Raw genomic sequence first — 56,290 nt, 5'->3', positions numbered from 1 at the left:
CCTCGATCTGGGCGGGCGGCGCGAAGAGCACGTTGGGGTCGATGTTGCCCTGCAGGGCCTTGGCCTTGCCGTCGTTGCCCTCGCCGACCTGCCGGCGCGCGGCCGAGAGGTTGACGGTCCAGTCGACGCCGAGCACTTCGCAGTCGAGCGCGCGCATGGCGTCGAGCCAGAGCCCGCCGCCCTTGGTGAAGACGATGCGCGGGACGGGCTGGCCGTCGGCGCCGTTGCGCTTCAGCCCGGCGAGCACGCGCGCGGTGTAGGCCAGGCTGAACTCCTGGAACGCGCCGTCGGCGAGCACGCCGCCCCAGCTGTCGAAGACCATCACGGCCTGGGCGCCGGCGTCGATCTGGGCATTGAGGTAGGCGGCCACGGCGTCGGCGTTGACCGCGAGCACGCGGTGCATCAGGTCGGGCCGCCCGTAGAGCATGCTCTTCACGAGCCGGTAGTCGCTCGAGCCCGCGCCCTCGACCATGTAGCAGGCGAGCGTCCAGGGGCTGCCCGAGAAGCCGATCAGCGGCACGCGGCCGTCGAGCGCCTTGCGGATCGAGGCCACGGCATCGAACACGTAGCGCAGCTTCTGCAGGTCGGGCACCTCGAGCGCCGCCACGGCGGCTTCGTCGCGCACGGGGCGCGCGAAGCGCGGGCCTTCGCCCGCCTCGAACGACAGGCCGAGGCCCATCGCGTCGGGCACGGTGAGGATGTCCGAAAAAAGGATGGCGGCGTCGAGCGGATAGCGCGCGAGCGGCTGCAGCGTGACCTCGGTGGCGTAGTCGACGTTGGTCGCCAGCCCCATGAAGCTGCCGGCCTTCGCGCGGGTGGCGACGTATTCGGGCAGATAGCGCCCGGCCTGGCGCATGAGCCAGATGGGCGTGTGGTCGGTGGCCTGGCGCCAGCAGGCTCGCAGGAAAGTATCGTTTTGCAATGGGGCGAAAGGCATGCCCCGATTGTCGCAGGGGCGGCAGGCCCGGCCCGCCCGGGGCGGATCAGGTCTTGTACTTCACGGAGCAGCCGTAGGGCCGCGTCGAGGCGGTCGAGATCGGCTTGCCGCCGAAGACCTCGCCGAGCGCCTGGTTCACATAGTTCGTGGCGGTCTTGATGTCGTCGGGCCGTGCCGACGCGATGCTGTCGATGCCGCCCGCATACACCAGCATGCCCTTGGGATCGATGATGAAGATGTGCGGCGTGGTGCGCGCACCGTAGGCCTGGCCGATCACGCCGTCCTCGTCCATCAGCACCGCGGTCGGCGCGGCCTTCTGCGACTTCATCCAGGCGTCGAGCGCCGCGGGCTGCAGGTAGTCGCTGGCGGCGCGCTCGGTGGAATTCACGGCCAGCCAGACCACGCCCTGGTCGGTGGCGGACTTCTGGGTGGCGGGCATGTTGCCGCTGCCGTAGTGCTTGCGCACGAAGGGGCAGCCCGGGTTGGTCCATTCGAGCACGACGAACTTGCCCGCGAAGTCCGACAGCTTGTGTTTGTTGCCGGTGGTGTCGACGGCCACGAAGTCGGGCGCCTGCTGGCCCACGGCGGGCGCGGCGAAGGCGTGGTTGCCCATCAGGAAGGTGGCGCCCAGCGCAACCGCGGCGGCCACGACGGCGCGCCGCGAAGCGCGGCTCAATGCGGCACGGGCCTGGCGCGCGGCGCGCAGGGAGCGAGAGTCGGACGATGGCGAAGGGGACATGGCCAGCTTGAACTCCATTTGAAAAAACGAAACGACGGCGACAGCTTAGAGCGCTTTGCTCATGTGCATGTGACAACCCATGTCAGTGGCGCCCGGCCGCCCGAAGGCACTGACGCGCCCCCTCGGGGGGCAGCGGACCGCGCGAAGCGGGGGAGCGTGGGGGCGTTTCATCATGCATCGGGTCATCAAAGTGCGGCCAGTGCGGCGCGCACTTCGTCCTTGCCGAGGATCTCGGTCAGGATGACCGGCGGCCTGCCCGGCGCCTGCAACACGTAGAGCGGCACGCCGCTGCGCCCGAGCGCGGTCAGCGCGGCCGTGATGGCGGGGTCGCGGCGCGTCCAGTCGGCGCGCAGCATCGCCACGTTGCGGCGGTCGAAGTCGGCCAGCACCTCGGTATCTGCGAGCGTGGTCTTCTTGTTGTACTGGCAGGTCACGCACCATGCGGCAGTGAAGTCGATGAACACCGGCTGGCCCGCCCCGTTGAGCGCCGCCACGCGATCGGCCGACCACGGCTGCCAGCGCTGGCCCTCGCCGGCCGACGCCAACTGCTTCGCGGGCTCCACCGTCTGCAGCACGTTGGGTCCGATCGCCGCGGCGAGTGCGGCCGTCAGGGCGACGAGCACCGTGGCGATCACCATCCGAGTGCGGCCGCGCAGCGTGAGCGCCCAGACGACCGCTGCCAGGCACACCAGCAGCGCGAGCAGCGTGCCGGCGCCGTCGATGCCGCTTTGCTGCCCCAGCACCCAGACCAGCCAGGCCACGGTGGCGAACATCGGAAACGCGAGCAGCCGGCGCAGCGTGTCCATCCAGGGGCCGGGCGCCGGCAGCAGCCGCGCCACGGCCGGCACGAAACCCGCCACCAGGTACGGCAGCGCCAGGCCCAGGCCCAGCACCGCGAACAGCAGCAGCGCCTGCGCCGCCGGCAGGCCGATCGCAAAGCCGAGCGAGGCCCCCATGAAGGGCGCGGTGCACGGCGAAGCGACCACCACGGCCAGCACGCCCGAGAGAAAGTCGTTCATGACCGGGTGCCTGGCCTGGGCCGTGCACAGCGACGACGGCGCGACATGGCCGAACTCGAACACGCCCGCGAGGTTGAGCCCGAGCAGCGTGAACAGCGCGGCCAGCGCCGCCACCACGGCCGGCGACTGCAGCTGGAAGCCCCAGCCGAGCTGGGCGCCCGCGGCGCGCAGCGCCAGCATCGCGCCGCCGAGCGCCAGGAACGAGAGCATCACGCCCGCGGTGTAGGCCAGGCCCGCGGTGCGGTGCGCGCTGCGGTTGCCGGCCTGCCGCGTGAAGCCCAGCACCTTGATGGCCAGGATCGGGAACACGCAGGGCATGAGGTTCAGCAGCAGGCCGCCGAGCAGCGCGCCGAGCAGCGCGACCGCGAACGTGGCGGCGGGCTGCGGCGCCGGGCCGGTCGGTGCCGCGACCGTACTGCTGCGGGATGCCGCGTCGGCCGCGTTGGCGGCGAGCGCGGCCTGAAGCGCCGGCGAAACCTCGGCGCGCGGCGCGACCGCCGCAGGCCAACTGCCGCTGACGGGGGCCTCGGTGCGCCAGGCGACGGGCTGGCCCGCCGTGCGGTCGGACTCGGCGAGCGCCACCACCAGCGGCAGCGTCGAGGGGCTTGCGCTGCGCTGCTCGGCGAGCGGCACGGTCGCGGTCCAGCTGCCATCGTCCTGCCAGCGCTGGGTCCAGTCCTTGCCCTCGACCGCGGCGGTGTGGATCAGCTCGGGCGTCTCGGGAAAGAACGCCAGCGTCTTGCCCCGCACCGCGGCGGGCAGGCCTTCGAGGCGCACTTGCAGGCTGTTGCCGCGGACCTCGACGGCACCCTGTTGGGCCAGAGGCCGCGGCTCGGCGGCGCGGGCGGCATCGAACGCGGGCTTGTTCAGCGCGGTCGAGCCGCGCAGCGGCAGCGCCACGCTGAACTCGCCTTCCTCGGGAATGCACTCCTTGCGGCAGACCAGCCAGCTGGCCTTGAGCCGGATGTCCATGGCCTGCGCCTGGCTGCCGAAGGCCAGCGGCGGCTGGAAGGTGCTGGCCACCTCGAGCGGCACCGGCAGCAACACCGTGCCTTCGTAGCCGTAGTTGGCCAGCGTGCCGATCGGGATCTTGCGCGGCACCGGCCAGGCGATGTCACCGGCCGAGACGCCGGCCGGCAAGGTCCAGTTCAGTTCGGTGGGCAGGCCCGAATCGCCGGCGTTCTTCCAGTAGGTGTGCCACTCGGGCTGGTGCGTGATCTGCAGCCCGACCCAGACCGGCGCGCCGGGCGACACGCCGTCGGGCGCATGCGCGACCAGTTCGGCACGCACGTGCGGGGTGGTGACGACGGGGCCGGGGTTGGATGCCAGCTGCGCCGCGGCCGGCAGCCAGGCTGCGGCTGCCGCGATCAGGAATGCAGCGGAACGGAAGAAACGGGGAAGGATCATGCCGTCAGTCGGAGCGGGCCGGGGGTGCGAAGTTCCGGAGACCGGCGCCGGGTGGCGGTTTCAGCGTCATGCGGCCCAGCCCAGCACCACGCGGCGGCTGTTGGCGCTCTTCTTCTCGATCTTGGTCACCACCACCGCGCCGATCTCGGCGGTGTTTGCCACGTGCGTGCCGCCGCAGGGCTGGAAATCGATCTGCGCCTCGGCCTCTCCGCCGATGCGGATGGTGCGCACCGTGCCGGTGCCGCGCGGCGGCTGCACGCTCATGCTCTTGACCAGCGCCGGGTTGGCGTCGAGTTCGGCGTCGGTGATGGCCCCCACGGCGAGCGGATGCGCCGCGGCCACGAGCCGTGCGAGGCCGGCGGTCAGCGCTTCCTTGTCGAGCGGGTCGGTCATGTGGAAGTCGATGCGCGCGTAGTCGGGCGTGATCGAGCAGCCGTTCACCGGCACCGGCACGAGGTGGCAGAGCAGGTGGCTCGCTGTGTGGAAGCGCATCAGCCGGTGGCGGCGCGCCCAGTCGAGGCGGGCGGTCACCGTGTCGCCGGGCTTCAGCGCGGCCAGCAGGCCGGCCTGTTCCGGCGCGGGCACGTGGACGATCTCGCGCGTGGGCTGGCCCTCCGCGTCCTTGCCCTTGCGGGTGTCGGCGATCGCGAGTTCGCGGCCGTCGGCCAGCACCAGCACGCCGGCGTCGCCAGCCTGCCCGCCGCCCAGGGGGTAGAACACGGTGCGGTCGAGCACGATGCCGGCCTCGTCGATGCGCAGGATGCGGGCGTCGCAGGCGCGCAGGTAGGCGTCGGCGCGGAACAGGTCGTCGGTCATGCGGCCGATGGTAGCGGCGATGCGCGCATGGGGTGCGCCCACGCCAGAAAGCGCCCACGGCCGACAGCCGGCGGCGAAGTCGTCCGCATGATCGGGCGGCATGCGGCCATGGTGCCGAGACAACCGAGGATCGCGTATGCGCATGACGAAAAAGCTACCGAAGAACATCGCCCTCGCCCCCGCCTGCGTGGCTTCGCTGGCCGCGGTGCTGGCACTGGCCGGCTGCGGCGAGGCCGCCAAGCTGCCGCCCGAAGCCACCGTCGGCGCGCAGCCGAAGCTGGCGGAGCCCAACAAGACGCTGATTCCCACCGTCAACGTGGCCGAGGCGATCGGCTGGACCGACACCGCCGCCCCCAAGCCCGCCGCCGGCCTGCGTGTCGCCGCGTTCGCGCGCGGGCTCGAGCATCCGCGCTGGGTCTACACGCTGCCCAACGGCGACGTACTGGTGGCCGAAAGCAACAAGCCGCCCAAGCCCGAAGGCAGCGATGCCGGGGGCCCGATGGACAAAATCCGCAAGTGGGTGATGGGAAAGGTCATGGGCCGCGCGGGCGCCAACGTGCCGAGCCCGAACCGCATCACGCTGCTGCGCGATGCCGACGGCGACGGCGCGGCCGAGGTGCGGCAGGTGTTCTTGTCGAACCTCAAGTCGCCCTTCGGCATGGCGCTGGTGGGCAGTGAACTCTTCATCGCCAATGCCGACGCGCTCGTGAAGGTGCCCTACACCGAGGGCCAGACCGCCGCCGGCGGCACGCCCACCGAGGTGACGCCGCTGCCCGCGGGCATCAACCACCACTGGACCAAGAACGTGATCGCCAACGGCGAGGGCACCAAGCTCTACGTCACGGTCGGCTCGAACAGCAACATCGGCGAGAACGGGCTGGACGCCGAAGAGGGCCGCGCGGCGATCTGGGAGGTCGATGCGAAGACGGGCGAGAAGCGGCTCTTCGCGACCGGCCTGCGCAACCCCAACGGGCTGGCGTGGGAGCCTTCGACGAAGGCGCTTTGGACCGTGGTCAACGAGCGCGACGAGATCGGCAGCGACCTCGTGCCCGACTACCTGACCTCGGTGAAGGACGGCGCCTTCTACGGCTGGCCGTGGAGCTACTTCGGCGCCAACGTCGACGTGCGCGTCGAGCCGCCGAACCCCGAGATGGTCGCCAAGGCCATCGTGCCCGACTATGCGCTCGGCTCGCACGTGGCCCCGCTCGGGTTGGTGTTCTCCGACGCGCGCGGCATGCCGCCTGCGTTCGCGAGCGGCGCCTTCATCGGCGAGCACGGCTCCTGGAACCGCCAGCCGAAGTCGGGCTACAAGGTGGTGTTCGTGCCCTTCGCCGACGGCAAGCCGAGCGGGCCGCCGGTCGACGTGCTCACGGGCTTTCTGTCGGCCGACGAGAAGGCGCAGGGCCGGCCCGTGGGCGTGGCGCTCGACAAGGGCGGCGCGCTGCTGGTGGCCGACGACGTGGGCAACACGGTGTGGCGCGTGTCGCGCGGCAACTAGCGCTGGCGGCGTGCCGATGACAGGCGCGGCACCAGCTGCGCCTCGGGCCCCTCGACCCGGCGCCGGCCGGTGTCGCCGCGCAGGTGGTCGAACAGCAGCGCGATGGCCTGCTGCGCCACCTGGTCCAGGTGCAGGTCCACGGCCGTGAGCGGCGGCACGCAGGTGCGCGCGCGCAGGCCGTCGTAGCGCGTGACGACCATCACGTCGTCGGGAATGCGCCGGCCGGACGCCAGCACCGCCTCGACCGTGCCCGTGGCGAAGGCGTCCACCGGCACGCAGAAGGCATCGATGTCGGGATCGGCCGCGAGCAGCGCCAGCGCGGCCTCGCGGCCGCCGTTCTCGCCTTCGGCCTCGTCGACCAGCGACAGCAGCGGCACCTGCCCCTGCGCGGCGGCGAACGCCAGGTACGCCGCGCGGCCCTCGAGGTACGAGTTGCGCTGCGCCGAACCCAGGATCATCGCGACCTTGCGTGCGCCCTGCGCGTGCAGGTGGTCGAGCAGCAGCGCCGTGGTGCGGCCCGAATGGATGTCGACGTAGGGCGGCAATGCCGGCGCGCTGTCGTCCTCGGCATCGCCGGCGGCCGGCTTGCCGATGGCCACCACCGGCAGGCCACGCCGCTGCAGGTAAGCCAGGTTCGGGTCGCCCGCCGAGGGCTCGATGACCAGTGCGCCGTCCACATCGAGCAGCTCCATCGGCACGCGCCCGTTCTCCATCGGCGGCGCCAGCACCAGCGCCAGCCGGCGGTCGAGTGCCTCGGCCGCCGCGACGGCCGCCACCTCCATCAAAAAGCCGAGCCGCGACGGCCCGCCCGCCACCGCGAACGGCATCGACGACAGCAGCACGATCATGTGCGCCTCGCCGGTGCGCAGCCGCTGCGCATTGCGGTTGGGCCGGTAGCCGAGCTTCAGCGCCGCCTGCTCGACGCGCGCCCGCGTTTCCGCGTCGACCTGGCCGCGCGCATTGAGCGCGTGCGAAACGGTCGTCGGCGACACGCCCGCTTCGCGCGCCACGTCCTTGATGTTGGCGCGCGGCGATGGATGGGTATTCATCCCGTTGACCTTTTCAAAAAGCGGTGATTCAATTCCCAAATCGTTTTGGGGCGCGTTGCCACCGGAATGTACTTCACCCGCTTCGGCGGCTTTTTTTGCCAGTGTGCCCAAATCGATTTGGGCGCGGTCCAGGTTCAAGGATTCCGTCATGTCCCGTGTTCCCGATGCCTCTGCTGTGCTTTCCGCCGCGCCCGCGCCCGCGGCCGCTCCGGCCGCCATGGTCCCTGCCACCCCAGCCCCTGTGGATGCGATGCTGCCGTTGTCCCAATTGCTGCTGTTCGGCCTGCAGCACGTGCTGGTGATGGCGGCCGTGCCGATCACCTCGGTGTTCCTGGTGGCCAAGGCGCTCGGCCTCGACGCGGCGCTGACGGTGAACCTGATCAGCGCCACCTTCCTGCTGTGCGGCATCGGCACGCTGCTGCAGTCGTTCGGGCCGTGGAAGTTCGGCGCCCGGCTGCCCTTCGTGATGGTGCCCGGCGGTGCACCGATCGTGATGTTCGTGACTATCGCCCAGCAGCGCGACCTGCAGACCGCCTCGGGCGCGGTGATCCTCACGGCGCTGTTCTACTTTCTGGTGCTGCCGGTGTTCGCGCGCTGCCTGCGCTACTTTCCGAAGATCGTGATCGGCACCTTGCTGCTGCTGGTGTCGGTCAACCTCGTGAAGGTCTACGGCGGCATCATCGCGGGCAAGGCGGGCACGGCCACCTTCGCCGACCCGGTGAACATCGGCCTGGCGCTCGCGACCATCGGCTTCACCGTGCTGTTCGCACGGGTGTTCAAGGGCACGCTCGGCCAGCTCGCGGTGCTGCTCGGGCTCTTGGCAGGCACGCTGCTGGCGGCCGCCTTCGGGCTGATGGATGCCAGCGCCGTGGCGACGGGGCCCATCTGGAGCGCGCCGACATTGCTGCCGTTCGGCATGCCGCGCTTCGACATCGTGGCGGCCGTGCCGCTCCTGATCTTCAGCATCATCTCGATGGTCGAGGCCACCGGGCAGACGGTGGCGGTGGCCGACGTGGTGGGCCGCAAGATCGATGCGCGCGACGTGGTGCCGCGCACCATCCGCGGCGACGCCGTGGTGTCGCTCGCGGGCGGGTTCTTCGGCACCTCGATGATCATCACCAGCGGCGAGAACATCGGCATCGTGCGTGCCACCAACGTGCGTTCGCGCTACGTGACGGCGGCTGCGGGCGTGATCCTGATCCTCATCGCGCTGTCGGCGCCGCTCGGCCGGCTGGCCGCCGCCATTCCCTCGGCCGTGGTCGGCGGCACCGCGATGGTGGTGTTCGCGATCATCGGCACCATGGGCATCGACATGCTGCGCAAGGTCGACCTGCACGAGCGCGGCAACATGTTCGTGCTGGCCGGCGCGCTGACCATGGGGCTGCTGCCGATCCTGGTGCCGGGCCTGTACAGCCGCTTTCCCGACACGCTGCAGCTGGTGCTCGGCAATGGCCTGGCGATGGGCTCGCTGACGGCAGTGGTGCTCAACATGGTGTTCAACCGCGTGCATGCCGACGGCGTCGAAAGCCCCGCGGAAGCGCCCGCGCCGCGCTGAGATGAACCCACCCCGTCCCTCGCGCACTTCGTGTCGCTCGACTCCCCCTCAAGGGGCGCACCCGGCGGCCCGGCAGAGCCGGTTCCACGGGTGCCCTGGCATCGGGCCTTTTAATTTTTCCGTTACTGCCTCTTCCCCACCATGTCTCCTGAACTCGACGCCGCGCTCTTCGCGGCCGACGAGCTGTTGCTCGTTCCCGACCACCTGATGCTGCGCGAGGGCCCGACGACCGGCCATGCCGTGCGCATCGAAGGCGGCCGCTTCCGCGACGTCGGCCCCGCCGACGCGCTCATCGCGCGCCACCCGCAGCTCACGCCGCTGCGCCTGCCCGGCAAGCTGCTGATGCCCGGCATGATCGACGCACACCACCATCTCACGCAGTCCTTCGGCAAGTCACTGGCCTATGGCGAGCCGTCCGAGATCTTCCGGCGCGTGTGGGTGCCGCTCGAGGCCAGCCTGGACGACGAGTTCGTCTACATGGCGTCCAAGCTCGCGGCGCTCGAGTCGCTGCGCGGCGGCTTCACCACCGTGTGCGATGCGGGCACGCGCGCGCCGGGCGATATCGGCGCCGTGGCCACTGCCGTGCAGGAGGCCGGGCTGCGCTGCGTGCTGGGCCTGATCTGCAACGACGGCGGCAACGACAGCAGCGCGGCCGACCGGCAGGCGATCCGCGCGCAGGCCGCGCAGTTCCTGCAGCGCTGGTCCGATGCGCCGCTGGTGCATCCCTCGCTCGCGATCTCGGTGCCCGAGGCCGCCTCCGACGAGATGCTGGTGGCGGTGTCGGCCCTGTGCGCCGAAGCCAGCACCGTGTTCCAGACCCACGTGAACGAACACCTCGCCTCGGTCGAGCGCTCGGTGGTGCAGCGCGGCCGGCGCCCGCTCGAACTGCTGGCGCAGCTGGGCGCGCTCGGGCCGCAGGTGCTCATCGCGCACGGCACGCTGGTCACGCCCGCCGAGCTCATGCTGCTGCGCGACACCGACACCGCCGTGAGCTACAACCCGGTCGCGAGCCAGTGGAAGGGCAACGCCGTGGCACCGGCCAACCTGATGGCCGCCCTGGGCATCCGCTTCGGGCTGGGCACCGATGCCACGCGCAGCGACGCCTTCCGGCTGATGGACGCGGCCGAGGCGGCGCAGAAGCTGGCGTTCGGCATGGCGATCGGCGATGCGTCGAGCGGCGGCGGCTGGACCTGGTTCGACCATGCGACGCACGAAGGCGCGCGCGCAGTCGGCCTGGGCCACCTGACCGGCGAGATCGCCGTCGGCAAGGCGGCCGATTTCCTGGTCGTCGATGTCGACACGCCCGAGATGTGCACCTCCGTCGACCTGACCTGGGACCTCGTGCGCCTGGGCAACCGCGACCAGATCACGGCCGTGTTCGTCGACGGGCGCCTGCGCCTGTGGGAAGGCTGGCCGCCCGACTGGGACGCGCGCGCGCTGCAGCGGGAGCTGGCGCGCGTGGCCCATGCGGCCATGGACCGCGCGCCCATCGTGCGCCTGCATCCGCCGGCGGCCGAGCACCGGCGCCTGGCGGCGGCTGCCGGCATGGGACGGAATCCACAGTGAGCACGCAGCATCTCGTCCTCGTTTCGCTTGCCGTGCTGTTCGCCGCCTTCGTGCAGGGCGCGACCGGCGTGGGCTTTGCGTTGATCGCCGCGCCGGTGATCGGCATCGTGCGGCCCGACCTGCTGCCCGTGTGCGTGCTGGTGCTGATGCTGCCGCTCAACCTCTACGTGCTGTGGCGCGAGCGCGGCGCCGTCGACCGCATCGGCGCGGGCTGGATCAGCGGCGGGCGCGTGGTCGGCACGGCCGGCGGGCTCTGGGTGCTGGCGGCGCTGAGCGCGACGCACCTGTCGCTCTTCGTCGGCATCTCGACCATCGCGGCGGCACTGGTCACCTTGATGATGCCGGCCTTCTCGCCGGGCCGCACCGCTTTCGTGTCAGCGGGCCTCATCACCGGCGTGACCGAGACCGCGACCGGCATCGGCGGCCCGCCACTGGCGCTGGTCTACCAGCACCAGCCGCCGCCCACGATGCGGTCGACCATCGCGCTGTGCTTCCTGGTCGGCGAACTGGTGTCGCTGGCCACGCTGATGGCGATGGACCGCATCGACGGTGCGCAGCTCGAGGCGGCGGCGCTGCTGTTGCCCGCACTCGTCGTCGGCGCGGTGCTCAGCCGCATGGTGCACCGGCGGATCAATGGCCGCTTGCTGCGGATCTTCGTGCAGGTGTTCGCGATCGTCTCGGGCGCCGCGTTGCTGCTGCACTCAGTCTGAGGCGATGCGCCCCGCGCGCGCGATGCGGTAGAGCCGGTGGCGGCGCAGCGCATGGCCTTCGGGCACGCCGGGGTGGTCGAAGGCGCCGGCCCGGTCTTCGTGCATGCCGATGCGTTCCATCACCGCGGCCGAGCGGACATTGCCGGCGGCCGTGAAGGCGACGATCTCTTCGAAGCCCAGGCGATCGAAGCCCACCTGCAGTGCGCCGCGCGCGGCTTCGCTTGCGAAGCCCTGGCCCCAGGCATGGCGCGCCAGCCGCCAGCCGATCTCGACGCAGGGTGAGAATGGCAGCGTCGCCAGCGGCCGGTTGAGGCCGGTGAAGCCGATGAATTCGCCCGTGGCTTTTTGTTCGAGGGCCCAGAAACCCCAGCCCTGCTCGGCGATGCGCGCCGCGACGCGCGCGGCCATCGCATCGCTGTCGGCGCGCGTGGGCAGCGGCAACAGGAAGGCCATTACCTGCGGATCGGCCGCCATGGCAGCGAACGGCGCGAGGTCGCTCTCCCGCCATTGGCGCAGCCGCAGCCGCTCGGTGTCGAATTCGATGATGGGGGGTCGGGTGAGCTCGGCCATGCGGCCGATTGTGCGCAGCTCAGAACCCGGCCAGCACCACCTTGCCCTGCGCCTTGCCGCTTTCGATCAGCGCATGCGCCTTCTTCAGGTTGGCCGCGTTGATGGTGCCGAAGCTCGCATTCGCCGTGGTGCGGATGCGGCCCGCGTCGACCAGCGCGGCCACCTCGGCCAGCAGCGCACCCTGCGCGGCCATGTCGGGGGTCTCGAAGCGCGAGCGCGCGAACATCATTTCCCAGTGCAACGAGATCGACTTGGTCTTGAGCGGCATCGCGTCGAGCAGCTTCATGTCGTCGATCACCGCGAGCTGGCCCTGGGGCTTGAGGCTTTCGATGAGCTGCGCGTAGTGCTGCTCGGTCTGGGTCAGGCTCGCGACCATGTCGACCTGGCCGATGCCCGCGGCCTGCAGCTCCGCGGCGAGCGGCTTCGAATGGTCGATGACGGCATGGGCGCCGAGCGCCAGGCACCAGGCGCGGGTCTCGGTGCGCGAGGCGGTGGCGACCACGCGCAGCTGCGTCAGCTGGCGCGCCAGCTGGATCAGGATCGACCCCACGCCGCCGGCGCCGCCCGTGACCAGCAGCGTCTGGCCGGCACCGCCGCCCTTTGGCACGCGCAGGCGGTCGAACAGCAGTTCGTAGGCGGTGATCGTGGTCAGCGGCAACGCGGCGGCCTGGGCGTCGTCGAGGCTCTTCGGCGCGAGGGCGACGATGCGTTCGTCCACCGTGTGCAGCTCCGAATTGGCGCCGGGCCGCACGATCGAGCCCGCGTAATACACGCGGTCGCCGGGCTGGAAGTTCTTCACCTGCGCGCCGACGGCCTCGACGGTGCCGGCGGCGTCCCAGCCGAGCACTTTGGCCCGGCCTGCCTCGGGCGCGCTGTTCTTGCGGACCTTGGTGTCAACGGGGTTGACCGACACGGCCGCCACGCGCACCAGCAGGTCGCGCGGGCCCGGCACGGGTGCGGGCAGTTCGATGTCCTGCAGGGCGTCGGGATGATCGATGGGAAGGGGTTGGTGGTAGCCGATGGCTTTCATGGGAGGACCTTTTTTGTGCGTGAACAAACGATGCCTCGACTGTAGGATCGCAATCCTGCTTTGATAAGCAGTGTCGAACCACCAACACTTTCAAATGAAGATTGAAAATCTGTCGGACTTGCAGGTGCTCGTGCAGACCGCGCGCGGCGGCACGCTCACCGCCGCCGCCCATGCGCTCGGCATGACGCCCGCGGCGGCCAGCGCCACGCTCAAGCGGCTCGAGACGCAGCTCGGCGCGCGCCTGTTCGAGCGCTCGACGCGCGCCATGCGGCTCACGCCGCAGGGCCAGACGCTGCTCGACTATGCGGTGCGCGCCTTCGAGCTGCTCGACGAGGGCGAGTCGCTGGTCACGGCCGACCGCGGCGAGCTGGTCGGCACTTTGCGCGTGGCCGCGCCGTCCGACCTCACGCGCAGCACGCTGCTGGCCTGGTTCGACGAATTCCTTGCGCTGCACCCGGGGCTGCAGCTCTCGCTGTCGGTCGGCGACCGGCTGCTCGACGTGATGCGCGACGAGGTCGACGTGGCGCTGCGTTACGGCACGCTGGCCGATTCGCGGCTGGTGGCGCGGCCCTTTGCCCAGACCAGCCCGCTGCTGACCGCTTCGCCCGACTACCTTCGGCGCCATGGCGCGCCGGCGACGCCGCACGACCTGGTGCACCACAACTGCCTGACCTTCGACCGCGGCGGGCGCCGCCATCGGATCTGGCGCTTCGTGCAGAACGGGCAGTGGGCCGAGGTGCGCGTGAAGGGCGACCGCAGCGCCGACGATGCCTCGCTCGCGCGCGAATGGGCCGTGGCGGGGCGCGGCATCACGCTGAAGTCGGCGCTCGACGTGCGTGACGACATCGCAAGCGGCCGGCTGGTGCACCTGCTGCCCGACTGGGGCACCGAGCCCTATCCGCTGCATGCGCTGCTGCCGAGCGGGCGCTTCGTGCCGGCGCGCGTGCGGGCGCTGGTCGACTTTCTCGCGCTGAAGTTCGAGGCGCTGCCGCCCGTCAGATCATCGGCGTGACGGCCCCGTCCATCGCGAGGATCGCGCCCGTGATGTAGCTCGCCTTCGGCGAAGCGAGAAAGACCACCGCATTGGCGATCTCCTCGGGCGTCGCGATGCGGCCGAGCGGCAGCCGGCCCGTGGCGCGCTGCAGCGCTTCGTCGCTGTCGATGCCCTGCAGCCTGGCGTCGGCCTTCATGCCCTCCTGCAGGCGCTCGGTCAGCGTCAGGCCGGGGTTCACCGCATTCACGCGCACGCCCTTGGCCGCGTAGGCCGCGGCCATGCCGGCGCTCACGAGCATCAGCGCCGCATTGGCCGCGCCGCCGGCCATGTGCACGGGGCTGGCGACCTTGCCGCCCTGGCCGATCACGTTGACGATCGCGCCGCGGCCACGCCGGCCCATGCGCTTCACGACCGGGTCGATCATGTGGATGTAAGTGAAGTACTTGGCGTCCATCGCGGCATGCCACGCGTCGGCGTCGAGCTCGTCGGGTGGCGTGCGGCGCGCGGCGCCGGCCGAGTTGACGAGCACGTCGACCGGACCGAAGGCCTGCTCGGCGGCGTCGAGCGCGGCCATGGCGCCTTGCGGGTCCTTGAGGTCGGCCGCATGCACCGAGATGCGGCCCTCGGCCTGCGCGAAGCCGTCGCCCAGCGTCCTGCGGCCCTTTTCGAGATTCTGCGGGTCGCGCGACACCAGGCTCACGCGCGCCCCCTCGCGCAGGAAGCCCAGTGCGCAGGCCAGGCCGATGCCCTTGCTGCCGCCGGTGATGAGAACGTGCTGGTCCTGTAGCTGGAGATCCATGGCGTCGGTCCTTGAGAAATTGCGAGGAATGCCGGGCGATTGAATCACCACCGCGAGATTCCTGCAGGCCTGCAGCTCGGCACCGGCCCGGCCTAAGATCGCGGCATGAACGCTCCCCCCGTTTCCCTGCCCCGCTTCTGGGCCCAGCTCACCACGCGCGACTTCGCGGCGCTCGATGCGGCGTCCACCGTCGCCGTGCTGCCGCTCGGCGCGACCGAGCAGCACGGGCCCCACCTGCCGCTGGGCGTGGACACCGTGCTGGCCGACGGCATCGTGGCCGCCGCGCTGCCGCTGCTGGCGCCCGCGCTGCCGGTGCTGTTCCTGCCGACGCAGCAGGTCGGCCTGAGCCCCGAGCACGCCCGCTTCGCGGGCACGCTCACGCTGTCGGCCGAAACGCTGATCCGGGTGTGGAACGAAATCGGCGCCGGCGTGGCGCGCGCCGGCGTGAAGAAGCTGGTGCTGTTCAACGCGCACGGCGGCCACGTCGGCGCGATGGACATCGTGGCACGAGAGCTGCGCGCCGCGCACGGCCTCATCGTCTACAGCGTGAGCTGGTTCAACCTGCCGCTCGGCGATGCGGGCGCGCAGTTCAGTGCCGCGGAGCATCGCTTCGGCGTGCATGCCGGCGAGATCGAAACCTCGATGATGCTGGCGCTCGCGCCGCAGTCGGTGCGCATGGACGAGGCGAAGGACTTCGGCTCCACATCGGTCGAGCGCGCCGCGGGCTACGCGATCCTGGGCAACGGCAAGAGCGCCAAGCTCGGTTGGGCGATGGAAGACTACAACGCCGAGGGCGCGGCGGGCAATGCCGCCGCGGCCACGGCGGCCAAGGGGCAGCAGGTGGTCGAAGCGGCCGCGCAGCAGTTGGCCTTGCTGCTCGCGGAGGTGTCGCGGCTGCCGCTGGACACCGCGAACACGGGGCCGCTGCCTTAGCGCGCCTGCAGCACCTCGGCGAACATGTCCGAATCGACATTGCCGCCGGTCAGGCAGATCCCCACCCTTTTGCCGCGCCAGCGTTCCCGCTGCTGAATCGCTCCCGCGAGCGCCGCGGCGCCCGCGCCCTCGGCCACGTTGTGCGTATCGCTGAAGAGGATGCGCATCGCCGCGGCGACTTCGTCGTCGGTCACGGTGATCACGTCGTCGGCTTCGCGCAGGATCACGTCGACGGACTCGGGCACGGGCGTGCGGCAGGCCATGCCGTCGGCCAGCCGCGTCGTCACCGGCGACTCGAGCGGCCGGCCCGCGCGGAACGAGTCGCGGTAGGCCGAGGCATGCGCGGACACCACGCCGATGAGCTTGGTCGGCACGCCGCAGTGGGCGCGCGCCGCAGCCGCCCCCGCAAAGCCCGAGCCGAGGCCGATGGGCACGAACAGCACGTCGGGCGGCGCATCGGCCAGCGCGCTGAAGAATTCGACGTACGCGGTCGCGACGCCGCGCACCAGCTCGCGGTGGAACGAGGGCACGCGGTGCAGGCGGTCGCGCTCGGCGAGCAGGGCCGCGTGTTCGGCCGCGGCCTGGAAGTCGTCGCCGTGCTCGACCAGCTGCACGCCGAGCGCGCGCATGGCGGCGTTCTTCTCGCGCGAGTTGCCGTGCGGCACCACGATGGTGGCGGCGATGCCATGGCGCCGCGCGGCGAAGCCGACCGACTGGCCGTGGTTGCCGCGCGTGGCGCTGATCGCATGGCGCACGTCGGGCTGCTCGCGCGCGAGGGTCTCGAAGTAGGTGAGGCCGCCGCGGATCTTGAAGGCGCCGGCCGGCGTGTGGTTCTCGTGCTTGGCCCAGACGGTGCAGCCGAGGCGCTCGGCGAGCAGCGGCCAGGCGTACTGCGGCGTGGGTGGCATGGCGGTGCGCACGGTGCCGAGCGCGGCCTCGATCTCTTCGCGGGTGAACCTCATCGTGCGGACCGTCTTTCTTTCTTTTCGGCTACTTGCGTTCGGTCAGCGCCACGCGCACGGCCATGGCCGCCAGCACGCTGCCCATGATGTAGCGCTGCGCTCGCAGCCAGCCCGCGCTTTGCGACAGCACGGCCGTGATGCCCGCGGCGCCGAGGATCATGAGCGTGTTGACCGCCGCGCTGCTCGCGATCTGCGCCGCGCCGAGCTGCAGGCTCTGCAGCAGCACCGAGCCGCGCTCGGGATGGAGGAACTGCGGAAAGAACGAGAGGTAGAACATCGCCACCTTCGGGTTCAGCAGGTTGGTGAGAAAGCCCATGCGGAACAGCTTGCCCGGCGGATCGGCCGGCAGCGCGCGCGCCGCGAAGGGCGCATGGCCGCCGGGCCTGACGGCTTGCCATGCGAGCCACAGCAGGTAGGCCGCGCCCGCGAGGCGGATCGCGTCGAACGCGAGCGGCACCGCGAGCAGCAGCGCGGTGAGGCCGAGCGCGGCGGCGAACAGGTGCACGAGGAACGCCATCAGCACGCCGCCGAGCGAGACCAACCCGGCGCGGCGGCCCTGCACGAGCGTGCGCGACACGCAATAGATCATGTTCGGCCCGGGCGTGAGCGCCAGCACCATCGAGGCCAGCGCGAACCAGGCGACTTCGGTCAGGGTCAGCATCTCAGGTTCCTTCCGATCGAAGCGTGACCGGGCCACGCGGTGTGTCGAGCACGGCCACCAGGTCGGGCGCGCCGGGCTGCACGGCGAACCCTTGCATGCCGATGGCCGCGAGCGCCGCGGCAAGATCGGCCGCGCGCGGATGCGTGGCCGCGAGCGAGCGCATCGCCAGGCCTGAGGCGGGCATCGCGTCGGTGGGGTGAACCGGCCCCCACTCGATCAGCGTGGGCAGCGCGCCGTAGAAGAGCCGCTGGCCGTCGTCGCGCACGGTGATCTGCCATTCGAGCCGCCCGGCGGGCGTGTCGCGCGAGGCCGCGAGCAGCGGGCCGCGATCGATCGGCAGGCGCTCGTCGTGGGCGAGCGCCTGCATGGCGAGGCGCGCATCGGGCACGCTCGCGACGAAGTGCACGAGCCGCGGCCCGTGCTGCACCAGCGCGGCCTGCAGCACCGGATCGTCGAGGTCGAACCAGCGCCGCGTGCCGCGCCGCGAGGGCTTCTTGCCGGGCTCGATGGCGATGATCTCGAGGTAGGCCCGCGGGAAAGCGTCGCTCGCGATGTTCAGCAGCCGGTTGTGCGTGCCCATGAGCGGGTGCGAACCGCCCGGCCCGGGCGTGACGCCGAGCGTCGCTTCGCACCAGGCCACGCCCTCGGCCAGCGAGGCGGCGGCGATCACGAGATGGTCGAGGCGGGCTTGCATGATGGAGATAGCGCCTAGAGCGTGACCTGCCCGTCGATGCAGGTCACGGCGTCGCCGCCGACCCACACCGTGCCGTCGGCGTCGCGCTCGATGTGCACCCGGCCCGCACGGCCCAGGCACTGCCCCTGCGCGGCGAGGTAGCGCGCGGGCATGAGGCCGTCGGCGATCAGCCATTCGGCCAGGCCCGCGTTGAGGCTGCCGGTCACCGGGTCTTCTTCCACGCCGAGGGGCGCGGCGAAGGCGCGCACCTCGAGATCGATCTTCGCGCCGTCGTCCGCATCGGCCCGCGCCGGTTGCCCCGCATCGCGCCGGCCGCCGAAGGCACGTGCCTCGCGGTTGGAGCGGCCGATCAGCATGGCCTCCTCTTGCCCGGCAGGCACGCCCGCCACGCCGACCTTCACGCCCAGCTCCTTGAGCAGGCGGTGGTCGGGCGCGAGGCCGAGCACGGTGTCGGCGTCGTTGAGCAGCAGGCCGAACCAGACCGGCCCGTTGTCGAGCACCTGGGCCGCCACGATCTGCTGTGCCTTCAGGCCGAGCGCCCCCGCCACCTTGGCCAGAAGGCTCGGGCTCGGCGCGCTGCGCGCCAGCGGCGGCGCCGCGAAGGCCAGGCGCTCGCCCTCGTGGCGCAGCGGCACCAGGCCCACCGCGCATTGCTGCACGATGCGCCCCGCCGCGCGCGGCTTGCCACCGGCCTGCAGCCAGGCGTGGCAACTGCCGATGGTGGGATGGCCCGCGAACGGCAGCTCGCCGCCGGGCGTGAAGATGCGCACGCGGTAGTCGGCCGTGGGCTCGGTGGGCGGCAGCAGGAAGGTGGTTTCGGACAGGTTCGTCCACTGCGCGAAGCGCTGCATCGCGGCGTCGTCCAGGCCGCTGCCGTCGAGCACCACCGCAAGGGGGTTGCCGCGCAAGGGCTTTGCCGTGAAGACGTCGACTTGCTTGAAGGGGCGGGATTTCATCGTCGGATCCGAAGGGGGCATGTCATTCGAGGCCCAGGTCGAGCACGCCGCGCGCGCCTGGCCGGGAGAGCAATTCGCCGTACCAGCGTTCGAGGTTCGGCCAGGCCGGCCGCTGGTAGTCGAGCGGCGGCAGGCCGAACCAGCGGTGGGCCTCGCAGCCGATCGGGATGTCGGCCATGGTGAAGCGCTCGCCCGTCATGTAGGGCTGGCGCGCCAGGTGCGCGTCGAGCCGCGCGAACAGCGCCTCGCTCGCGTACACCGAGGCCGCGATCAGCGCCGGGTCGCGCTCTGCCGGCGGCGTACGCACCCATTGCACGAAGGCATCGCGGCTCGCGCGGTTGAGCATGGTCTGCTGCCAGTCCATCCAGCGTTCGGCGTCGAAGCGCGCCGGCAGTTCGCTGGGGTAGAGCGTGCCGTGCGAGTGCTTGGCGCAGAGATAGCGCACGATGACGTTCGATTCCCAGAGCGTCACGCGCTCGGCACCCTCGCCGTCGTCGATGGTGGGCACCGTGGCATTGGGATTGAGTGCGAGGTATTCGGGCGTCTGCACCACGCCGGACAGGCCACCGGCCTCGGTGCGCTGGAAGTCGAGCCCGAGCTCCTGTGCGCACCAGACGACTTTGCGCACGTTGATCGAACTGATGCGGCCCCAGATATTGAGCATGGTGTTCAGCTTCCTTGGACAGGTGTGGCGGACAGGGCGGAGGGCATGGAAGGACGGTCGAGCAGCAGCAGGCGAATTGCGAGTCCGACCATCACGAGCGCGAGCAGGATGCGCTGGAATCTTTCAGCCCCCGGACGGCGCTGCAGCCATCGGCCAATCTGCCCGCTGCAGGCGCCGAGCAGCGTGTTGAATGCGAGCGCGGCAGCCGAGAGCATGACGCCGAGCTGCACCAGTTGCAAGGACACGCTGCCGCGCGCCGGGTCGACGAACTGCGGCAGGAACACCATGAAGAACAGCAGCGCCTTCGGATTGACCAGGTTGTTGAAAAAGGCCATGCGCACGATGCGTGCGAAGGCGGAGGTCCGCACACGCGTGCCGGCGGGCAATCCGCGGTCGTTGTTGCTGCTGCTGCGCAGCGACTGCAGCGCCAGCCACAACAGGTACAGCACACCCGCATAGCGCAGCAGGTCGAACGAAGGCGGCCATGCCGCCACCAACGCGGTGACGCCGGTGGCGGCAAAGAGCGTGTGCAGCAGATCGGCCGACGAAATGCCGAGCGCCGCCGCAAATCCGCCGCGCGGCCCGTGCGCCACGCCGTGCGAGAGCACGAAGGCCATGTTCGGCCCGGGCGACAGGAACAGCGCGAGCACGGCCAGGAGGAAGAGCGCGAGCGTGGCGAGGCTGATCATGGCGTGACCTGCAGCAATGCGTCTCTCAGGCCGCTGCGGCTGCGGTTGTCGCAGCCTGCGGCAGGTACGGCTCGATGTTGCGCATGGCCTGCGCCACGTAGTCGTCCTTCTCGCCCACCGGGGCGACATAGTGCAACGCGCTTCTTGCCGCCTCGACGCCTTCGCTGCGCGCGATGAGCCAGGCCGCGAGGTAGGGCGCCGACAGGCATCCGCCCGCGGTTGCCACGTTGCCGCTCGCAAAGAAAGGCTGGTTGAGCACCTCGACGCCAGCTTCCTGCACCCATGGCTTGGTCGTGAGGTCGGTGCAGGCAGGCACCGTGCCCAGCAGCCCCAGCTTGGCGAGCAGCAACGTGCCCGAGCACTGCGCGCCGATCAGCTGCCGCGTGGTGTCGAGCCGGCGCAGCACGCCCATGATGGCGGGATCGGCGGCGATTTCGCGCGTGCGGATGCCGCTGCCGACGAGCACCGCCTCGGCCTCGCAGGCGGCCTCGAGTGTCGAGGTCGCGTGCAGCGTCACGCCGTTCATCGAGGTGACCGTGGCCGAGGGGGAGGCCAGCGTCACACGCCAGCCCGGGCGCTTCACGCGGTTGAGCACGCCAAGCGCGATCAGCGAGTCGAGTTCGTTGAAGCCGTCGAAGGTCAGGATGGCGATGTGCATGGCTCTCAGACCGGTTCGGGCGCCAGCGTGCGTTGGGTGCCGAGCGCGGCGATTTCTTCGCGCAGCACGGCAGCGAGCGCGGCGATTTCTTCGCGCAGCACGGCAGCGAGCGCGGCGATCGCGGTGTCGATCTCCTCGACGCTCGCGGTCACGAACGACAGCCGCAGCGTGCGCGGATCGCCCTGGCCCGCATAGAACGGCGCGCCCGGCACGAAGGCCACGTTGCGCTCCACCGCCTTGGGCAGCAGCGCCACGGTGTCGATGCCCTCGGGCATGCGGGCCCAGAGGAACATGCCGCCGAGCGGGGCGTTGAACTTCACATCCAACCCCGCCATCTCGCGCGTGAGCGCGCCCAGCATCGCATCGCGCTGGCGCTTGTAGAGTGCGCGGATGGTCGGCACGTGGCGATCGAGAAAACCATCCTTCATCACTTCGCAGACCATGCGCTGCGTGAAGATCGGCGTGTGCAGGTCGACCGCCTGCTTGGCCTGCAGCAGCTTCGGGTAGATGGCCTTCGGTGCCACCAAAAAGCCGAGCCGCAGCCCGGGCGCGAGCACCTTCGAGAACGAGCCGAGGTAGATGCAGCCTTCGGGATTGCGCGCGGTCAGCGGCAGCGGCGGCGCCTCGTCGAACCAGAGTTCGCCATAAGGGTTGTCTTCGACGATCGGCAAGCCCGCCGCGGCAGCCGCGGCCGACACGGCCGCACGCCGCGCCTCGGTCATGGTGCGACCCGTCGGGTTCTGGAAGTTGGGCAGCAGGTAGACGAAGCGCGCCGCATCGTCGGCACCCGGGCGCGCTTTGGCGATCAGGTCGTCGACCACTACGCCGTCGTCGTCGCTCGCCACGCTCACCGGCATCGGCTCCATCGGGCCGAAGGCCTGCAGCGCACCGAGGTAGGTGGGCGTTTCCACCAGCACGCGGCTGCCCGGGTCGATGAGCGCCTTGGCCACCAGGTCGAGGCCCTGCTGCGAACCGGTGGTGATGAGCACCTGCGCGGGATCGACGTTCCACGGCAGCATGTCGGCCACCGCCTGGCGCAGCGGCGCATAGCCTTCGCTCGCGGCATATTGCAGCGCCGCCTGGCCGTCGTTGTGCAGCACCTCGGCGCAGGCATCGGCAAAGGCCTGGATCGGGAAGGTCTTGGGCGAAGGCAGGCCGCCGGCCAGGCTGATGATGCCGGGGCGCTCGGTGACCTTGAGGATTTCACGCAGCACCGAGGGGTTCATCTTGGCGGCGCGGGCGGCGAGTTTCCAGTCCATGGGGTTCTTCTTTCAGGCAGAGGGTATGCGGTGCGGATTCAGGGTGTGGCGGTGCGCGCCGGGCTGGCGATGGCGGGCTGCGGCTGCGACAGCCGCTTGCCGAGCACGACGGTGCAGACCACGGCGGCGGCGAAGCCGAGGGTGACCACGTCGAGCGGTTCGCCCAAGAGCGGGATGGCCGCGAGGATCGAGAGGAAGGGCTGCAGCAGCTGGGTCTGGCTCACGCGCAGCGCGCCGCCGAGCGCGAGCCCGCGGTACCACGCGAAGAAGCCGATCCACATCGAGAACACGCCGACGTAGACGAAGCCGGCCCAGGACGACGCGGCGATCGGGGTCTGCGGCCACAGCACCAGCGTGGCCGGCAGCGTGACCGGCAGCGCCATCACGCAGACCCAGCAGATCACGCGCTCGGCGCCGAGCGAGGGCGTCACCTGGGCGCCGTAGATGTAGCCGACCGATGCCGCGATGACGGCGCCCACCAGCAGCAGGTCGGCCCATTCGAAGCCGAAGCCGTGGCCCTGCTGGGCGGCGCGCAGCAGCGAGAACAGCACCACCAGGACGCTGCCAGCGATGGCGCAGAGCCAGAAGCCCAGCCGTGCGCGCTGGTGCAGCACCCAGGCCGCGACGGCCGCGGTCACGAGCGGCAGCAGCGCCGTGACCACCGCCGCGTGGCTGGCCGTGACCACGCGCAGCGCATAGCCCAGCAGCAGCGGATAGCCGATCACGTTGCCGAGCACGGCCATGCCGAGCGGCTTCCACTGGTGCGGCGCCGGCCGCGGCGAGCGCGTGGCAAGCAGGAACACCGTCGAGAGCAGGCCCGCGAGCGCGGCCCGCCCGAGCGTGACGAACCAGGGCGACAGCTGCGGCGCCTCCTGCGTGCCGGTGGCGAGCCGCGTCATCGGCAGCGTGACCGCGAACAGCGCCACGCCGATCACGCCGAGCCACATGCCGAGCGTCTCGTCCTTGATGGCGAGCCGCTTCATACGCCGAGCATCCACCCGGCGGTGAGCACCAGCACCAGCGCCATCGCTCGGTTGAACCACAGCAGGCGCCGGCCTTTGGCCAGCCAGCTGCGCAGCAGCGCACCGGCGAGCGCATAGACGAAGTTGCTGGCGAAGGCGTAGACCACCATCACCGGCGCCACGATCGCGAAGCGGCCGAGCGGATCGGGCTGGCCCGCGATCCAGCCGGCCACGAGCGTGAGCGCGAGCAGCCAGGCCTTGATGTTGACGAACTGCAGCATCACGCCCTGGCCGAAGCCGATCGACAGGCTCTGGCCGTCGGCCTTGCCGAGGGTGGCGCTGCCGCTGAGCTTGTAGGCGAGCCACAGCAGGTAGCCGATGCCGAGCGCCTTGATGGCGAGCCGCAGTGACGGCACCGCGACCACCAGCGCGCCGATGCCGGCTGCCGACAGCACCAGCAGCAGCGTCCAGCCGACCGGCACCGCGATCACGAAGCGCATGGCGCGCGGCAGGCCGCCGTTGGCTGCGAGCGCGGTGGAGAGCGTGGTGTTGGGCCCCGGCGAAAAACTCATCGCGGTGGCCAGCACCAGCAATGCGGTGAATTCTTGCCAGTTCATTTCTTACACTCTAAACTTTGGGACCATTACAGTTCCAATACAGTTGTGCACACATGCGCTGACACTGTATTGGTCTTCCCATCGACACAGGCGCCGCGCAGATGTTGACACGAACCCCCACCCAGTCGCTGACAGGGCAATTGGCCGACCGGCTGGCGGAGCGCATCCGCACGCGGCTGCTGCCGCCCGGTGCGCGCCTGCCTTCGGTGCGCGAATGCGCGCGCCAGCAGGGCGTGAGCCCCTACACCGTGGTCGCCGCCTACGACCAGCTGCTGGCGCAGGGCCTGATCGAGGCGCGCCGCCAGCGCGGCTTCTATGTGCGCGATGCGGCGCCCGCCCAGGACGCCCGCTCGGCCAGCGTGGCGCCGAGGGTCATGCAGATGATGGGATCGCGCGTGCCGGCCGACGCGAGTTCGCTGATCCGCAGCATGTTCCACCGGCCGAGCGACAAGCCGCAGCCCGGCATGGGCGTGTTTCCGCCCGACTGGATGGCCTCGACCTTCATGCCGACGGCAGTGCGCCGCATGACCAACACCGCGGCGCTGCAGGAACTCTCGCTGCAATACGGCGAACCGTCGGGCGATGCCGCGCTGCGACGCAGCCTGTCGAACCGGCTCGTCGGCATCAACGTGCCCGCGGCGCCCGACCAGATCGTGACGACGGTGGGCGCCACGCATGCGCTCGACATCGTGAGCCGCACTCTGCTGCGCGCGGGCGATCCGGTGATGGTCGAGGAGCCCGGATGGGCGCTCGAGTTTGCGCGGCTCGAGGCGATGGGCATGCGCATTCTTCCGGTGCCGCGCCGCGCCGACGGGCCCGACCTCGAGGTGATGGCCCAGTACTGCGCGCTGCACAGCCCCAAGCTCTTCGTGAGCGTGAGCGTGCTGCACAACCCGACCGGCTACAGCCTCACGCCGGGCAGCGCGCACCGGATTCTGAAGCTCGCCAACGAGCACGACTTCCACATCGTCGAGGACGACACCTACAGCCACCTCGCGCCCGAGCATGCGACGCGGCTCTGCGCGCTAGACGGGTTGCAGCGCACCATCTACGTCAGCGGCTTCGCGAAGATCCTCGCGCCCAACTGGCGCATCGGCTATCTCGCGGCCTCGGCCGAGCTGAAGGATCGGCTGCTCGAGACCAAGCTGCTGGCCACGCTGACCACGCCCACGCTGTTCGAGCGGGCTTTGTCGTGGTGCATCGACCAGGGCCAGCTGCGTCGGCATTCGGAGCGCGTGCGCATCCGTCTCGACGGCGCGCGGGGGCGCGCGGTGAAGCTCGCAATGGCGCACGGCTGCCGCTTCGCGTCGGAGCCCGCGGGGCTGTTCGGCTGGGTCGACACGGGCGTCGACACCGACGCGCTCACGCAGCGCATGCTCGACCAGGGCTACCTGCTGGCGCCGGGTTCGCTGTTCCATGCGCGGCGTCCCCCGAGCACGCTGATGCGCATCAATTTCGCGACCTCGCAGGATGCGGCCTTCTGGAAGGTGTTCAGCAAGGTGCGCGCGGAGCTTTGACCCGTGCGCAACGCTTGTCCGCGCGGGCGAAAAGGCCGTGCGTTGGAGTAAGCTGGCACCACAGGACAACCCCTTCGGAGACCGCCTCATGAGCAACGCCAGCCAGCCCTTCGATTTCAGCCAGTTCGTCCCCGGGTTCGACTTTCTGAAGAACCTCGCCGGCGGCGGCGCAAACCCGGCGGCCGCCCCCGGGCTGCCGAGCCTGGCGAGCTGGGTGGCGCCCACGCTGAGCGTGGAAGAGCTCGACAAGCGCATCCAGGAACTCAAGACGGTGCAGTACTGGCTCGAGCAGAACGGCCATGCGCTGAAGGCCACGGTCCAGGCGCTGGAGGTGCAGAAGATGACGCTCTCGACTCTGCGCGGCATGAACGTGCGCATGGAGGACATCGCGAGCGCCTTCTCGAAACAGGCGGCCGCGGAACCCGCTGCCGCCGTGCCCCGGTCGGCAGCGGCCGAGCCTGCGGCGGGGGCCGATGAAGCGCCGGCGCCCGGCGTGGTCGATCCGATGCAGTGGTGGGGCTCGCTGACCGAGCAGTTCCAGCAGATCGCGAACTCGGCGCTGCAGGACGCGGCCGAGCTCAAGGTGCCCGCCATGGCGCAACCGATGGCCGACGCGGTCGGCAAGGCCATGCGCGGCAGCCCGTCCGCAACAACGCAGAAGCCCGCCGCCAGGACGGCCGCTGCGAAGAAAAACACGCCCAAAAAGACACCCACCGCCACGCGCAAGCGAACCACCGGCGGGCGTTGATCTCTTACATGCTCTCCTTCGACAAGAACGGACGGCACGCACCATGAAACTGTTTCCTTCCGGCCACGCCACCCATCCGCAATGGCGCATGGCCGCCGGCCTCGTGCTGGCGCAGCTGCGCGCGCAGATGGCGCTGCCCGAATACGCCTCGTCGCCGACGCTCGGCCTGCTCTACATCACCGATCACTACGCCTCGGACGCGCAGGAGATCCTCGATCATCTGAGCGCCGAGCTGCCCGAAGTGACCGACTGGTCGGGCACGGTCGGCGTCGGCGTGGCGGCCAACAACGCCGAGTACTTCGACGAGCCCGGCCTGAGCCTCATGCTGTGCGCGCTGCCGAGCGACCAGTACCGCGTGTTCTCGGGCGTCGCGCCGCTCGGCAGCTCGGAAATGAGCGGTTTCGAGGCCCATACCGCGCTCGTGCATGCAGACCCCGCGACACCCGACCTGCCCGAACTGATCGGTGAAATGGCGGGCCGCACCGACACCGGCTACTTGTTCGGCGGGCTGTCGTCGGGCCGGGCCGGCGCGCTGCAGTTCGCGGTCGGCGGCAACGGCAACATCCGCGGCCATGGCGCGGCGGGCGGCGTGTTCTCGGGCGGGATGTCGGGCGTGGTGTTCGGCGAGGGCGTGCGGCTGGTGTCGCGCGTCACGCAGGGCTGCCAGCCGCTGCGCGCGGGGGCCGGGCGCGAGCGCGTGATCACCGAGGCCGACGGCAACCTGCTGCTCAAGCTCGATGGCGAGCCTGCGCTCGACGTGCTGCTGGCGGAGCTGCAGGTGTCGCTCGAACGGCCGCAGGAGGCCATCGACGCGGTGCGCAACACGCTGGTGGGCCTGGCCGATGCGGGCAGTGACGGCATCCGCCGTACCGGCGACCTGGGCGCCGACGTGCTGGTACGTCACATCATCGGGCTCGATCCGACGCGCCGCGGCGTGGCGATCGCCGACGTGGCCGAAGCCGGCATGCGGCTGAGCTTCTGCCGCCGCAATGCGCAGGCCGCGCGCGCGGACCTGATGCGCATCTGCGCCGAGATCCGCGAAGAACTCGAGCCCGAGGAGCAGACGCTGGCCACCGCGCGCGCCGTGGCGGCCGGGGAGGCCGAGGCCGCACCGCATCCGGCGCGCCGCATCGCGGGTGCTGTGTACGTGAGCTGCTCGGGGCGCGGCGGCCCGCATTTCGGCGCACCCGGCGCCGAACTGCAGATCGTGCGGCATGCGCTCGGCGACGTGCCGCTGGTCGGCTTCTTCGCGGCCGGCGAGATCGCGCGGCACCGGCTGTATGGGTATACCGGCGTGCTGACGGTGTTTGCGGCTGCCGACTGACCGCGGACGTCCGCGGTCAGTCGGCCCTGGCTCAGCCCACGGCCGCTGCCATGACCCCGCGCGCCGGCCGCGGCATCCCCGTGAACGCAAAGTCCACTTCGGGCGCGAGCCCGGTCACGATGCGCGCGATCGATTTGCCCGATCCGCAGGCATGCGTCCAGCCCAGCGTGCCGTGGCCGGTGTTGAGGTACAGGTTCGGCAGCTTCGTCTTGCCGATCATCGGTACGTTGCTCGGCGTCGCGGGGCGCAGGCCGGTCCAGAACTGCGCCTGTGTGGTGTCGCCCGCGCCGGGGAACAGTTCTTCGACGCGCCGCACGATGGCCTCGCAGCGCACGCGGTTCAGGTCGCGGTCGTAGCCGTTGAGTTCGGCCGTGCCCGCAATGCGCAGGCGGTCGCCCCCCTCGGCGCCCGGCGAGGTGTAGCGCGAGAACACGAGCTTGAATTCGTCGTCCGTGAGCGAGACCTGGTGCGCCTTCGAGGCGTCCTTGACCGGCAGCGTCACCGAGTAGCCCTTGGCCGGATAGATCGGCAGGCGAATGCCGAGCGGTGCCGCGACGACCGGGCTCAGCGAACCCATCGCGAGCACGAACGCATCGCCGCCGATGCGCTGGAAGCGGCCTTCGGAGTCGGTCGCCTCGACATGGTCGAGCCGGCCGCCGGCCTCGCGCAGCGCGGTCACCGTGTGGCTCATGAGGAACTTCACCCCGGCCGCTGCGGCGAGCCTGGCGAGTTCGCGCGCAAAGAGGTTCGCATCGCCCGACTCGTCTTCTGCGGTGTAGGTGGCGCCGGCCAGCTTCGGCCGGATGTGCGCGAGCGCGGGCTCGATGGCCACGGCCTCGTCGGCCGAGATCACCTGCCGCTCGCAGCCCAGCGCGCGCATCTGCTCGGCCGGCGCGAGGGCGGCATCGAACTCCTTCTGGGTCGTGTAGAAGTGCAGGATGCCTTGCGTGCGCTGGTCGTACGCCAGACTGGTGTCGCGGCGCAGCTGCTGCAGCACCTCGCGGCTGTAGGTGCCCAGCCGCACGATCTGCTCGATGTTGTGCCGGGTGCGCGCGGGTGTGCATTCGCGCAGGAACTGCAGGCCCCAGAGCCACTGGCGCATGTCGGCGCGCACGCGGAACAGCAGCGGTGCGTCTTCCTTGCCGAGCCACTGCAGCACCTTGAGCGGGGCGCCCGGATTGGCCCAGGGTTCGGCATGGCTGACCGAGATCTGCCCGCCGTTGGCAAAGCTGGTTTCTGCCGCCGGCGTGGCCTGCCGGTCGATCACGGTCACATCGTGGCCGAGCTGTTGAAGGTAATAGGCCGAGGTCACGCCGAGCAGGCCGGCGCCAAGAACGTTCACGCGCATTTCAGGTACTTCTTTCGAGGTGCGCTTGGATGGCGGCGGGGTCGCTGTGCTTTGCATAGCGAGCAACCGGACGATCGCCGTCCAAGTTGCCGCTCCCCCTGTCCTCGGTACCTGAGAGATTCACCCGCTGCGCCCGCAGCGGGTTTGCTCCTTCGGCGCGTCACGCGGGGTGACGTCTCTCCAGACGGCGTGTCAGTTGGTGCAGTACAGGCCTCTTCGGCCGACCTGAGCGTTTATGGGAGTTTGCGCCTTCGGTGGGACAACGCATGTTGTCCGCTCTCCTGCAGTGGCGCGATTGTATGCCCGGCGGCTTGATCGCTCTGGCCCGATGGGATAATCGCCTGTTCAATCGCCGGGTGGCGATCGTTCCATTTCAGCAGGGGACTCCATGATCCTGGTAACCGGCGGCGCGGGCTTCATCGGCGCCAATTTCGTACTCGACTGGCTCGCGCAGAGCGATGAACCGGTCGTGAACCTCGACAAGCTGACCTACGCGGGCAACCTCGAGACGCTCGCTTCGCGCAAGGGCGATGCCCGGCACATCTTCGTGCAGGGCGACATCGGCGACAGCGCGCTCGTCGATCGCCTGCTGGCCGAACACAAGGTCCGGGCGGTCGTCAATTTCGCCGCCGAATCGCATGTGGACCGCTCGATCCACGGCCCCGAAGACTTCGTGCAGACCAACGTGCTCGGCACCTTCCGCCTGCTCGAATCGGTGCGCGGCCACTGGAATGCGCTGCCCGCCGACCAGAAGGCCGCTTTCCGCTTCTTGCACGTGTCGACCGACGAGGTCTACGGCTCGCTCTCGAAGACCGATCCTGCCTTCACCGAAGACAACAAGTACGAGCCCAACAGCCCTTACTCGGCCAGCAAGGCCGCCAGCGACCACCTCGTGCGCGCCTGGCACCACACCTACGGCCTGCCGGTGCTCACCACCAACTGCTCGAACAACTACGGGCCGTTCCACTTCCCGGAAAAGCTGATCCCGCTGATGATCGTCAATGCGCTGGCCGGCAAGCCGCTGCCGGTGTATGGCGACGGCATGCAGGTGCGCGACTGGCTCTACGTGAAGGACCATTGCAGCGCCATTCGCCGCGTGCTCGAGGCCGGCCGGCTCGGCGAGACCTACAACGTGGGCGGCTGGAACGAGAAGCCCAACATCGAGATCGTCAACACGGTGTGTGCGCTGCTCGACGAACTGCGCCCGCGCGCGGACGGCAAGCCCTACAAGGAACAGATCAGCTACGTCACCGACCGCCCCGGCCATGACCGGCGCTATGCGATCGATGCGCGCAAGCTCGAGCGCGAACTCGGCTGGAAGCCGGCCGAGACCTTCGACACCGGCATCCGCAAGACGGTCGAGTGGTACCTGGCCAACGGCGAATGGGTGCGCAACGTGCAGAGCGGCGCCTACCGCGAATGGGTCGAGAAGCAGTACGACACGAAGGACGCCGCATGAAGCTGCTGTTGCTGGGCAAGGGCGGACAGGTCGGCTGGGAGCTGCAGCGCAGCCTGGCGCCGCTGGGCGAACTCGTCGCGCTCGACTTCGACAGCACCGAGCTTCACGCCGACTTCAGCCGGCCCGAGCAACTCGCCGAGACGGTGCGCAAGGTGCGTCCCGATGTCATCGTGAATGCGGCGGCGCACACGGCCGTCGACAAGGCCGAGAGCGAGCCCGAGTTCGCGCGCAAGCTCAACGCCACCTCGCCGGGCGTCGTGGCCGAGGCCGCGCAGCAGATCGGGGCTTTGATGGTGCATTACTCGACCGACTACGTCTTCGACGGCAGCGGCAGCACGCCCTGGAAGGAAGACGATGCGACCGGCCCCTTGAGCGTGTATGGCCGCACCAAGCTCGAAGGCGAGCAGCTGGTGGCCGCGCACTGCGCGAGGCACCTGATCTTCCGCACCAGCTGGGTGTATGCGGCGCGCGGCGGCAACTTTGCCAAGACCATGCTGCGCCTGGCCAAGGAGCGCGACAAGCTGACCGTCATCGACGACCAGTTCGGCGCGCCGACCGGCGCCGAGCTGCTGGCCGACCTGACCGCGCATGCGATCCGCGCGACCCTGCAGGACCCCGCCAAGGCGGGCCTCTATCACGCGGTGGCTGGTGGCGTCACCACCTGGCATGGCTATGCGCGTTTCGTCATCGAGCAAGCGAAGGCGGCCGGCGTCGAGCTGAAGGCGGGGCCCGATGCGGTCGACCCCGTGCCCACGAGCGCCTTCCCCACGCCCGCCAGGCGTCCGCACAACTCGCGCCTCGACACCACGAAGCTGCAATCGACCTTCGGCCTGCGGCTGCCGCCATGGCAGGACGGCGTGGCACGCATGCTGCGCGAGACGCTCTGAAGACAACAAAAGGGAAAGAAGACCCAACAATGACCACGACGACAAAACGCAAGGGCATCATCCTGGCCGGCGGCTCCGGCACCCGCCTGCATCCCGCCACGCTCGCGATGAGCAAGCAGCTGCTGCCGGTGTACGACAAGCCGATGATCTACTACCCGCTGAGCACGCTGATGCTCGGCGGCATGCGTGACATCCTGATCATCAGCACGCCGCAGGACACGCCGCGCTTCCAGCAGTTGCTGGGCGACGGCAGCCAATGGGGCCTGAACCTGCAGTACGCGGTGCAGCCCAGCCCCGATGGTCTGGCGCAGGCGTTCATCATCGGCGAGAAGTTCGTGGCCAACGAGGCGAGCGCGCTGGTGCTGGGCGACAACATCTTCTACGGGCATGACCTCGCGCATCTGCTCTCCGGTGCCGATGCCAAGGACAAGGGCGCGACCGTCTTCGCCTACCACGTGCAGGATCCTGAGCGGTACGGCGTGGTGGCCTTCGACGCCGAGGGCAAGGCCAGCAGCATCGAAGAGAAGCCGGCCAAGCCCAAGAGCAGCTACGCCGTGACGGGCCTGTACTTCTACGACAACCAGGTGGTCGACATCGCCAAGGCCGTGAAGCCGAGCGCGCGCGGCGAGCTGGAGATCACGGCGGTCAACCAGGCCTACCTCGACATTGGCCAGCTCAACGTGCAGATCATGCAGCGCGGCTATGCCTGGCTCGATACCGGCACGCACGAGAGCCTGCTGGAGGCGGGGCAGTTCATCGCGACGCTCGAGCATCGGCAGGGGTTGAAGATCGCGTGCCCCGAAGAGATCGCCTGGCGCAACGGGTTCATCGACCGCGAGCAGCTCGCGCGGCTTGCGGCGCCGCTGCAGAAGAATGGCTACGGCAAGTACCTCAACCACCTGCTGGCCGAGGAGGTGCGCTCGTGAAGGCAACGCCCACCGCGATTCCGGAGGTGCTGGTCATCGAGCCGAAGGTGTTCGGCGATGCGCGCGGCTTCTTCTACGAGAGCTTCAACGGCAAGGCGTTCGACGAGGCCGTCGGGCGGCACGTCGAGTTCGTCCAGGACAACCATTCGCGCTCGGCCAAGGGGGTGCTGCGCGGGTTGCACTACCAGATCCAGCAGCCGCAGGGAAAGCTGGTGCGTGTGGTTCGGGGCGCGGTGTTCGACGTGGCGGTGGACATCCGCAAGTCGTCGCCGACCTTCGGCAAGTGGGTGGGCGTGGAGCTCAGTGAGGACAACCACAGGCAGTTGTGGGTGCCTGAGGGGTTTGCGCACGGGTTCCTGGTGCTGAGCGAGACGGCGGAGTTTTTGTACAAGACCACGGATTACTACGCGCCGGCGCATGAGCGCGCGATCGTCTGGAACGATCCCGACCTGGCAATCGAGTGGCCCGACGTCGGCCTCGCCCCGCAACTCTCGGCCAAGGATCAGGCCGCATCGAGGTTCGAACGGGCCGAAGTCTTCAGCTGACGACAGCGTTTGCCGCGCTGGCCTTTGCCGCCAGGAGCATTCGCGCGAGCGTTTCTTCGAGTTCCGGCTCTTCCAGAGAAACCCCGTGTCGGGCCAGCAAAGCTTGCAATTTGGAAGGGTCGCCGCAAAGGCGGTGGACTTCGTTGGCTCTGACGAACGCTGGATTGACCTCGAGACGGGGATTGTGCGAAGTCATCCGGGCAAAGGTCTCGACCACCTGCCGCAGAGAATGTGGGCGACCGGAGCAGATGTTGTAGGCCTCCCCCGGCTCACCGTAAGCGATCAGCAGCAAGTAGGCGTCGCAGACCATCTGTACGTCGTTGAACTCGCGCTCCACATCGAGATTGCCCAGTGCGATCGACGGCGAGCGTGCGGCAAAGTGCAGTGCCAGCTTCGGGATCAGGAAGTGGTCGTCTTGTCCGGGGCCGGTGTAGTTGAAGGGGCGCGTGATCACCAGATTCAGGCGATCGCGATACGTCCTCGCCATGCACTCCATGGCCAGCTTGCTCGTGCCATAGTGGTTCACCGGTGCCGGCAATTGCTCTTCGCGAATGGGCGACTGCGCCGTGTTGCCGTAGATGTTGGCACTGCTGGCCAGAAGAACCCGGGTCGGAGGTACCGGCAACTGCACCAGCGCATTCAACAAGTTGGTGGTGCCGACGACATTGACCGCGTAGAAGGCGGCATCGTTGGCGTGCCCGACGAAGCTGATGGCGGCCATGTGCACGACGGCTTCGGGCGCAATCTGCAGCACTTCCTCAAGCACGGAGTCACTCTGCGTCAGGTCGGATTCCAGAGGGCAGATCGTGTGGCCCGCTGCAACGGCCCGTTCGGCAAAAAGGCGGCCGGTGAATCCGTGGGCGCCGGTCAGCAGGATTCTCAAAACGAGAAGCCCTGGGTGTTGCGGCGGATGTCGGCCTCGACCATCATCTGGCAGAGTTGCTCGAGCGTGGTGGCCGGCTCCCATCCGAGTTTGGCCTTCGCCTTGGCGGGGTTGCCGATCAGCAGTTCCACTTCGGCCGGGCGATAGAACTTGGGATTGATGCGCATCACGGTCTTGCCCGTGGAGAGATCAACGGCCGTCTCGGCTTCCCCGCTACCCTTGAATTCCACCGTGATACCTGCGCCCTTGAAGGCCATCTGCACGAAGTCCCGAACCGTCTCGGTGCGATTGGTGGCGAGCACGTAGGTGTCGGGTTCGTCGATCTGCAGCATGCGCCACATGCCTTCGACGTATTCCTTGGCAAAACCCCAATCGCGCTTGGCGTCGAGGTTGCCCAGTTCGAGCACGTCGAGTTTGCCGAGCTTGATCTTCGCTACGCTGTCGGTGATCTTGCGCGTCACGAACTCTCGTCCGCGCAGCGGGCTTTCGTGGTTGAACAGAATGCCGCTGCAGCCGAAGATGTCGTAGCTCTCGCGGTAGTTGATCGTCATCCAGTGTGCGTACAGCTTGGCAACGCCGTAGGGGCTGCGTGGATAGAAAGGCGTTTCTTCCACCTGGGGGATAGCTTGAACTTTCCCGAACATTTCGGAAGTCGATGCCTGGTAGAAGCGTATCTTGGGGTTGACCAAGCGAATGGCTTCCAGCAGATGCAGTGCGCCGATACCCGTGATATGCGCGGTTGCGGCTGGTTGGTTAAAGCTCACCCCCACAAAGCTCTGCGCTGCGAGGTTGTAGACCTCATCCGGGTTGGCATCTTTTAGCAGCGTGATCGAGCTGCCCAGGTCCGTGAGATCGTATTCAACGAGATGCAGATCCGGATTGTCCTGAACTCCAAGCTCTTCGAGCCGCCAGAAGTTGACGGAACTCGTGCGACGGTAGGTGCCGTAGACCACATAGCCCTTGGACAACAATAGTTCTACCAAATAGGCTCCGTCCTGGCCGGTTACGCCCGTGACAACTGCGCGTTTTTTCATCGGGATTCTCTTTCTACTGAATGACTGGACGGCGCAGATCGCTCTTGCGGTGCGCATATAAGGTTGGTTTCATTAGCTGCCCAAGAGCGCAGACTTGAATTCTTCGGCACTCTGTTGCCACGTCAAATACGGCATTGTCTCCGAGCGCGGGTGCCGATCCTGCCTGAAGAGCGCGAGCCATTGGATCAGGGCATCAGCAAGATCCTCACTCGTCATGCCATCAAAGTAGAACGCATGATCCGCCGCGACCTCCCTGAAGACTTGCAAGTCTCGCACCACGATGGGAAGTTTGTGCATCGCTGCTTCGATCAAAGGCAAGCCGAATCCTTCACCCTCGGATGCAAGAAGCAGGCAGTCGCAAGTGTTGTAAAGCTGCTCCAAGTGAGCGTCACTGAGGCTCTCGAGCCAAAACAACTGCTTATCGCGCTGGGGGTGCTCTCTCAGGCGTGTGACGAGCGCGTCGACCATCCACCCTTTCTTGCCGACGATGACGAGGTTGGCTTGATGTCCCTCACGCCAAAGCTGCTCGAAGGCGCCAAGGGCTTGTTCGTGGCCCTTGCGAGGCTCGATCGTGCCCACCATTAGAAAGCTCGGAGACGATGTTGTAATCGAGGCGAGTGGCGGGGATTGCTCGATCACAGGCATGTCCGTAGGGAGCGATGAAGAAGAAATGTCTGCACCAAGGCGGAACGTGCGCACCTTGAGCCCTGCGGCGAGTCGTTCGGGCGAATGCGCCGACAGCCATGCAGTGAACTCAGCAGCCACAGCCTTCGAGATGGCAAGCACCCCATCGCTCTGCGCGACGGCGGTCAACCAGCGTTCGTGCACCTCCTTGGCGCCTTGGAGGAACCGGTGCTCCAGCAACATCGGCAAGAGGTCGTAGATCACAAATTTCACTTGGACGCCGATTTGCCGCAGTTCCTGGAAAAAACTGGTCTGCTCCGGGACGATGTGCGGCTGCAGGTCGAGGCCGACGAAGACATCACATTCTCTGGCGTCGATGGGCGCATCTTGCAGGGGCTCGTGCGAACAGCCCAGGAGCCGCAGCGAGAAATTGCGAGCGTAGCTGTAGCCGCGCTGGCCTCTCAAGGCGTAAACCGGCTCGATGCGGTATCCCTCTGGCGGACTCTCGAACAGTGCTCGCAATAAAGACTTCACCAAACGCTGAATGCCGCTTTGCCGGTCCTTTTGCGCCAGCTCCGACACATCGATGAAGAGTTGGCGTTTGGGCGCGGGAAGTGGCAAAGCGCGCGCGATGCTGCGAGCTGATTCAATCAGGCTACTTTCGGAAAGAGCGGGATCAGCGGCAATGGACCTGATCAAGCCCGCGCGCCCATTTGCGGCTTCGACAGCGAATACTTCAATGGCTTCGCAATAGGCGCGCGCGCAAGAAGCCGGCGCATGGGCCGTTTCGATCTGGCGCCGAGCGTTCGTGCCGAGCGTTCTCGCAAGGCCGGGTGAATGGCGTAGCTTTTCCAGCGCCTCAACAAGCGCTGCGTCGGAAAACTCGTCATTCAACATCATGACTGCGTCATTTGGTAGAAATGCCATTGACCCGTTGGCATTCACCACAGTCGGAACTCCCCGGCTCATCGCATCTAGCACGGTGCCCGAGGTTTCGCCGCGCGACAAGGTGCGCAGTTGCACCGCAGCATCGGCCGCGCTCAGATAGCGCTGAAAAGTTTCAGAGTCGGCCCATCCGGTAATGCTGATCTTGGCCCCTGCGGCGCTGGCGATCGCCTGTGCCAGCCTTTGGCCATATGGCTCCTTGTTGTTTTCTCCCACAAATACAAGCCTGCAGTTGGGATCTGCCGCCAACGAAGACATCTTCCATGCGTCGAGCAAGCGGTCGTTCATTTTCGTTGGTCCGAGGAGGCCAAACGCGCAGACCAGGAACTCTTCGGGCGCCAAGCTCAGTTCCGCACGGGATCGAGCTCTTGCAATTTCAATCGAGCCAGGTGCTACCCGCAGATGCGGGATAAGCGCCCACTTGCTGGCGAGCTGACTTCCGAACCATTCATTCGCCAACTGGATCGAGTACGGGGAGTGAACAATCACGCCGTTCGCATGACGAAGGACATCGAAATTGCATGGGTATTTGAAGACGACATCTCCAGGGTCGCGCGCGTTCTGCCGGTCGGCCACTGCGCCGTAGCCGTGCGATTCGTACAGCGCGCGCGTCCAAGCGAAGGCCTCACCGCCTGCAATTTCGCGGTGCGCTTGAACGCCGCTCAGGTAAAAATCGTGCAGCACGACCACGCCCGGGATATCTTGAAGCAGCCCGAACATGTGTTGGTGAAACTCCGAGTTTCCGAAGTGATAAAGAACGCGATCAAAATTCGGCGCATGGTCGCGAAACGACGCGACGCTACGAACTGGAAATGCAGTAGGCATCTCGCGCCTGTCCACAGCAGGGAGGTCTGTGATGAGCTCGATGTCGTAAAACTCCGCGAGCGCAGGCAGCAGCTCGGCGCTGTAGGCCGCGATGCCGCTGCGTTCCGGCGGTAGTGGCGATACATAAGCCAGGCGCGGACGAGACTTGCCGGTCGAGCGGTGCGCGTTCCTCGCGATATCTGCCTTGGACTCGTGCAATTCTTCGAGAGCTGCGATTGCACGCCTTGCGGACTCGTCCCACGAGAATTTCTTGGCTTGCTGCTTCCCATGCTCGATGAGCGCATTTCGAAAACTTGCGTCGCTGAGCGCCTGTGCCATCTTTGCGGCGATGGCTGCGTCGTCGCGTGGATCAAACAACGCGTCGCTCCACCCGATGACTTCCGGCAAGCTCGACGTATTGGCCCCGATCACGGGGGCGCCACAGAGCATCGCCTCCAGCGCGGGCAGGCCGAACCCTTCGTGCCATGACGGAAAAACGAAGAGCGCGCAAAGGTTGTAAAGATCGACCAGGTCCCTCTCAGACACGAACCCCGTGACTGCAACGTCATCGTCGGTCAGGCCTTGTCGTCTAGCAAGATCAAGGAGTGCTGCGCGATCCTCTTGGCGGGCGGAGCACACGATGGCGAGTTGATGGGTCGAACGCACTGCCGGGGGTAGCATGCCGAATGCGCGGATCAGACCTTCGATGTTCTTCCGATGGTCAATCCCACCGGTGTACATCACAAAGGGCTTGTAGAGGCGGTACTGCGAGCGCAGTTGCTCGTTGCGTTCCGGCGGGACAGCGATCTTCGTGAAATGGTCGCTTGCTGCTGTCGACACATTGACGCATGCATCGGGATCCAAGCCCAAGTGCGCGATGCCTTCCTGCCTTGAAGACTCTGAGATGGCGAGCCAAAGGCTCGCTCTCTTCATTGCCTCCACTTTTCGCATGTACCACTCGCGTACCGATGGGTTGTCGAGGTACGGGTGTGGGTTGATCAGCGGAATGAGGTCATAGAGGGTGACACTTGCCGGGGTCTTCGCGAATCGGCCAATACTGGTAACTGATGCATCGCCCAGCCCCTCGAAGAGGCTCGAGACGTGCACCGTGTCCGGCCTCAGGCTGGCAATAAAAGCTTCATAGAGCTTCTCGTTGGCGATGACGTCACCCGAGGTCTTGGCAACTGGTGCTGGTTGTGCAGCCGGGAACCATGTTTTGATGCGTGCAGGCTCCATCAGCCCTGCGAAGGCTGCCTTGATGTCCTCTGCAGCCTCTGGAAAGCCGCCATTCAGTGCAATCAGGAGCTCATGGGTACCTGCTTGGCGTGCCATTGCCTGAGCCAGCGACAGAGAATACCGTCCGATACCGCGATGGCGACTGCCGGTCGATTGAGCCCCTTGAAGGTCTATGACGATACGCATCAGATGGACTCCGATCGTTGTGTTCGCTGCTGGATTCGAAGTTGCCGAAAAATCAGCGCCGTGTCTGGAGACATTGAAAGGGGGGGGGCCATGGACGTCGGCTGCGCAGAATTTGGCGGGGCCAGCATCGCTCGCAGGCGGTTCCGCAGCGAAGGAGTCCAACGTAAGACGAACATGGCGCATCGCTTCAGTGACGGATGCCGTCTGGCAGCAATTGCCGCAATACGCACCGCGGTCTTGATGCGACGCTTGATTCCGCTGCGTAGCCGGCCTTCGGCAATGGCTGTCGCGAGTCGGCGAAGCGAGGTGTTCGCAGCGGCAAGAGCCCTCGCTTCCGCCTGGGTCGCGCGGTCGCTTGCATGATTCGCCATGGTTTCCGCGAAGCTGGCGCGCTCTTCTGCACGAATGGCGCGGGCCTCATTCCGGGCGGCCTCGGCATGAGCTTCGGAGGCACGCGCTGCCGATCGGAGGGAATTTGCTTCGGCCTCTGAGGCGCGCGCCTGCACTCGAGCAAGCTCGGCCCGGGCCGCGTCGAGTTGTGCTGCGTGGGCTTCCTGCTCAACCCGGTATTCAGCGACCAATGCGGCACACCAGACACTCGAGCGACTGAGTTGCACGTTGTCGAAGACGTTTGGAGGTGTTTGCAGCACAGGAACCAGCTCAGCATGTTCCCTGGCGACATAAAAACGATTGAGCCCGTCGAAATAGGCAAACTGATAGCCTGCGTCCGTCAGTATCCGGTCCGAGGCTTCGTACCGGAGTTCTGTCGATAGGGGGACCGTCGCTTCGATGAGGATGATCCAAGGTCTGAACGCAGCATGATCCCAGCCCCGGAGCACGTTCTCCTCGAACCCTTCCACATCAATCTTGAGCCAATGCACTTGCTTCCCAGTGAGAGAGGCCAATGCCGTGCGCATGGGCAGCATGGGAGTCTGGATGGTCTGGCTGGTGAACCCGTGCTGCACTTGGAGCTTCTTCGCGTGGGCTTCCACGCCGGTGCTGAGGCCCGTACCCGGAACCACGTAGAGATCGAGAATCCCTGCTTCGTCCCCGAGTGCGACCTGCAGCACGACTTCGTCAGGCCGGTCCTGCCTGAGCAATTCCGCATAGTGCGGAACCGGCTCCACATGTACACCCCGCCAGCCTTGCTCATAGAAGGCCTTGCTGACCGAGTCCACCACGGGATGCTGGGCCCCGACGTCGACGTAGACGCCGGATTGAATATGCTTCAACGCCCGCCAGAGCATGACGTCTTCGAAATTCTGCGCGTATGAGGTGAAGGACTGGGGGCTGTTTTTTTGATTCATGTACTACTTGCGACTCCATCGCTCTCCGCTAGCGAGAAGACTCGCGCGCCGCGCTTACCTTCATATTTTATGTGGTGGGAAGACTGATTTTTGGCATGATTGCGCGCCCACCAACAAAGCGCCCCACGATGAGTTACGTTTTCATGAATGCCTTCCGTGATGCAAGGCCTTGATTCGCTGCGTGGTCTCGCGCGCCGGGGGCTCAAAGCCGTTTTTTGGCTAGTGACCCCGTGGCGCCTGCGCCAGAGGCTGCAGTTCTTGCGCGGAAGGAGGGCCGGTGAAAAGAGAGTTCAGGCACTGGCGAACCTAATCAACCAAGAGCGACAGCGATTGGAAGCGCTGCAGCAAGGCGGCGCGACGAGCTGTCGTTCTGCACTGAATGTCTACGACATCCAGGATGTATTCGACGCCTCGGGATTGCCGCGCGAGCAGGTGTTGTGGCCTCCGGTTGACGCGACATCCATACGGGACCGGTACGTTGCGGCACGTTTTCTCATTGATGCTTTCCGTCGCCGCAAAGATCTGCGGGAGCGGTTCCCCTACGCATTTTCCGACGCGACCAGCGGAGGCTTCGCGGCATGGCTGGCTGGTGCTGAAGCACGCCGGGACCTGGGACTTGTGCCTGAAAGCGCCGAGCACTTTGTTGCACTTTTTTCCGATGACTTCGCCGCGAGGGCGAGACAGATTTTTCTGGCAAGCGGTGAAGTTCGTGCGGCGTTGCCGCATGGACTGCTCCCGTCGGGCAGTCGCACGCTCTTTCGATGGTTCATGCAGCACGGGTTGCCTGCCAGTGCACTGGAGCCCGAGGAAGTCTGGTGGCTGTTCCTGCAGGCACAAGAAAATCCGCTGGCAGAGGTGCTGCGCGCCTTCTTGTTTACACCAGACTGGCAACGACGCTTTCCCGATGCGTTGACCGTTTTCGGGTGGCCTCGCTTCGCGGAGTGGCTCAACAGAACCTATGGCGACGGCAGTGTCTCACTGCCTCTGTCCGCCATATCCAGTCTTCCCGAGCCGGCCGCGCAGATTCTGGTTGCATACCAGGCGCGCGCCGAATGGCAGAGCGCTCACCCTGAGGCGATGTCCAACAAAGCATCTGCAATGGCGCTGCTGGAGTGGCTCGCTTCCAGTGACGGTGCGCGCGTGGAGCCTCCGGCGCGCGAGTGGTGCGCTGGTTTGGACAAGGAGGCGCTGGCCTCTCGTTTGCTGGAAAGCCGTGTCACGGTGATCGGGCACTTCTGCTACCCCTCGGGACTGCGCGTGTCGGTGGAGGCCATGGTCGGGGCCATGGCGTCGGCCGGCGTTCGAACATCTCTTCGGGATATTAGGACCGACGCCCGGGATGACCCTCATCACGTTCAGTTCGATGGGCTTGAGTCGGGCGATATCACGATCATCCACGCGCAGCCCGAGCCCTTTTTTGCTGAAGCCTATGTGAGAGCGGATCTTGCAGAGCGCACGCCTCGAACGTATCGCATCGCCTACTGGTATTGGGAGTTCGACTCGATCCCCGAAGCCTGGTGTGACCAGGCCAGGAATGTCGACGAGGTTTGGACCGCGACCGAGTTCATCGCGCGGGGATTGCGCCAACGCTTGTCGGTCCCGGTGCGAACGCTTTTTCCAGGCGTCGCACTCGCTCCGTTTCAGGTTCGTGATCGGTCGCATTTCAATCTGGAGGCAAATCGCTTCACGTTCCTGTTCACCTTTCATATGGTGAGCGTGATGGAACGCAAGAATCCGTTGGGGCTCATTCAGGCATTCAAGATGGCTTTTCGCGCCCATGAGCCTGTCGCCCTGATGCTCAAGACCTCTTTCGGAGATCGACACCCTGAACAGTTCAATGAACTGTGCAAAGCGGCGGCCGACATGCCATCCATCACCATCATCGATCAAGTTCTCAGTTCCGACGAGGTCCTATCGCTCATGCATGTGTGCGACGCCTACGTCTCGCTACATCGCAGTGAGGGTCTCGGGTTGACGATGGCAGAGGCGATGCTGATGGGAAAACCGGTGGTCGCGACAGGCTTTTCCGGCAACATGGATTTCATGACAAACGACAACAGCCTCCTCGTGCCCTATGAGCGAGTGAAGCTCGGCCGACCCATTCCTCCCTACAGCGCGGATCTGGAATGGGCTGAGCCGTCCGTGGAGGAAGCGGCCCGCTTGATGCGACGCTTGTATGAGGATCAGGAGTGGGCGCGTGAGCTTGGCGCGCGCGGCAGATCGTCGGCGGAAACCAATCTGTCTCTCCGGGCCGCGGGCGAGCGTTTTGCCGCCCGTGTGGAGGAAATCAGGACGCTACGGCGTTTTCGGAACTGAAGCTCGCCATATCGTCCGTGGCTCGGACGATCCTTCCGTGCTCCATGTAGATCACACGATTGCATTCCTTGGCGATCAACGCGGGCGAATGGGAAGCAAGGACCAGGATGCCCGATTTGGCCACCACGTCCTTCATGCGTTTTTCCGCCTTCTCCGTAAACTCCGCATCGCCTACCGACAGCCACTCGTCCATCAGCAGGATATCGGCCTCGACACTGGTCGAGATCGAGAACGCGAGGCGCATCAGCATGCCGGTGGAGTATGTGCGCACGGGCATGTTGACGTATTGGCCAAGTCCGCTGAACTCGCAGATCTCGGGGATGAGCCGGTCGATCTGTGCCTTGCTCATGCCCATCACAAGTCCGCGCAACATGATGTTCTCGACGCCCGTGGCGTCTACCTCAATGCCAAGTGCAGGATCAATAAGGCTTGCAACCGTGCCCTGGCGCGTGAGTTCGCCCGCGGATGGCTCATAGACGCCCGCAAGCGTGCGCAGCAGGGTCGACTTGCCAGCGCCGTTGTGGCCCACCAGGCCCAGTCGGTCACCGCTCTTGAGTTCAAGTGTGATCCCGCTGAGTGCTTGCACCACGGTAACGCCCGTCTCCTTGCCGAAGCGTCCACCAGTGACCGAAGCTGCAAGGGTCTTCTTGAGCGATGCAGCACCTGCGCCGTAGATGGGGAAATTGACGGCGACGTTTTTGAGAGAGATAGATGCCATGGATCAGAGCCAGTAGACAACCCGGCGACGGTATTTGGAGAACAGCGTCATGGAGCCCACGAGGCACACGGCCGTCCATACAAAGATTCCCAACCAGCTGTGAAGTTCAGCCATGCCGCCCATCAGCGGGGTCCGCAGGAGGTCCAGCATCTGCGCGAAAGGATTCCAGAGGATGTACTGAGCACGATCCGGCAGACTTTCCGGCAACCAGAAAACCGGCGTGAGAAACATCAGCATCTGCATCACGCTGGTCACGATCTGAGTGACGTCCCGATAACGCGTGCAAATGAGGCCGAGCAGCAATCCCAGCGCGTGCGCATTGATGATCATGATCACGAAGGCGGGCAGCACGAGCAACGCAGACCAAGACAGCGAAATACCGGCCCAGAGAGCGACCGGAATGTAGAGCACGATGTGGTGAGCGAACTGGATGAGGTTGCGCGCGATGCTGCGCCAGACGAAAAGGCTGACCGGAAAGTAACCTTGCTTGAGATAGTTCGCGGAGCCCACGAAGGCATTGCACGCATCCGTCACCATGCTCGAGAAAAAGCCCCAGAAGATGATACCGAGCGCAAGGTGGGGGAAAAACTTGGACAGTTCCGTGCCGAAGAGTGAGCTGTACAGCGGCCCCATGCCGCCGATCATGGCGCCCATGCTCAGCGTCAGCCAGAGCGGCCCCAGCATCGAGCGGCGGTAGCGCAGCACGATGTCGAACCAGGCCAGGGTCCACCAGATATCGGTTCGGCGGGTACCTTCCCACCAGTCGGAGAGAGCGCTGCGATGAAGATTGGATTGAACTTGACTCATGCGCGTCCGTAAGTGTCCGCGAGGCGCACGATGTCGTCCTCGCCAAGATAGGCGCCGCACTGGACTTCGATGAGCACAAGCTCTTCGTCGCCGTTGTTGATGAGGCGGTGCTTCTCTTTCAATGGGATGTAGCGGTACTGGCCGGGAAGCGTCACATGTTCGGTGTCGCCGATCTGCACGATGCCGCGCCCTTGCACGACAACCCAGTGCTCCGCACGGTGATGATGGTACTGCAAGGACAGCGACTCTCCCGGCTTGACGGTGATCCGCTTAACCTTGTAACCCTCTTCTTCCTTCAGCGACGCATACGTGCCCCACGGCCGATGAACCACCGCCGGCAGCTGCACGGACTCGTGGCCACGCGACTTGAGGATGTCGACGGCTCGCTTGACTTCCTGCGCGCTGTTCTTGTGCGCGACCAGCAACGCGTCGGGGGTGTCGACGATCACGAGATCGCGCACGCCCAGCGTGGCGACCAGCTTGGGAATGTGGCTGTCGACCTGCACGTGGGTACCGGTGGTGTCGATGGCCACCACATCGTCCGGCAGGAACGTGTTGCCGTTCGCGTCCGGCGTGTGGGCCAGGGCCACTGCCGGCCAAGAGCCGACATCGCTCCAGCCGAACTTGGCCGGCACCACGTGGACATTGTCCGCGGGTTCCATGACGGCGTAGTCGATGCTGATGTCCGGCTGCAGGCCGAAGGCGTGCAGATCGAAGTCGATCGTGCGCTCGGCGCTGGAGGTTGAGGATTTCAACGCGTTCCGGGCCGCTGCAAGCAATTCGGGGGCATGTCGCTCGAAAGCCGAGACGATCGCGTCCGCGGTGAAGCAGAACATTCCACTATTCCAGTAGTACCGGCCCGTGGCGAGGTACTCCTGCGCCGTGGCGAGGTCCGGCTTCTCTACAAAGCGTTTGGCTGGCTGGCTCTCTCGGGAAACCTTCGCCACCTCGACGTAGCCGAAGCCGGTTTCCGGTGCGGTCGGGCTGATGCCGAAAACCACCAGCGCGCCCTGGGTGGCCAGGCGGAATGCCTGGCGGGCGCTGGCGACGAAGGCCTCGACGTCGGGGACGAGGTGATCGGCCGAGAGCACCAGCATCACGGTATCGCCACCGAATTGCTCGATGCATCGCAGTGCTGCCAGCGCGATCGCCGGGCCTGTGTTGCGCCCCTTCGGCTCGAGCAGCAGGGTGGCCTCGGGTGGGTCCGGCATCTGCCGCAGAACGTCCTTCGTGAGAAAGAGATGATCCTTGTTGGTGACGATCATCAAGTCACCGGTGCCGCAGGCCTGCCCTCGCTCGATCGCTTGCTGCAGCAGCGTCGATCCGCCCAACTGCATGAAGGGCTTCGGGAACGTCTGTCGCGACGCCGGCCAGAGCCGGGAGCCCGCTCCCCCTGAGAGCACAACGGAAAGGACGCGCATTTGTTCTTGGTGGGGTGTGAAGAAGCGATAATTTTACCGGCCCCGTCCTGGAGCCCTCGTAACCTTTGGAAGCCGTTGATCGCCCGTCATGCCCAGTAAGCCCGTGCTGCCTTCGGCGCCGTCCCGTCAACGGCGAGGTGAGGCTGCCGCGGCGTCGAGCAATGCCCAGCTGCAACGGCAGATCGGCATGCTGGAGGTGAAGGCCACGGCCCTCGAGGACGAGTTGCAGGCCATGCGGCGGTCGACGAGTTGGCGCCTCACCGCTCCGTTGCGGTGGCTCGGCGGCCTTCGTCGGCGCATGCGGGGGCAGGCGGATGCGCCGCCCGTGCAGCGTGGCACCTACGCCGACTGGATCGCCCGCTACGACACCCCCAACACAGTGCGGATGTCCGCGCAGGTGGCATCGTTGTCGATGCAGCCACGCCTGGCAGTGCTGGTCGGCCACAGCCCGGGCGACACGGCCATGCTGCGCGCCACCTTGGGCTCCCTGGACGCGCAGGTGTATCCCGCGTGGGATTGGCACCTGGTTTCGCCTGCCCCCGTCGGCGAAGAAGCGCAGATGCTTGCCATCTCCTCCTCTCGCTTCAAGCCGGGCGCGCCCGCCGGCAGCGACTGGATCGTCTGGCTCGAGCCCGGTTGTGTGTTGCCGCCGCATGCGTTGTTCTGCCTGGCAAGCGACATCTGCGCGCATCCCGACGTACGCTTGCGCTATGCCGATGCCGACGCCATCGATCTCGGTACCCGGGAGCGAAGCCGACCCGAATTCAAGCCCGACTGGAATACCGACCTGTTCCTCGCGCGCAACCTGCTCTCGCCGATGGGCGCGGTCGACGCAGCCCTGTTCGAGGAGGCCGGCGGCATCACCGACAAGCTCGATGCGGTGCATGCGTTCGACTTGGCGCTGCGTTGCGTCGAGCGCATCGTGCCGGCGCAGATTCGCCACATTCCGCGCATCCTGAGCCATTCGGCCGCGCCTTACGTGCCGCCCGACGTGGCGCCGCTCGCCGCGTTCCTCGCGCGCACCGGCATCGCGGCCGTCGCAGAGCCCACGCCGCACGGCTTGCGCACGCGCTACACGCTGCCCGTGCCGGCGCCGCTCGTTTCGATCATTGTTCCCACGCGCAATGCGGTGGCGCTGGTGCGCCAGTGCGTCGAGAGCATCGTGCTCGAGACGGCTTATCCCAACTACGAGATTTTGCTGGTCGACAACGGCTCGGACGATGCCGAGGCGCTCGCCTACTTCGCCCAACTCGCAAGCCAGCCGGGCTTCACGGTGATCCGTGACGAGCGGCCGTTCAACTATTCGGCGCTCAACAACGCTGCGGTTGCGCATGCGCGCGGGGATCTGGTCGCGCTGCTCAACAACGACATCGAGGTCATATCGCCACACTGGCTGCATGAAATGGCGTCTCTGGCCATGCAGCCCGGTGTGGGGGCGGTAGGCGCAAAGCTGCTCTACCCGGACCTGACGATCCAGCATGGCGGCATCGTGCTGGGCGTTGGCGGCATCGCGGGTCATGCGCACAAGCATTTGCCTTCAACGGTGCCCGGTCACGGCGGCCGGGCGCAGCTCGCGCAGGCTTTCTCCGCGGTCACCGCCGCCTGCATGGTGGTGCGCAAGGCGCTCTATGAGCAGTTGGGCGGCCTCGATGAACAGAACCTCGGCGTCGCCTACAACGACGTCGACTTCTGCCTTCGTCTGCAAGAGGCGGGTTACCGAAACGTCTGGACGCCATATGCAGAACTGCTGCACCACGAGTCTGCAACGCGGGGGCTCGAATCCGCCGCCTCGCAGGAGCGGCTCGCGCGGGAATCGACGTGGATGCGCTCGCGGTGGCCCGCGCTCATTGCCGCCGATCCGGCCTACAACCCCAACCTGTCCCTCGATACGGAAGACTTCGACCTCGCATGGCCTCCACGGAACGATATGCTGCCGACCAGCCCATGACAGTGCCCGCTCCGCTCTCCGTTTCCGTCGCGCTGTGCACCCACAACGGCGCGCGCTTCCTGCGTGAGCAGGTGCGCAGCATCTGCCTTCAGACCCTGCCACCGGTGGAAATCGTGCTGTCCGACGATGCCTCGACCGATGGTTCGGTGGACGTGGTGCGCGCGGCAGTGGCCGAATGCGCCGCCGAACGCCCCGGCCAGCCTGTGGTGCTGCGGATCTTCGAGAACCGACCCGCGCTGCGCGTCGTGAAGAACTTCGAGCAGGCGATCGGTGCTTGCACCGGCGACCTGATCGCACTGAGCGACCAGGACGACGTCTGGGTGCCCGACCGGCTGGCGCAGATGGCCGCCAGCTTCGCGCAGGACGAGCGCCTGGTGCTGCTGCACACCGATGCGCGCCTCGTCGATTCGCAACGCCGCGACCTCGGCCAGACGCTTTTCCATGCGCTCGAGGTCACGCCCTCGGAGATCGAGGGCGTGCACACCGGCCGCGCCTTCGACGTGCTGCTGCGGCGCAACCTCGTGACCGGCGCCACCACGGTCTTTCGCCGTTCGCTGCTGGCCGACGCGCTGCCGCTGCCGGTGGAATGGGTGCACGATGAATGGCTGGGTATCATCGCCTCGGCCACGGGACGCGTCGAGCTGCTCGAGCAGCCGCTCATCGAGTACCGCCAGCACGAATCCAACCAGATCGGGGCGCGCCGCGATACCTTCGCGGAGAAGGTCCGCAAGGCGCTGGGCTCCAGGGGCACCCTTCATGTCGAGCGGGCGGTCAAGGCCGAACTTTTGCTGGCGCGACTGCTGCAGTTCGGTGACCGCATCCCCCCCGAGATCATCGAGAAGGTACGCGGCAAGATCGTGCATCAGCGCTTTCGCGCCGCGCTGCCGGCTTCGCGGCTGGCCCGCTGCGGTCCGATCTTCCGCGAAGCCATGACCGGGCGGTACGACAAGTTCGGCCGCGGCGTGCGTGGCGTGGTGCGCGACCTTTTCGAATCCGTATAGCCGCCATCAAGACCGCGTCAGTCGCAAAAACAATGACTCCCACGAACCCTTCTCCCACTCCAACCGCTAGCGGCCAGGCCACTTTGCCCACTGTGGTGGTGGTCATCCCGTTCTACAACGGCGCCGACTTCATCGAACGCTCGGTCCGAAGCGTCTTCGAGCAATCGGTCCCTGCGAACGAAGTCATCGTCGTCAACGACGGGTCCCGGCCGGAGGAACGCGCGGTGCTGGACGGGCTCGCGTTGCGCTACCCGTTCCGCATCATCGACAAGGAAAACGGTGGCCAGGGCTCGGCCCGGAACGCGGGAGTCCAAGCCTCGACTTCCGACTACATCTGCTTCCTTGATCAAGACGATTTCTACCTGCCCAACCACATCGAGACACTGGCGTCGTCGATCCCGCCTGGCGACCGGCTGTTTGGCTTCGTCTATGCCGACCTTTACGAGGCCGATGCCGACGGGAACGTGATCCGCACGGGCGTGGTCAAGGAGCACGCGACGCATCCGAAGCGCAACATCAATGACTTGCTGCGCCATGACATGTTCGTGCTTCCATCGGCTACGCTGGTGAGTCGCAAGGCCTTCGAGGCGGTGGAGGGGTTCGACCCGCAGTTCATGGGGTTCGAGGACGACGATCTGTTTCTTCGCATCTTCCGCGCCGGCTACAGCAACTATTTCGTCGACAAGGCGGTCACCGTGTGGTGCATCCATACCGCGAGCACGTCCTTCGGCATCCGGATGATCCGCAGCCGCTTCAAGTACTTCAAGAAGCTTGTCGCGATGTTTCCCGACGAGCACCAGCGCGGCCGCTACTACTTCCGCGACTTCCTGATCCCGAGATTCCAGCCCTACTTCGTCAACCATGCGATCGAATCGATCAAGAACGACGACCAGTACCGAGAGGAAATGAGCGCGATCCTCAACGAGTACGGCGCGATGGTGCTGGCCAATCCCTACGTCGGGCGCAAGAAGAAGCTGCGGCTGCGGCTCACGCTGTTCCTGCTTGCGCACTGCCCGCCCGCCGCAGTGCGCCTTGTCGGCGCCGTCACGCGCCTGCCGGTCATTCGCAGCCTGCGGCGCCTGTACGCCTAGCGGGCCGGGGCCGTTGCCGCGGGGCTCGGCTTGGGGGGCGTCGTTATCGCCGGATCGATGTAGGTCGCAAACCGGCGCACATACTCGGCCCGCAGATGGCCCGCGTCCTTGTAGATCGGCGTCGCATCGGCATCCGCCCGCGTACACCAGTCCTTCTGGCAAAGCGTCGGGATAGGGTCGATCACGGTCGCGCCGGCGCGCAGCGCCATCTGGCGCATCCGTTCGTGCAGCGCTTTCTGGGCCGAGACCCATGGCGCAGTGGGCGTCATGCGTCCCACGCGCATGCTGCCGAGCCGGCCGCCCTGGATGAACTCCTCGGGACCGAAGCCTTCGCCGACAGGGTTGTCCAGCACCAGGTACACCTGCTTGTGCTTGGCCAGGTTCGTCATCACCGCCTCGAGCATGTTGAGCGCAAAGTCCGCGCCGCCGCCGCCCATGAAGCGGCGCTTGGTCGTGCCGTCGAAGTAGTAGTAGCGGTCGGCCTCGGCGTTCGCCGCATTCGGCTTTCCGGTTTCCGAGAAATAGCAGTTCCAGCAGCCGCCGAAGACGACCGCGTCGAACCTGTCGCTGATGGCCAGGCGCATGCCGCCGTCGCGACGCTCGGCGCAGAGCTTGTTCTGCTCGTCGATGACGTTCGGGATCGGCGGGCATGCACCCCATGTCATGAACGACAGCGAATCCAGCGTCTCCGGCGCCATCTTGCTGAGCGCCACCGCGCGCGGCCCGTACTGCTCGATGTGGCTGTCGCCGAACAGCAGCACGCGGCGCTTGCCGCTGCCGATCTGCTGCAGCACCTCGCCGTCGACCTTGATCGGGCTGAGGCCGTCCGGATAGGCCCAGTCCTTCGCCGCCGCCGCGGTCTTGTTGAAGTAGGGGTCACTGTGCCGTCCGACGTAGTAGCGCGTGGTGGCAAGCAGGCCGAGCACCACGAAGCCCGCCATTGCGGCGACCAGGGCGGCGGTCACCACCGGGTTCTCGGTCTTGCGGGTGTGGCGCTCGACGAAGCGGTAGGTCAGCCAGGCCAGCACGAAGGACGCCACCAGCATGAGCGCGCGGATGCCGTCGGACGGCAGCTTGCCTTCGAGAATGCGCGCGTAGGCCAAGAGTGGCCAATGCCACAGGTAGAGCGGATAGCTGATGAGGCCGATCCACACCATCGGCCTGGAGGCGAGCACGTAGCGGTTGAGCACGCCCGTCGGCCCGGCCGCGATGCAATAGAAGGCGCCCAGCGTCGGCAGGATCGCCCAGAACCCTGGAAACGCCTTGCCGCCGCGGATGTAGACGAGCCCCAGCACGATCAGCACCACGCCGGCGATCGACTGCGCATGCCGGCCCCAGCCCGGTTTCGGCGGTGGCCGGTGCAGGCGCATGTAGGCGAGCATGCCGCCGATCATCAGTTCCCAGAAGCGCGACAGCGGCGAATAGAACGCGGCCGTGCGGTGGCTGTGGATGGTCGTGACGTTCAGCAGGAACGACGCCGCCGCCACCGCGCCCACGACCCAGAGCACGCGCCATTTGCGCTTCCAGGCCAGGCCCAGCAGCACGGGCCAGAAGATGTAGAACTGCTCCTCGATCGCGAGCGACCACAGGTGCAGGAGCGGCTTGGTCTCGGCCGCGTTATCGAAGTAGCCGGCCTCGCTCCAGAACGCGAAGTTCGACACGAAGCCCGCGCCCGCGGCCACGTGCTTGCCGAGCTGCTCCCACTCGTGCGGCAGCAGCGAATACCAGCCGAAGGCGAAGCTGGCGGCCAGCACCAGCACCAGCGCCGGAAAGATGCGCTTCACGCGCCGCGCATAGAACTCGCGGTAGCTGAAGCCCTCGCCCTCGAAGCTGCCCAGGATGATCGTCGTGATCAGGAAGCCCGAGATGACGAAGAAGATGTCGACGCCGATGAAGCCGCCCTTGATCCACTGCGGGAACGCGTGGTAGCCGAGCACCGAGAGCACTGCTACGGCGCGAAGGCCGTCGATGTCGGGCCGGTATTTGGGATGCAGCAGGTGCGGTTGCGCCTGCGGGAAAGTCGGGCTGCTCGTGGTCGTCATCGTCGGTCGGTGGGAGGGAGAAGCGCCACGGATCGGGGCTTTCCTGCCCCGGATTGTCTTCGCAAACGCGAGATGTGTTTTTTTGTCAGCCCTGGCGCGGCCGGGCGCGCAGGTAGCGCCAGAACGCCGCCGAGGTCCAGACCTTGAGCAGGCTGGTCACGTGCCAGTAGAGGTGCTTCCTGCTGCGGCGGCTCGCGCGCTGCGCTTCGTGGCGCGCGAGCAGGTCTTCGCCGACCTGCAACCGCCAGCCGGCCAGCTGGGTGCGTGCGCAGATGTCGAAATCTTCCCCGTACATGAAGAAGCGCTCGTCGAAACCGCCGATCTGCCGGTAGGCGTCGCTGCGGAACAGCATGAACAGGCCCGGAATCCACGCCGGCACCGCCGGTCGCACGTAGCCCGGGCGGCGCCGCGTGAGGATCTCGCGCGGTGTGATGATCGCGCGGTGCTGCTCGGGGGCGTCGTTGCCGGGCTCGAGGATGCGCGGCGTCAGGAGGCCGGCGTCGGGCGCGGCCTGCGCGAGCAGCGGCGCGAGCACGTCGGCGTCGAAGCGGATGTCGGGGTTGAGCACCAGGAACCAGGGCGTTCGGCAGCGTTCGAAGGCCTGGTTGTGGTTGGCGCCGAAGCCCAGCCGTTGCGCATTCTCGATGCGCTCGAGCGGAAATCCCCAGTCCAGCCCCGCGAGCAGGTCGGGCTCGGGGATGTTGAGCGTGAGCACCACCTTGGCAATCGAGCCCTGGCTGAAGCGGTCGAGCTGGTCGAGCAGCGGACGCACCAGCGCGAGCTGGCCGTGGCTGACGATCGAAATGGTGATCGGGGGGGAGGGGGAGGAGGGCGCTGGCATGGTCTAATTTCGCTCGGGAATTCTAGGGTTCCCTCCACACCCCCATGATTGCCCTGATCGTCATCAGTTTCTTCGTCTCCGCCATCGCGGTCCAGCTGTTCATGCGCCGCGCGCGCCGGCATGCGCGGCTGTATGGCGCCGACATGCCCCAGCGCTTCCACAAGGGCCATGTCCCGCGGCTCGGTGGCGCGGGCATCTTGTTCGGCATGGGCGTGGCATGGCTGGCCGCAGGCATCACCGGAACCGATCCGTTCAACGTCGCCTGGCCCGTCAAGGTCTCGATGCTGACGCTGCTGTGCATCCTGCCCGCGGTCATCGGCGGCATCGTCGAGGACGTCACGCAGAACGTGAAGGTGCGCTACCGGCTCGCGCTCACCATTGGGTCCGCGCTGCTGGCCTGCTGGGTGCTGGGTCTGGGCCTGGCGCGCACCGGCATCGAGGCCGTCGACCAGGGGCTTGCACTGGTGCCGTACGGTGCGGTGCTGTTCGCGGCGCTGGCGATCGGCGGGCTGCCGCATGCCTTCAACATCATCGACGGCTACAACGGGCTCGCCGGCACCGTGGCGGTGCTGGTGTGCCTGGCCATCTCGCACGTGGCGCTGCAGGTGGGGGACAGGCAGCTCGCGGCCATGGTGATCTGCCTCGTCGGCGCGACCTTCGGCTTCCTGATCTGGAACTATCCGCGCGGCAAGATCTTCGCCGGCGACGGCGGCGCCTACGTCTGGGGCATGGTGATCGCCGTGGCCTGTGTGACGCTGGTGCAGCGCCATCCGGTGGTCTCGCCGTGGTTTCCGATGCTGCTGCTCATCTATCCGGTGTGGGAGACGCTGTTCTCGATCTACCGCAAGCTCGCGCGCGGCCAGTCGCCCGGCACCGCCGATGCGCTGCATTTCCACCAGCTGATCTTCCGCCGCATCGTGCGCGTGGCTTTCGCCGACGACGAGGCCCGGCAGCTGCTCGCCCGCAACAACCGCACCTCACCGTACCTGTGGATGTTCGCCGCGCTCTCGGTGGTGCCGGCGGTGCTGTTCTGGAACAACACGGTCGTGCTGATGGCGTTCTGCCTGCTGTTCGTCACCACCTACGTGGGTGCGTACCTCATGATCGTGCGATTCAAGGTGCCGCGCTGGCTCAGGCCGTGAGCGAAGCGGCCGCGGCCAGCGGCGCGCCGGTTTGCGCGAGAATTTGAAACTTCTTCGTCTTCCTCTTCTTCATCGACCCCCGTTTTGGAGCCTGCCCGCCCATGACCGATCCCGTCCTCAACATCCCCCCGCGTGACAAGGCGGAGATCCTGGCGCAGGCGCTGCCGTACATCCGCAAGTTCCACGGCAAGACCATCGTCATCAAGTACGGCGGCAACGCCATGACCGACCCCGCGCTGCAGGCCGATTTCGCCGAGGACGTGGTGCTGCTGAAGCTGGTGGGCATGAACCCGGTGGTGGTGCATGGCGGTGGGCCGCAGATCGAGGCGGCGCTCAACCGCTTGGGCAAGAAGGGCAGCTTCATCCAGGGCATGCGCGTGACCGATGCCGAGACCATGGAAGTGGTCGAGTGGGTGCTGGCCGGCGAGGTGCAGCAGGACATCGTGGGCCTGATCAACCAGGCCGGCGGCAAGGCCGTGGGCCTCACCGGGCGCGACGGCGGCATGATCCGCGCGCAGAAGCTCAAGATGGCCGACCGCACCGATCCCAACCTGCAGCATGACGTGGGCCAGGTCGGCGATATCGTCGCGATCGACCCCAGCGTGGTCAAGGCGCTGCAGGACGATGCTTTCATTCCGGTCGTGAGCCCGATCGGTTTCGGCGAGGAGAACGAGAGCTACAACATCAACGCCGACGTCGTCGCCGGCAAGCTCGCCATCGTGCTCAAGGCCGAGAAGCTCATGCTGCTGACCAACACGCCCGGCGTGCTCGACAAGAATGGCAAGCTGCTCACCAACCTGAGCGCGCGCGAGATCGACGAGTTGTTCGCCGACGGCACCATCTCGGGCGGCATGCTGCCCAAGATCGAAGGCGCGCTCGATGCCGCCAAGAGCGGCGTGAACGCGGTGCATATCATCGACGGTCGCGTGCCGCACGCGATGCTGCTCGAGATCCTGACCGACCAAGCCTACGGCACGATGATCCGCGCACGCTGATCCGCGTGCGCGCCCGCTGCCGGCCGTTCAGGCCCCGGCAGCAGCGGCGGGCTTGCGGCCCAAGAACTCGAAGCCTGCGGCGCCCACCTCCTGGGCCGACTGCGGCAGCTTCTCGAAGTCGGTCCAGAGCGGCGTCTCGCGCCGCGACGGGTCGCGCCACAGGTCCACCAGCTCGCCCGCGGGGGCGCTGCGGAAGCGCTCGGCGGCTTCGTCGGACAGGTTGGCGCGCAGCGCCTGCTCGCATTCCGAGGCCAGCCAGCTGATCGAATGGTTGGGGCAGAAATTCTCCGACACCTTGATCCGTTCGGCCTCGAACGCCTGGAACCACTGCGCCAGTCCATAGCGGGTGCAGTTGAAGAAGTGCCACGGTCTTTCGTGCAGCGGCTGCATGAACGCGGTGCGAACCAGCACTTGGCCGCCCGGCTTCAACACGCGCAGGAGTTCCGCGGCCACCTTCTGCGGCTCGCGGTAGTGCTCGAAGGCGTTCATGACGATGGCAGCGTCGAAGACCTCGTCGTCGAACGGCAGCGCATGGGCGTCTGCCACCACGTCCGTGTGCCTGAACAGGCTGTATTCGACCTCGACCACGTTGCCGAGCTTGTTCTGCGAACCTCCGCCGCTCAGGTTCAGGACCCAGCCCCGGGTGTTTTTTGCCAGCGCCAAGGCCTCGCTTGGCAACGCGTTGCTGACATGGTCCGCAGGCTTCACCTCGGGCTCGCCGATCTCTTCGCACAGAACCGGACGCCCCTCGACGATGGGCCAGGTCCTCCAGCCGTCCACGGTCACCAGTGCGCCTTGTCCGGCGTCGAGGGCCAGCTTAAGCCCCGTCTTGGGACAGCGAAGGATCGGCAACAGCGTTTGAAGCCGCGTCTTCGCGGCGTCGTCGCTCAGCGCCACCTGCAGCGCCGGTGGTTTGCGCGCAAGCCGCTCGTCGATCAGCGACACCCAGGGATGCTCGGCCTTGAAGTTCTCGATCAGCCGCTGGTAGTTCTGCGGGACCGTCGTCTCGGCCCGGAGCATCGAGCCCGCATGCACGCGGTAGTCCGCGAGCGTCTGCGGCTCCCAGAACCCACGCTGGCCCTGCTCTGCGAGCCGACACCAGAAGTCGTAGTCCTCCCACCCGTGGCGAACGTGGTTGTAGCCACCGACGATCGCCCAGGCTTCCTTCGAGACGAGCGCCATCGCATCGACATAGTTGCCGGCCACGAAGCGCTGCGGTTCGTAGCTGGCGTCACCGAGCAACGCGCTGGAGGCGCCGAAATGCTGGATCGTCGGATAGACGAACGCGACCCGCTCGGCGCGGATGGCGCGGCGCAGTTCCTCGCAGCATTTGGGCCGCAGCCGGTTGTCGGCGTCCAGCGGCAGCACGTAGGGGCTGTCCGCCAGTTGAAAGGCCGCATTGCGCGTCAGCCCCAGGCCGCTGTTCGATGCATGCCGGGCGACCACCACGCGGTTGAAGCGCGCAGCGTGCTGCCGGACCCATGCCAGCGCGATTTGCAGCGAATCGTCGGTCGAACAGTCGTCCACCACCACCAGGTCCAGCACGGCCAGCGTCTGGGCCCGGACGGACTCCAGCGCCTCGACGATGAACTGCGCGTAGTTGTAGAGCGGAATGACGACTGAGACCTCGGAAGTCTCGATCTCGTCGGCCCTGTGCTCGAACACCACGTCGAGCGGCATCAGCACGGGCCGGCGAACTGGCGTGGAGCGAATGTGCGCATCGAGCGCGAAGGCCCGCGCGGCCAGCGCATCGCCCTGCAGCTGGTCGAGCACGCGGCCGAACTGTGCGGCGCGCTGCAGCGGTCCGTACGAGGCCATGGCCCGCAGGAAGGCCGCCGAGCTCACCTTGGCGCGCAGCGCTTCGTCTGAAACCAGGGTCGAGAGGCAGTGGTACCAATCGTCGGCGGTGGCAGCCAGGAAGCCCGTCGCGCCGTGTTCGATCGCTCGCCTGAAGGGCCCGGTCGGCGATGCGATGGTCGGAACATCGACCAGCGCCGCCTCGAAGAATTTCAGTTCGCTCTTGGCTTCGCAGAACGGGTTGCCGAACTCCAGCGGCGCGATGTTGATGTCGAAGCGCGCGATCTCGCACGGCAGCGTTTCCAGCGTCTGGAAAGGTCGCCATTCGATGCGGTGCTCGAGGCCCACCATCGCGGGGTATTCCTCCACGTCGACCAGGCGCATGCCCGAAGCGGTCTGGAAGAGCACCAGGCGGCACCGTTCGTTCTCCCGCAGCACGCGTGCAACGGCCTCGATGGCCAGCCCCAGGTCGCGCTGGTGCGTTCGCGATCCGCCGGCATAGCCAATCCGCACCAGATCGTCGATCCGTGCGCTGCGCCACTGCCGTGCGCTGCGCCGGGACAGCGCCAGGGTCTGGTCATCGAAACCGTTGGCCAGCACATGGGTGGTCTTGCCGGCCCAGCGCATGTGGTAAGCCAATTCCTGGGTGCTCGC

The 56,290-nt window shown here is 67.2% G+C and carries 48 protein-coding genes and 2 riboswitches (2 of these 50 cut by a window edge); of the genes, 19 read left to right on the top strand and 29 right to left on the bottom strand.

The window, feature by feature from the left end:
• The 4 genes from hemE to AC3A6J_RS20640 form a co-directional block, all read right to left on the bottom strand.
• Positions 1-937, bottom strand: the 5' portion of a protein-coding gene (gene hemE / locus AC3A6J_RS20655; protein WP_487861850.1) for a uroporphyrinogen decarboxylase. 173 nt of this gene lie to the left of the window's left edge; only the first 937 of its 1,110 coding nucleotides appear in the window; the start codon lies at positions 935-937; the stop codon falls past the left edge of the window.
• A gap of 46 nt (positions 938-983) precedes the next feature.
• Positions 984-1,676 carry a thioredoxin family protein gene (locus AC3A6J_RS20650; protein WP_487861849.1) on the bottom strand — a complete coding sequence of 231 codons (693 nt, stop codon included), beginning with the start codon at positions 1,674-1,676 and terminating at the stop codon, positions 984-986.
• Positions 1,677-1,861: 185 nt separating this feature from the next.
• A complete protein-coding gene (locus AC3A6J_RS20645) occupies positions 1,862-4,102 on the bottom strand; it encodes a protein-disulfide reductase DsbD family protein (RefSeq protein ID WP_487861848.1) in 2,241 nt (746 codons plus the stop codon).
• Positions 4,103-4,168: 66 nt separating this feature from the next.
• Entirely contained in the window at positions 4,169-4,918 is a 750-nt protein-coding gene (locus AC3A6J_RS20640) for an alanyl-tRNA editing protein (protein ID WP_487861898.1), read from the bottom strand.
• Positions 4,919-5,054: 136 nt separating this feature from the next.
• Here AC3A6J_RS20640 and AC3A6J_RS20635 point away from each other — a divergent pair, with 136 nt between their 5' ends.
• Positions 5,055-6,416 carry a PQQ-dependent sugar dehydrogenase gene (locus AC3A6J_RS20635; RefSeq protein WP_487861847.1) on the top strand — a complete coding sequence of 454 codons (1,362 nt, stop codon included), beginning with the start codon at positions 5,055-5,057 and terminating at the stop codon, positions 6,414-6,416.
• Here the strand turns inward: AC3A6J_RS20635 and AC3A6J_RS20630 are convergent.
• Positions 6,413-7,465, bottom strand: a complete 1,053-nt coding sequence (locus AC3A6J_RS20630; RefSeq protein WP_487861846.1) for a LacI family DNA-binding transcriptional regulator — start codon at positions 7,463-7,465, stop codon at positions 6,413-6,415. The two genes, AC3A6J_RS20635 and AC3A6J_RS20630, sit on opposite strands and share 4 nt — an antisense overlap.
• A 217-nt stretch (positions 7,466-7,682) precedes the next feature.
• Here AC3A6J_RS20630 and AC3A6J_RS20625 point away from each other — a divergent pair, with 217 nt between their 5' ends.
• The 3 genes from AC3A6J_RS20625 to AC3A6J_RS20615 all read left to right on the top strand — a co-directional run bounded on the left by AC3A6J_RS20625 (position 7,683) and on the right by AC3A6J_RS20615 (position 11,296).
• On the top strand, positions 7,683-9,020 hold the full coding sequence (locus AC3A6J_RS20625; protein ID WP_487861897.1) for a uracil-xanthine permease family protein: 1,338 nt from the start codon (positions 7,683-7,685) through the stop codon (positions 9,018-9,020).
• 141 nt (positions 9,021-9,161) lie between these two features.
• Positions 9,162-10,586 (top strand): amidohydrolase family protein, encoded by a 1,425-nt coding sequence (locus AC3A6J_RS20620; protein ID WP_487861845.1) that lies wholly within the window; start codon positions 9,162-9,164, stop codon positions 10,584-10,586.
• Positions 10,583-11,296, top strand: coding sequence for a sulfite exporter TauE/SafE family protein (locus AC3A6J_RS20615; protein ID WP_487861844.1), 714 nt, complete (start codon positions 10,583-10,585; stop codon positions 11,294-11,296). Before AC3A6J_RS20620 ends, AC3A6J_RS20615 begins: the two co-directional genes overlap by 4 nt.
• Here the strand turns inward: AC3A6J_RS20615 and AC3A6J_RS20610 are convergent.
• Positions 11,288-11,866 carry a GNAT family N-acetyltransferase gene (locus tag AC3A6J_RS20610; RefSeq protein WP_487861843.1) on the bottom strand — a complete coding sequence of 193 codons (579 nt, stop codon included), beginning with the start codon at positions 11,864-11,866 and terminating at the stop codon, positions 11,288-11,290. The two genes, AC3A6J_RS20615 and AC3A6J_RS20610, sit on opposite strands and share 9 nt — an antisense overlap.
• A 19-nt stretch (positions 11,867-11,885) precedes the next feature.
• Positions 11,886-12,896 carry a zinc-binding alcohol dehydrogenase family protein gene (locus AC3A6J_RS20605; protein ID WP_487861842.1) on the bottom strand — a complete coding sequence of 337 codons (1,011 nt, stop codon included), beginning with the start codon at positions 12,894-12,896 and terminating at the stop codon, positions 11,886-11,888.
• Positions 12,897-12,990: 94 nt separating this feature from the next.
• Between AC3A6J_RS20605 and AC3A6J_RS20600 the strand changes: the two genes are divergently transcribed.
• Positions 12,991-13,908, top strand: a complete 918-nt coding sequence (locus AC3A6J_RS20600) for a LysR family transcriptional regulator (protein ID WP_487861841.1) — start codon at positions 12,991-12,993, stop codon at positions 13,906-13,908.
• Here AC3A6J_RS20600 and AC3A6J_RS20595 read toward each other — a convergent pair.
• Entirely contained in the window at positions 13,892-14,689 is a 798-nt protein-coding gene (locus AC3A6J_RS20595; RefSeq protein WP_487861840.1) for an SDR family oxidoreductase, read from the bottom strand. The two genes, AC3A6J_RS20600 and AC3A6J_RS20595, sit on opposite strands and share 17 nt — an antisense overlap.
• A 105-nt stretch (positions 14,690-14,794) precedes the next feature.
• On the opposite strand from AC3A6J_RS20595, the gene AC3A6J_RS20590 reads away from it, so the two are divergent.
• Positions 14,795-15,622 (top strand): creatininase family protein, encoded by an 828-nt coding sequence (locus AC3A6J_RS20590; protein WP_487861839.1) that lies wholly within the window; start codon positions 14,795-14,797, stop codon positions 15,620-15,622.
• On the opposite strand, the gene AC3A6J_RS20585 is transcribed toward AC3A6J_RS20590, so the two are convergent.
• The 10 genes from AC3A6J_RS20585 to AC3A6J_RS20540 are packed head-to-tail and all read right to left on the bottom strand — an operon-like array spanning position 15,619 to position 23,744.
• Positions 15,619-16,584, bottom strand: a complete 966-nt coding sequence (locus AC3A6J_RS20585) for a threonine dehydratase (RefSeq protein WP_487861838.1) — start codon at positions 16,582-16,584, stop codon at positions 15,619-15,621. The two genes, AC3A6J_RS20590 and AC3A6J_RS20585, sit on opposite strands and share 4 nt — an antisense overlap.
• Positions 16,585-16,612: 28 nt before the next feature.
• On the bottom strand, positions 16,613-17,245 hold the full coding sequence (locus AC3A6J_RS20580; RefSeq protein WP_487861837.1) for a LysE family translocator: 633 nt from the start codon (positions 17,243-17,245) through the stop codon (positions 16,613-16,615).
• Between the two features lies 1 nt (position 17,246).
• Positions 17,247-17,939 (bottom strand): VOC family protein, encoded by a 693-nt coding sequence (locus tag AC3A6J_RS20575; protein WP_487861836.1) that lies wholly within the window; start codon positions 17,937-17,939, stop codon positions 17,247-17,249.
• Between the two features lie 14 nt (positions 17,940-17,953).
• Positions 17,954-18,895: a PhzF family phenazine biosynthesis protein gene (locus tag AC3A6J_RS20570; protein WP_487861835.1), complete on the bottom strand. Its 942-nt coding sequence runs from the start codon at positions 18,893-18,895 to the stop codon at positions 17,954-17,956.
• Positions 18,896-18,917: 22 nt separating this feature from the next.
• Positions 18,918-19,559, bottom strand: coding sequence for a glutathione S-transferase family protein (locus AC3A6J_RS20565; protein ID WP_487861834.1), 642 nt, complete (start codon positions 19,557-19,559; stop codon positions 18,918-18,920).
• Positions 19,560-19,564: 5 nt separating this feature from the next.
• The gene (locus tag AC3A6J_RS20560; RefSeq protein WP_487861833.1) at positions 19,565-20,248 is read right to left on the bottom strand and encodes a LysE family translocator; all 684 of its coding nucleotides are present in this window, start codon (positions 20,246-20,248) and stop codon (positions 19,565-19,567) included.
• Between the two features lie 25 nt (positions 20,249-20,273).
• The gene (locus AC3A6J_RS20555) at positions 20,274-20,906 is read right to left on the bottom strand and encodes a DJ-1/PfpI family protein (RefSeq protein WP_487861832.1); all 633 of its coding nucleotides are present in this window, start codon (positions 20,904-20,906) and stop codon (positions 20,274-20,276) included.
• A 5-nt stretch (positions 20,907-20,911) separates the two neighbouring features.
• Positions 20,912-22,165, bottom strand: a complete 1,254-nt coding sequence (locus tag AC3A6J_RS20550; RefSeq protein WP_487861831.1) for an aminotransferase-like domain-containing protein — start codon at positions 22,163-22,165, stop codon at positions 20,912-20,914.
• A gap of 38 nt (positions 22,166-22,203) precedes the next feature.
• Entirely contained in the window at positions 22,204-23,148 is a 945-nt protein-coding gene (locus tag AC3A6J_RS20545; RefSeq protein ID WP_487861830.1) for a DMT family transporter, read from the bottom strand.
• Positions 23,145-23,744, bottom strand: a complete 600-nt coding sequence (locus tag AC3A6J_RS20540; RefSeq protein ID WP_487861829.1) for a LysE family translocator — start codon at positions 23,742-23,744, stop codon at positions 23,145-23,147. The genes AC3A6J_RS20545 and AC3A6J_RS20540 overlap by 4 nt, the downstream gene beginning before the upstream one ends.
• A 101-nt stretch (positions 23,745-23,845) precedes the next feature.
• Here AC3A6J_RS20540 and AC3A6J_RS20535 point away from each other — a divergent pair, with 101 nt between their 5' ends.
• From AC3A6J_RS20535 to AC3A6J_RS20525, 3 genes are all read left to right on the top strand, one after another.
• Positions 23,846-25,261, top strand: coding sequence for an aminotransferase-like domain-containing protein (locus tag AC3A6J_RS20535; RefSeq protein ID WP_487861828.1), 1,416 nt, complete (start codon positions 23,846-23,848; stop codon positions 25,259-25,261).
• Positions 25,262-25,349: 88 nt separating this feature from the next.
• Positions 25,350-26,009 (top strand): PhaM family polyhydroxyalkanoate granule multifunctional regulatory protein, encoded by a 660-nt coding sequence (locus AC3A6J_RS20530; RefSeq protein WP_487861827.1) that lies wholly within the window; start codon positions 25,350-25,352, stop codon positions 26,007-26,009.
• Between the two features lie 43 nt (positions 26,010-26,052).
• A complete protein-coding gene (locus AC3A6J_RS20525) occupies positions 26,053-27,333 on the top strand; it encodes an FIST signal transduction protein (RefSeq protein ID WP_487861826.1) in 1,281 nt (426 codons plus the stop codon).
• A 31-nt stretch (positions 27,334-27,364) separates the two neighbouring features.
• Here AC3A6J_RS20525 and AC3A6J_RS20520 read toward each other — a convergent pair whose 3' ends face one another.
• On the bottom strand, positions 27,365-28,681 hold the full coding sequence (locus tag AC3A6J_RS20520) for a D-amino acid dehydrogenase (RefSeq protein WP_487861825.1): 1,317 nt from the start codon (positions 28,679-28,681) through the stop codon (positions 27,365-27,367).
• Positions 28,682-28,769: 88 nt separating this feature from the next.
• Positions 28,770-28,875, bottom strand: a riboswitch (glycine riboswitch).
• A gap of 3 nt (positions 28,876-28,878) precedes the next feature.
• Positions 28,879-28,975: riboswitch (glycine riboswitch) on the bottom strand.
• Positions 28,976-29,069: 94 nt separating this feature from the next.
• Here AC3A6J_RS20520 and rfbB point away from each other — a divergent pair.
• From rfbB to rfbC, 4 genes are read left to right on the top strand one after another with little or no spacing between them, the layout of a single operon-like run.
• A complete protein-coding gene (rfbB, locus tag AC3A6J_RS20515; RefSeq protein ID WP_487861824.1) occupies positions 29,070-30,140 on the top strand; it encodes a dTDP-glucose 4,6-dehydratase in 1,071 nt (356 codons plus the stop codon).
• Complete coding sequence (gene rfbD / locus AC3A6J_RS20510) at positions 30,137-31,027, top strand: dTDP-4-dehydrorhamnose reductase (protein ID WP_487861823.1); 891 nt, start codon at positions 30,137-30,139, stop codon at positions 31,025-31,027. The genes rfbB and rfbD overlap by 4 nt, the downstream gene beginning before the upstream one ends.
• A 29-nt stretch (positions 31,028-31,056) precedes the next feature.
• A complete protein-coding gene (gene rfbA, locus AC3A6J_RS20505; protein WP_487861822.1) occupies positions 31,057-31,953 on the top strand; it encodes a glucose-1-phosphate thymidylyltransferase RfbA in 897 nt (298 codons plus the stop codon).
• A complete protein-coding gene (gene rfbC, locus AC3A6J_RS20500) occupies positions 31,950-32,498 on the top strand; it encodes a dTDP-4-dehydrorhamnose 3,5-epimerase (protein WP_487861821.1) in 549 nt (182 codons plus the stop codon). The genes rfbA and rfbC overlap by 4 nt, the downstream gene beginning before the upstream one ends.
• Here rfbC and AC3A6J_RS20495 read toward each other — a convergent pair.
• The 4 genes from AC3A6J_RS20495 to AC3A6J_RS20480 all read right to left on the bottom strand — a co-directional run bounded on the left by AC3A6J_RS20495 (position 32,491) and on the right by AC3A6J_RS20480 (position 39,517).
• On the bottom strand, positions 32,491-33,381 hold the full coding sequence (locus tag AC3A6J_RS20495; RefSeq protein WP_487861820.1) for a GDP-mannose 4,6-dehydratase: 891 nt from the start codon (positions 33,379-33,381) through the stop codon (positions 32,491-32,493). The two genes, rfbC and AC3A6J_RS20495, sit on opposite strands and share 8 nt — an antisense overlap.
• Entirely contained in the window at positions 33,378-34,415 is a 1,038-nt protein-coding gene (gene gmd, locus AC3A6J_RS20490; RefSeq protein WP_487861819.1) for a GDP-mannose 4,6-dehydratase, read from the bottom strand. The genes AC3A6J_RS20495 and gmd overlap by 4 nt, the downstream gene beginning before the upstream one ends.
• A gap of 72 nt (positions 34,416-34,487) precedes the next feature.
• Positions 34,488-38,210 carry a glycosyltransferase gene (locus AC3A6J_RS20485; RefSeq protein WP_487861818.1) on the bottom strand — a complete coding sequence of 1,241 codons (3,723 nt, stop codon included), beginning with the start codon at positions 38,208-38,210 and terminating at the stop codon, positions 34,488-34,490.
• Positions 38,210-39,517: an FkbM family methyltransferase gene (locus AC3A6J_RS20480; protein ID WP_487861817.1), complete on the bottom strand. Its 1,308-nt coding sequence runs from the start codon at positions 39,515-39,517 to the stop codon at positions 38,210-38,212. The genes AC3A6J_RS20485 and AC3A6J_RS20480 overlap by 1 nt, the downstream gene beginning before the upstream one ends.
• Positions 39,518-39,847: 330 nt before the next feature.
• Between AC3A6J_RS20480 and AC3A6J_RS20475 the strand changes: the two genes are divergently transcribed.
• On the top strand, positions 39,848-41,833 hold the full coding sequence (locus AC3A6J_RS20475; RefSeq protein WP_487861816.1) for a glycosyltransferase family 4 protein: 1,986 nt from the start codon (positions 39,848-39,850) through the stop codon (positions 41,831-41,833).
• Here the strand turns inward: AC3A6J_RS20475 and AC3A6J_RS20470 are convergent.
• Genes AC3A6J_RS20470 through AC3A6J_RS20460 form a run of 3 tightly spaced genes read right to left on the bottom strand, consistent with a single transcriptional unit; the run spans position 41,805 to position 44,779 of the window.
• Complete coding sequence (locus AC3A6J_RS20470) at positions 41,805-42,551, bottom strand: ABC transporter ATP-binding protein (RefSeq protein WP_487861815.1); 747 nt, start codon at positions 42,549-42,551, stop codon at positions 41,805-41,807. The two genes, AC3A6J_RS20475 and AC3A6J_RS20470, sit on opposite strands and share 29 nt — an antisense overlap.
• 3 nt (positions 42,552-42,554) lie before the next feature.
• On the bottom strand, positions 42,555-43,358 hold the full coding sequence (locus tag AC3A6J_RS20465) for an ABC transporter permease (protein WP_487861814.1): 804 nt from the start codon (positions 43,356-43,358) through the stop codon (positions 42,555-42,557).
• Positions 43,355-44,779, bottom strand: coding sequence for a mannose-1-phosphate guanylyltransferase/mannose-6-phosphate isomerase (locus AC3A6J_RS20460; RefSeq protein WP_487861813.1), 1,425 nt, complete (start codon positions 44,777-44,779; stop codon positions 43,355-43,357). Before AC3A6J_RS20460 ends, AC3A6J_RS20465 begins: the two co-directional genes overlap by 4 nt.
• Before the next feature lie 88 nt (positions 44,780-44,867).
• On the opposite strand from AC3A6J_RS20460, the gene AC3A6J_RS20455 reads away from it, so the two are divergent.
• From AC3A6J_RS20455 to AC3A6J_RS20445, 3 genes are all read left to right on the top strand, one after another.
• Positions 44,868-46,727, top strand: a complete 1,860-nt coding sequence (locus AC3A6J_RS20455; protein WP_487861812.1) for a glycosyltransferase family 2 protein — start codon at positions 44,868-44,870, stop codon at positions 46,725-46,727.
• On the top strand, positions 46,724-47,728 hold the full coding sequence (locus tag AC3A6J_RS20450; RefSeq protein ID WP_487861811.1) for a glycosyltransferase family 2 protein: 1,005 nt from the start codon (positions 46,724-46,726) through the stop codon (positions 47,726-47,728). Before AC3A6J_RS20455 ends, AC3A6J_RS20450 begins: the two co-directional genes overlap by 4 nt.
• Before the next feature lie 92 nt (positions 47,729-47,820).
• On the top strand, positions 47,821-48,819 hold the full coding sequence (locus AC3A6J_RS20445) for a glycosyltransferase family 2 protein (RefSeq protein ID WP_487861896.1): 999 nt from the start codon (positions 47,821-47,823) through the stop codon (positions 48,817-48,819).
• Here AC3A6J_RS20445 and AC3A6J_RS20440 read toward each other — a convergent pair.
• Complete coding sequence (locus AC3A6J_RS20440) at positions 48,816-50,861, bottom strand: acyltransferase family protein (RefSeq protein ID WP_487861810.1); 2,046 nt, start codon at positions 50,859-50,861, stop codon at positions 48,816-48,818. The genes AC3A6J_RS20445 and AC3A6J_RS20440 overlap by 4 nt on opposite strands.
• Before the next feature lie 85 nt (positions 50,862-50,946).
• On the bottom strand, positions 50,947-51,702 hold the full coding sequence (locus AC3A6J_RS20435; protein WP_487861809.1) for a glycosyltransferase family 2 protein: 756 nt from the start codon (positions 51,700-51,702) through the stop codon (positions 50,947-50,949).
• A 44-nt stretch (positions 51,703-51,746) separates the two neighbouring features.
• Here AC3A6J_RS20435 and AC3A6J_RS20430 point away from each other — a divergent pair, with 44 nt between their 5' ends.
• Complete coding sequence (locus AC3A6J_RS20430) at positions 51,747-52,844, top strand: glycosyltransferase family 4 protein (protein WP_487861808.1); 1,098 nt, start codon at positions 51,747-51,749, stop codon at positions 52,842-52,844.
• A 101-nt stretch (positions 52,845-52,945) separates the two neighbouring features.
• Complete coding sequence (gene argB / locus AC3A6J_RS20425; RefSeq protein ID WP_487861807.1) at positions 52,946-53,839, top strand: acetylglutamate kinase; 894 nt, start codon at positions 52,946-52,948, stop codon at positions 53,837-53,839.
• 27 nt (positions 53,840-53,866) lie between these two features.
• On the opposite strand, the gene AC3A6J_RS20420 is transcribed toward argB, so the two are convergent.
• Positions 53,867-56,290, bottom strand: the 3' portion of a protein-coding gene (locus tag AC3A6J_RS20420; RefSeq protein ID WP_487861806.1) for a class I SAM-dependent methyltransferase. It continues 1,971 nt past the right edge of the window; 2,424 of the gene's 4,395 nt are visible here — the last part of the coding sequence; its start codon lies beyond the right edge, outside the window — the gene reads right to left on this strand; it ends in the stop codon at positions 53,867-53,869.

This window comes from Variovorax sp. Soil_C_39 (assembly GCF_057656815.1).
The sequence above is the reverse complement of the archived record's forward strand: the minus strand, read 5'-3'. Positions and strand labels throughout refer to the sequence as shown.

Coding starts and splice junctions, on each gene's coding strand:
- AC3A6J_RS20650 (WP_487861849.1), bottom strand. CDS start 1,676: ATGTCCCCTTCGCCATCGTCCGACTCTCGCTCCCTGCGCGCCGCGCGC.
- AC3A6J_RS20645 (WP_487861848.1), bottom strand. CDS start 4,102: ATGATCCTTCCCCGTTTCTTCCGTTCCGCTGCATTCCTGATCGCGGCA.
- AC3A6J_RS20640 (WP_487861898.1), bottom strand. CDS start 4,918: ATGACCGACGACCTGTTCCGCGCCGACGCCTACCTGCGCGCCTGCGAC.
- AC3A6J_RS20635 (WP_487861847.1), top strand. CDS start 5,055: ATGCGCATGACGAAAAAGCTACCGAAGAACATCGCCCTCGCCCCCGCC.
- AC3A6J_RS20630 (WP_487861846.1), bottom strand. CDS start 7,465: ATGAATACCCATCCATCGCCGCGCGCCAACATCAAGGACGTGGCGCGC.
- AC3A6J_RS20625 (WP_487861897.1), top strand. CDS start 7,683: ATGGTCCCTGCCACCCCAGCCCCTGTGGATGCGATGCTGCCGTTGTCC.
- AC3A6J_RS20620 (WP_487861845.1), top strand. CDS start 9,162: ATGTCTCCTGAACTCGACGCCGCGCTCTTCGCGGCCGACGAGCTGTTG.
- AC3A6J_RS20610 (WP_487861843.1), bottom strand. CDS start 11,866: ATGGCCGAGCTCACCCGACCCCCCATCATCGAATTCGACACCGAGCGG.
- AC3A6J_RS20605 (WP_487861842.1), bottom strand. CDS start 12,896: ATGAAAGCCATCGGCTACCACCAACCCCTTCCCATCGATCATCCCGAC.
- AC3A6J_RS20600 (WP_487861841.1), top strand. CDS start 12,991: ATGAAGATTGAAAATCTGTCGGACTTGCAGGTGCTCGTGCAGACCGCG.
- AC3A6J_RS20595 (WP_487861840.1), bottom strand. CDS start 14,689: ATGGATCTCCAGCTACAGGACCAGCACGTTCTCATCACCGGCGGCAGC.
- AC3A6J_RS20590 (WP_487861839.1), top strand. CDS start 14,795: ATGAACGCTCCCCCCGTTTCCCTGCCCCGCTTCTGGGCCCAGCTCACC.
- AC3A6J_RS20585 (WP_487861838.1), bottom strand. CDS start 16,584: ATGAGGTTCACCCGCGAAGAGATCGAGGCCGCGCTCGGCACCGTGCGC.
- AC3A6J_RS20580 (WP_487861837.1), bottom strand. CDS start 17,245: ATGCTGACCCTGACCGAAGTCGCCTGGTTCGCGCTGGCCTCGATGGTG.
- AC3A6J_RS20575 (WP_487861836.1), bottom strand. CDS start 17,939: ATGCAAGCCCGCCTCGACCATCTCGTGATCGCCGCCGCCTCGCTGGCC.
- AC3A6J_RS20570 (WP_487861835.1), bottom strand. CDS start 18,895: ATGAAATCCCGCCCCTTCAAGCAAGTCGACGTCTTCACGGCAAAGCCC.
- AC3A6J_RS20565 (WP_487861834.1), bottom strand. CDS start 19,559: ATGCTCAATATCTGGGGCCGCATCAGTTCGATCAACGTGCGCAAAGTC.
- AC3A6J_RS20560 (WP_487861833.1), bottom strand. CDS start 20,248: ATGATCAGCCTCGCCACGCTCGCGCTCTTCCTCCTGGCCGTGCTCGCG.
- AC3A6J_RS20555 (WP_487861832.1), bottom strand. CDS start 20,906: ATGCACATCGCCATCCTGACCTTCGACGGCTTCAACGAACTCGACTCG.
- AC3A6J_RS20550 (WP_487861831.1), bottom strand. CDS start 22,165: ATGGACTGGAAACTCGCCGCCCGCGCCGCCAAGATGAACCCCTCGGTG.
- AC3A6J_RS20545 (WP_487861830.1), bottom strand. CDS start 23,148: ATGAAGCGGCTCGCCATCAAGGACGAGACGCTCGGCATGTGGCTCGGC.
- AC3A6J_RS20540 (WP_487861829.1), bottom strand. CDS start 23,744: ATGAACTGGCAAGAATTCACCGCATTGCTGGTGCTGGCCACCGCGATG.
- AC3A6J_RS20535 (WP_487861828.1), top strand. CDS start 23,846: ATGTTGACACGAACCCCCACCCAGTCGCTGACAGGGCAATTGGCCGAC.
- AC3A6J_RS20530 (WP_487861827.1), top strand. CDS start 25,350: ATGAGCAACGCCAGCCAGCCCTTCGATTTCAGCCAGTTCGTCCCCGGG.
- AC3A6J_RS20525 (WP_487861826.1), top strand. CDS start 26,053: ATGAAACTGTTTCCTTCCGGCCACGCCACCCATCCGCAATGGCGCATG.
- AC3A6J_RS20520 (WP_487861825.1), bottom strand. CDS start 28,681: ATGCGCGTGAACGTTCTTGGCGCCGGCCTGCTCGGCGTGACCTCGGCC.
- rfbB (WP_487861824.1), top strand. CDS start 29,070: ATGATCCTGGTAACCGGCGGCGCGGGCTTCATCGGCGCCAATTTCGTA.
- rfbD (WP_487861823.1), top strand. CDS start 30,137: ATGAAGCTGCTGTTGCTGGGCAAGGGCGGACAGGTCGGCTGGGAGCTG.
- rfbA (WP_487861822.1), top strand. CDS start 31,057: ATGACCACGACGACAAAACGCAAGGGCATCATCCTGGCCGGCGGCTCC.
- gmd (WP_487861819.1), bottom strand. CDS start 34,415: ATGAAAAAACGCGCAGTTGTCACGGGCGTAACCGGCCAGGACGGAGCC.
- AC3A6J_RS20485 (WP_487861818.1), bottom strand. CDS start 38,210: ATGCGTATCGTCATAGACCTTCAAGGGGCTCAATCGACCGGCAGTCGC.
- AC3A6J_RS20480 (WP_487861817.1), bottom strand. CDS start 39,517: ATGAATCAAAAAAACAGCCCCCAGTCCTTCACCTCATACGCGCAGAAT.
- AC3A6J_RS20470 (WP_487861815.1), bottom strand. CDS start 42,551: ATGGCATCTATCTCTCTCAAAAACGTCGCCGTCAATTTCCCCATCTAC.
- AC3A6J_RS20465 (WP_487861814.1), bottom strand. CDS start 43,358: ATGAGTCAAGTTCAATCCAATCTTCATCGCAGCGCTCTCTCCGACTGG.
- AC3A6J_RS20460 (WP_487861813.1), bottom strand. CDS start 44,779: ATGCGCGTCCTTTCCGTTGTGCTCTCAGGGGGAGCGGGCTCCCGGCTC.
- AC3A6J_RS20455 (WP_487861812.1), top strand. CDS start 44,868: ATGCCCAGTAAGCCCGTGCTGCCTTCGGCGCCGTCCCGTCAACGGCGA.
- AC3A6J_RS20450 (WP_487861811.1), top strand. CDS start 46,724: ATGACAGTGCCCGCTCCGCTCTCCGTTTCCGTCGCGCTGTGCACCCAC.
- AC3A6J_RS20440 (WP_487861810.1), bottom strand. CDS start 50,861: ATGACGACCACGAGCAGCCCGACTTTCCCGCAGGCGCAACCGCACCTG.
- AC3A6J_RS20435 (WP_487861809.1), bottom strand. CDS start 51,702: ATGCCAGCGCCCTCCTCCCCCTCCCCCCCGATCACCATTTCGATCGTC.
- AC3A6J_RS20430 (WP_487861808.1), top strand. CDS start 51,747: ATGATTGCCCTGATCGTCATCAGTTTCTTCGTCTCCGCCATCGCGGTC.
- argB (WP_487861807.1), top strand. CDS start 52,946: ATGACCGATCCCGTCCTCAACATCCCCCCGCGTGACAAGGCGGAGATC.